This window comes from Serratia surfactantfaciens, assembly GCF_001642805.2.
Lineage (GTDB): Bacteria > Pseudomonadota > Gammaproteobacteria > Enterobacterales > Enterobacteriaceae > Serratia > Serratia surfactantfaciens.
Window position 1 is genome coordinate 3,130,075 of sequence record NZ_CP016948.1, and the last position, 56,991, is coordinate 3,187,065.

Annotated in this window: 52 protein-coding genes and 1 pseudogene (2 of these 53 cut by a window edge); 33 read left to right on the plus strand and 20 right to left on the minus strand. The window is 60.5% G+C overall.

From position 1 onward, the window contains the following. From ypfJ to dapA, 4 genes are all read right to left on the minus strand, one after another. Positions 1-426, minus strand: the 5' portion of a protein-coding gene (ypfJ, locus tag ATE40_RS14730; RefSeq protein WP_063919856.1) for a KPN_02809 family neutral zinc metallopeptidase. It extends 441 nt beyond the left edge of the window; 426 of the gene's 867 nt are visible here — the first part of the coding sequence; it begins with the start codon at positions 424-426; its stop codon lies beyond the left edge, outside the window. A gap of 209 nt (positions 427-635) precedes the next feature. Then, complete coding sequence (gene purC / locus ATE40_RS14735; protein WP_019453889.1) at positions 636-1,349, minus strand: phosphoribosylaminoimidazolesuccinocarboxamide synthase; 714 nt, start codon at positions 1,347-1,349, stop codon at positions 636-638. 170 nt (positions 1,350-1,519) lie between these two features. Continuing rightward, positions 1,520-2,572 carry an outer membrane protein assembly factor BamC gene (gene bamC / locus ATE40_RS14740; RefSeq protein WP_063919857.1) on the minus strand — a complete coding sequence of 351 codons (1,053 nt, stop codon included), beginning with the start codon at positions 2,570-2,572 and terminating at the stop codon, positions 1,520-1,522. 16 nt (positions 2,573-2,588) lie between these two features. Next, positions 2,589-3,470, minus strand: coding sequence for a 4-hydroxy-tetrahydrodipicolinate synthase (dapA, locus tag ATE40_RS14745; RefSeq protein WP_029988781.1), 882 nt, complete (start codon positions 3,468-3,470; stop codon positions 2,589-2,591). A 110-nt stretch (positions 3,471-3,580) separates the two neighbouring features. Here dapA and ATE40_RS14750 point away from each other — a divergent pair, with 110 nt between their 5' ends. Continuing rightward, the gene (locus tag ATE40_RS14750; protein ID WP_369795937.1) at positions 3,581-4,186 is read left to right on the plus strand and encodes a glycine cleavage system transcriptional repressor; all 606 of its coding nucleotides are present in this window, start codon (positions 3,581-3,583) and stop codon (positions 4,184-4,186) included. Between the two features lie 2 nt (positions 4,187-4,188). Beyond that, positions 4,189-4,653 carry a thioredoxin-dependent thiol peroxidase gene (bcp, locus tag ATE40_RS14755; RefSeq protein WP_019453893.1) on the plus strand — a complete coding sequence of 155 codons (465 nt, stop codon included), beginning with the start codon at positions 4,189-4,191 and terminating at the stop codon, positions 4,651-4,653. A 43-nt stretch (positions 4,654-4,696) separates the two neighbouring features. Here the strand turns inward: bcp and ATE40_RS14760 are convergent, their stop codons facing one another. Next, positions 4,697-5,773, minus strand: coding sequence for an AI-2E family transporter (locus ATE40_RS14760; protein ID WP_019453894.1), 1,077 nt, complete (start codon positions 5,771-5,773; stop codon positions 4,697-4,699). An 807-nt stretch (positions 5,774-6,580) separates the two neighbouring features. Here ATE40_RS14760 and ATE40_RS14765 point away from each other — a divergent pair. From ATE40_RS14765 to ATE40_RS14775, 3 genes are all read left to right on the plus strand, one after another. Next, positions 6,581-6,829, plus strand: coding sequence for a hypothetical protein (locus ATE40_RS14765; protein ID WP_232807618.1), 249 nt, complete (start codon positions 6,581-6,583; stop codon positions 6,827-6,829). 30 nt (positions 6,830-6,859) lie between these two features. Further along, the gene (locus tag ATE40_RS14770; RefSeq protein WP_019453897.1) at positions 6,860-7,312 is read left to right on the plus strand and encodes a GNAT family N-acetyltransferase; all 453 of its coding nucleotides are present in this window, start codon (positions 6,860-6,862) and stop codon (positions 7,310-7,312) included. A gap of 113 nt (positions 7,313-7,425) precedes the next feature. Next, on the plus strand, positions 7,426-7,854 hold the full coding sequence (locus tag ATE40_RS14775) for a TOBE domain-containing protein (RefSeq protein WP_063919858.1): 429 nt from the start codon (positions 7,426-7,428) through the stop codon (positions 7,852-7,854). 36 nt (positions 7,855-7,890) lie between these two features. Here the strand turns inward: ATE40_RS14775 and ATE40_RS14780 are convergent, their stop codons facing one another. Beyond that, complete coding sequence (locus ATE40_RS14780; protein WP_025159569.1) at positions 7,891-8,508, minus strand: LysE family translocator; 618 nt, start codon at positions 8,506-8,508, stop codon at positions 7,891-7,893. A gap of 194 nt (positions 8,509-8,702) precedes the next feature. On the opposite strand from ATE40_RS14780, the gene ATE40_RS14785 reads away from it, so the two are divergent. Beyond that, entirely contained in the window at positions 8,703-9,164 is a 462-nt protein-coding gene (locus ATE40_RS14785) for an Lrp/AsnC family transcriptional regulator (protein ID WP_019452433.1), read from the plus strand. A 36-nt stretch (positions 9,165-9,200) separates the two neighbouring features. Here ATE40_RS14785 and ATE40_RS14790 read toward each other — a convergent pair whose 3' ends face one another. Both ATE40_RS14790 and ATE40_RS14795 read right to left on the minus strand, forming a co-directional pair. After that, the gene (locus tag ATE40_RS14790) at positions 9,201-10,409 is read right to left on the minus strand and encodes an NAD(P)/FAD-dependent oxidoreductase (RefSeq protein ID WP_063919859.1); all 1,209 of its coding nucleotides are present in this window, start codon (positions 10,407-10,409) and stop codon (positions 9,201-9,203) included. A 164-nt stretch (positions 10,410-10,573) separates the two neighbouring features. Beyond that, positions 10,574-11,113: an RrF2 family transcriptional regulator gene (locus ATE40_RS14795; RefSeq protein WP_019452431.1), complete on the minus strand. Its 540-nt coding sequence runs from the start codon at positions 11,111-11,113 to the stop codon at positions 10,574-10,576. 339 nt (positions 11,114-11,452) lie between these two features. Between ATE40_RS14795 and bepA the strand changes: the two genes are divergently transcribed. From bepA to ATE40_RS14815, 4 genes and pseudogenes are all read left to right on the plus strand, one after another. Beyond that, entirely contained in the window at positions 11,453-12,922 is a 1,470-nt protein-coding gene (bepA, locus tag ATE40_RS14800) for a beta-barrel assembly-enhancing protease (RefSeq protein ID WP_063919860.1), read from the plus strand. A gap of 20 nt (positions 12,923-12,942) precedes the next feature. Beyond that, positions 12,943-13,296 (plus strand): arsenate reductase (glutaredoxin), encoded by a 354-nt coding sequence (gene arsC, locus ATE40_RS14805; protein WP_019452429.1) that lies wholly within the window; start codon positions 12,943-12,945, stop codon positions 13,294-13,296. Between the two features lie 200 nt (positions 13,297-13,496). Beyond that, positions 13,497-13,727: pseudogene (locus ATE40_RS24280) on the plus strand (hypothetical protein). A gap of 13 nt (positions 13,728-13,740) precedes the next feature. Next, positions 13,741-14,286, plus strand: a complete 546-nt coding sequence (locus ATE40_RS14815) for a helix-turn-helix transcriptional regulator (RefSeq protein ID WP_063919862.1) — start codon at positions 13,741-13,743, stop codon at positions 14,284-14,286. Between the two features lie 7 nt (positions 14,287-14,293). On the opposite strand, the gene hda is transcribed toward ATE40_RS14815, so the two are convergent. After that, positions 14,294-14,995 carry a DnaA inactivator Hda gene (hda, locus tag ATE40_RS14820; RefSeq protein WP_025159568.1) on the minus strand — a complete coding sequence of 234 codons (702 nt, stop codon included), beginning with the start codon at positions 14,993-14,995 and terminating at the stop codon, positions 14,294-14,296. A 272-nt stretch (positions 14,996-15,267) separates the two neighbouring features. Between hda and ATE40_RS14825 the strand changes: the two genes are divergently transcribed. Both ATE40_RS14825 and ATE40_RS14830 read left to right on the plus strand, forming a co-directional pair. Then, complete coding sequence (locus ATE40_RS14825; RefSeq protein WP_019452428.1) at positions 15,268-15,783, plus strand: hypothetical protein; 516 nt, start codon at positions 15,268-15,270, stop codon at positions 15,781-15,783. A gap of 32 nt (positions 15,784-15,815) precedes the next feature. Then, on the plus strand, positions 15,816-16,064 hold the full coding sequence (locus ATE40_RS14830) for a GlsB/YeaQ/YmgE family stress response membrane protein (RefSeq protein ID WP_004941647.1): 249 nt from the start codon (positions 15,816-15,818) through the stop codon (positions 16,062-16,064). Between the two features lie 45 nt (positions 16,065-16,109). Here ATE40_RS14830 and uraA read toward each other — a convergent pair whose 3' ends face one another. Continuing rightward, positions 16,110-17,399 (minus strand): uracil permease, encoded by a 1,290-nt coding sequence (gene uraA / locus ATE40_RS14835; RefSeq protein ID WP_004941645.1) that lies wholly within the window; start codon positions 17,397-17,399, stop codon positions 16,110-16,112. A 207-nt stretch (positions 17,400-17,606) separates the two neighbouring features. Further along, positions 17,607-18,233 (minus strand): uracil phosphoribosyltransferase, encoded by a 627-nt coding sequence (upp, locus tag ATE40_RS14840; protein ID WP_038873707.1) that lies wholly within the window; start codon positions 18,231-18,233, stop codon positions 17,607-17,609. 255 nt (positions 18,234-18,488) lie between these two features. Here upp and purM point away from each other — a divergent pair, with 255 nt between their 5' ends. From purM to ATE40_RS14860, 4 genes are all read left to right on the plus strand, one after another. Further along, the gene (gene purM, locus ATE40_RS14845; protein WP_019452426.1) at positions 18,489-19,526 is read left to right on the plus strand and encodes a phosphoribosylformylglycinamidine cyclo-ligase; all 1,038 of its coding nucleotides are present in this window, start codon (positions 18,489-18,491) and stop codon (positions 19,524-19,526) included. Continuing rightward, positions 19,526-20,164, plus strand: coding sequence for a phosphoribosylglycinamide formyltransferase (purN, locus tag ATE40_RS14850; protein WP_063919863.1), 639 nt, complete (start codon positions 19,526-19,528; stop codon positions 20,162-20,164). Before purM ends, purN begins: the two co-directional genes overlap by 1 nt. A gap of 113 nt (positions 20,165-20,277) precedes the next feature. Beyond that, a complete protein-coding gene (speG, locus tag ATE40_RS14855; RefSeq protein ID WP_004941631.1) occupies positions 20,278-20,829 on the plus strand; it encodes a spermidine N1-acetyltransferase in 552 nt (183 codons plus the stop codon). 200 nt (positions 20,830-21,029) lie between these two features. Continuing rightward, positions 21,030-21,245 carry a hypothetical protein gene (locus ATE40_RS14860; protein ID WP_019452424.1) on the plus strand — a complete coding sequence of 72 codons (216 nt, stop codon included), beginning with the start codon at positions 21,030-21,032 and terminating at the stop codon, positions 21,243-21,245. Between the two features lie 29 nt (positions 21,246-21,274). Here the strand turns inward: ATE40_RS14860 and ATE40_RS14865 are convergent, their stop codons facing one another. The 4 genes from ATE40_RS14865 to ATE40_RS14880 form a co-directional block, all read right to left on the minus strand. Then, on the minus strand, positions 21,275-22,072 hold the full coding sequence (locus ATE40_RS14865; RefSeq protein WP_019452423.1) for a hypothetical protein: 798 nt from the start codon (positions 22,070-22,072) through the stop codon (positions 21,275-21,277). Positions 22,073-22,302: 230 nt separating this feature from the next. Further along, complete coding sequence (pstB, locus tag ATE40_RS14870) at positions 22,303-23,115, minus strand: phosphate ABC transporter ATP-binding protein PstB (RefSeq protein ID WP_019452422.1); 813 nt, start codon at positions 23,113-23,115, stop codon at positions 22,303-22,305. A gap of 28 nt (positions 23,116-23,143) precedes the next feature. Continuing rightward, positions 23,144-24,793 carry a phosphate ABC transporter permease PstA gene (pstA, locus tag ATE40_RS14875; protein WP_019452421.1) on the minus strand — a complete coding sequence of 550 codons (1,650 nt, stop codon included), beginning with the start codon at positions 24,791-24,793 and terminating at the stop codon, positions 23,144-23,146. Further along, positions 24,790-26,961, minus strand: coding sequence for an ABC transporter permease subunit (locus ATE40_RS14880; RefSeq protein ID WP_063919864.1), 2,172 nt, complete (start codon positions 26,959-26,961; stop codon positions 24,790-24,792). The genes pstA and ATE40_RS14880 overlap by 4 nt, the downstream gene beginning before the upstream one ends. Before the next feature lie 396 nt (positions 26,962-27,357). Here ATE40_RS14880 and ppk1 point away from each other — a divergent pair, with 396 nt between their 5' ends. The 6 genes from ppk1 to ATE40_RS14910 all read left to right on the plus strand — a co-directional run bounded on the left by ppk1 (position 27,358) and on the right by ATE40_RS14910 (position 36,922). Next, entirely contained in the window at positions 27,358-29,421 is a 2,064-nt protein-coding gene (gene ppk1, locus ATE40_RS14885) for a polyphosphate kinase 1 (protein ID WP_033648827.1), read from the plus strand. Between the two features lie 10 nt (positions 29,422-29,431). Next, complete coding sequence (gene ppx / locus ATE40_RS14890; protein ID WP_019452418.1) at positions 29,432-30,982, plus strand: exopolyphosphatase; 1,551 nt, start codon at positions 29,432-29,434, stop codon at positions 30,980-30,982. 180 nt (positions 30,983-31,162) lie between these two features. After that, positions 31,163-31,345 carry a YfgG family protein gene (locus tag ATE40_RS14895; protein WP_004941600.1) on the plus strand — a complete coding sequence of 61 codons (183 nt, stop codon included), beginning with the start codon at positions 31,163-31,165 and terminating at the stop codon, positions 31,343-31,345. Positions 31,346-31,448: 103 nt separating this feature from the next. Next, positions 31,449-32,882 (plus strand): magnesium transporter, encoded by a 1,434-nt coding sequence (gene mgtE / locus ATE40_RS14900; protein WP_063919865.1) that lies wholly within the window; start codon positions 31,449-31,451, stop codon positions 32,880-32,882. Positions 32,883-33,068: 186 nt separating this feature from the next. Next, complete coding sequence (locus ATE40_RS14905; protein WP_063919866.1) at positions 33,069-36,395, plus strand: diguanylate cyclase; 3,327 nt, start codon at positions 33,069-33,071, stop codon at positions 36,393-36,395. Between the two features lie 173 nt (positions 36,396-36,568). Beyond that, positions 36,569-36,922 carry a DNA-binding protein gene (locus ATE40_RS14910; protein WP_025159567.1) on the plus strand — a complete coding sequence of 118 codons (354 nt, stop codon included), beginning with the start codon at positions 36,569-36,571 and terminating at the stop codon, positions 36,920-36,922. Between the two features lie 8 nt (positions 36,923-36,930). Here ATE40_RS14910 and alkA read toward each other — a convergent pair whose 3' ends face one another. Further along, positions 36,931-38,421, minus strand: a complete 1,491-nt coding sequence (gene alkA / locus ATE40_RS14915) for a DNA-3-methyladenine glycosylase 2 (RefSeq protein ID WP_063919867.1) — start codon at positions 38,419-38,421, stop codon at positions 36,931-36,933. Between the two features lie 164 nt (positions 38,422-38,585). Here alkA and yegD point away from each other — a divergent pair, with 164 nt between their 5' ends. Both yegD and ATE40_RS14925 read left to right on the plus strand, forming a co-directional pair. Then, the gene (gene yegD, locus ATE40_RS14920; protein WP_019452412.1) at positions 38,586-39,938 is read left to right on the plus strand and encodes a molecular chaperone; all 1,353 of its coding nucleotides are present in this window, start codon (positions 38,586-38,588) and stop codon (positions 39,936-39,938) included. 51 nt (positions 39,939-39,989) lie between these two features. Next, a complete protein-coding gene (locus ATE40_RS14925; RefSeq protein WP_063919868.1) occupies positions 39,990-40,556 on the plus strand; it encodes a GNAT family N-acetyltransferase in 567 nt (188 codons plus the stop codon). Here the strand turns inward: ATE40_RS14925 and ATE40_RS14930 are convergent. Then, a complete protein-coding gene (locus tag ATE40_RS14930; protein WP_019452410.1) occupies positions 40,553-41,170 on the minus strand; it encodes a pyridoxamine 5'-phosphate oxidase family protein in 618 nt (205 codons plus the stop codon). The two genes, ATE40_RS14925 and ATE40_RS14930, sit on opposite strands and share 4 nt — an antisense overlap. Positions 41,171-41,238: 68 nt before the next feature. After that, complete coding sequence (locus ATE40_RS14935) at positions 41,239-42,192, minus strand: aldo/keto reductase (RefSeq protein WP_063919869.1); 954 nt, start codon at positions 42,190-42,192, stop codon at positions 41,239-41,241. 273 nt (positions 42,193-42,465) lie between these two features. On the opposite strand from ATE40_RS14935, the gene ATE40_RS14940 reads away from it, so the two are divergent. Genes ATE40_RS14940 through baeR form a run of 6 tightly spaced genes read left to right on the plus strand, consistent with a single transcriptional unit; the run spans position 42,466 to position 53,439 of the window. After that, the gene (locus ATE40_RS14940) at positions 42,466-43,707 is read left to right on the plus strand and encodes an MdtA/MuxA family multidrug efflux RND transporter periplasmic adaptor subunit (RefSeq protein WP_063919870.1); all 1,242 of its coding nucleotides are present in this window, start codon (positions 42,466-42,468) and stop codon (positions 43,705-43,707) included. After that, on the plus strand, positions 43,707-46,826 hold the full coding sequence (locus tag ATE40_RS14945; protein ID WP_063919871.1) for an MdtB/MuxB family multidrug efflux RND transporter permease subunit: 3,120 nt from the start codon (positions 43,707-43,709) through the stop codon (positions 46,824-46,826). The genes ATE40_RS14940 and ATE40_RS14945 overlap by 1 nt, the downstream gene beginning before the upstream one ends. After that, the gene (gene mdtC, locus ATE40_RS14950) at positions 46,823-49,903 is read left to right on the plus strand and encodes a multidrug efflux RND transporter permease subunit MdtC (protein WP_019452406.1); all 3,081 of its coding nucleotides are present in this window, start codon (positions 46,823-46,825) and stop codon (positions 49,901-49,903) included. Before ATE40_RS14945 ends, mdtC begins: the two co-directional genes overlap by 4 nt. 10 nt (positions 49,904-49,913) lie before the next feature. Beyond that, entirely contained in the window at positions 49,914-51,344 is a 1,431-nt protein-coding gene (gene mdtD, locus ATE40_RS14955; protein WP_019452405.1) for a multidrug transporter subunit MdtD, read from the plus strand. After that, positions 51,341-52,723: an envelope stress sensor histidine kinase BaeS gene (baeS, locus tag ATE40_RS14960; protein WP_019452404.1), complete on the plus strand. Its 1,383-nt coding sequence runs from the start codon at positions 51,341-51,343 to the stop codon at positions 52,721-52,723. The genes mdtD and baeS overlap by 4 nt, the downstream gene beginning before the upstream one ends. After that, positions 52,723-53,439 carry an envelope stress response regulator BaeR gene (gene baeR / locus ATE40_RS14965; RefSeq protein ID WP_019452403.1) on the plus strand — a complete coding sequence of 239 codons (717 nt, stop codon included), beginning with the start codon at positions 52,723-52,725 and terminating at the stop codon, positions 53,437-53,439. The genes baeS and baeR overlap by 1 nt, the downstream gene beginning before the upstream one ends. A gap of 7 nt (positions 53,440-53,446) precedes the next feature. Here the strand turns inward: baeR and ATE40_RS14970 are convergent, their stop codons facing one another. Both ATE40_RS14970 and ATE40_RS14975 read right to left on the minus strand, forming a co-directional pair. Continuing rightward, positions 53,447-53,836, minus strand: a complete 390-nt coding sequence (locus ATE40_RS14970) for a type II toxin-antitoxin system VapC family toxin (protein ID WP_025159565.1) — start codon at positions 53,834-53,836, stop codon at positions 53,447-53,449. Between the two features lie 3 nt (positions 53,837-53,839). Further along, complete coding sequence (locus ATE40_RS14975) at positions 53,840-54,103, minus strand: antitoxin (RefSeq protein ID WP_019452401.1); 264 nt, start codon at positions 54,101-54,103, stop codon at positions 53,840-53,842. A 338-nt stretch (positions 54,104-54,441) separates the two neighbouring features. Between ATE40_RS14975 and ATE40_RS14980 the strand changes: the two genes are divergently transcribed. The 3 genes from ATE40_RS14980 to yegS form a co-directional block, all read left to right on the plus strand. Beyond that, positions 54,442-54,780 (plus strand): YegP family protein, encoded by a 339-nt coding sequence (locus ATE40_RS14980; RefSeq protein ID WP_033644064.1) that lies wholly within the window; start codon positions 54,442-54,444, stop codon positions 54,778-54,780. 179 nt (positions 54,781-54,959) lie between these two features. Next, positions 54,960-56,312 carry a prephenate-dependent tRNA uridine(34) hydroxylase TrhP gene (gene trhP, locus ATE40_RS14985; protein ID WP_025159564.1) on the plus strand — a complete coding sequence of 451 codons (1,353 nt, stop codon included), beginning with the start codon at positions 54,960-54,962 and terminating at the stop codon, positions 56,310-56,312. 467 nt (positions 56,313-56,779) lie between these two features. Next, positions 56,780-56,991, plus strand: partial view of a lipid kinase YegS gene (gene yegS, locus ATE40_RS14990; protein WP_019452397.1) — the 5' portion only. 694 nt of this gene lie beyond the right edge of the window; only the first 212 of its 906 coding nucleotides appear in the window; its start codon is at positions 56,780-56,782; the stop codon falls past the right edge of the window.

Here is a 56,991-nt window from a genome sequence, read left to right on the forward strand (position 1 = left end):
ATACACCGTTCTGTCGCCCGGGCAGTAGAACGGCCCCATCGCCGCCTGACCGGTGCCGCAGCTGGTGCGCGTCACGCTGCGGTACATCACCAGCTTCGGCGGTTGATAGGTTTTGCCCATGCGCTGGAAAATCTCTTTCCAGTTATCCTCGGTCGAGGCCAGCACCACCGAGGTGAACTTGGCCAGTTCATCATCTTTCGGACTGATGTTGGCGCTCTGCTGTTGACCCTGCGGTGCGACGTTACCGCCGTTCAATAGCGGTGACAGATCGATACCGTAATAGCCGGCCACCAGCACCACCACCAGAATGACAATTCCGCCCTTGCCGCGCGGCACGCGAAAGCCGCCGCCACCGCCGCCCAAACCTGAAGATTGCCCGCGACGATCCTCAACATTGTCACTTTCCCGACGCCCTTGCCAACGCATAAATATACTCCAGATATTTCCACTGCTCGTTGAAGTTGCGCCGCGATCGTAAGCGCAAAGGCAGCTTCAAGCCTGAGTGGGATAGGTTTTAGTCATCTCGCATCCATCATTATAAATGGTCTGCCGCGGAGGAAATGTAGAAATTTTCTGGAAAAACGCAGAATAGCGGGGCGATCCGGCCGGATCGCCCCGAATGGCGGTGCCAACGCTTAGTCGAGCTTCACGCCGATGCGGCGCGCCACTTCTTCGTAGGCCTCGATCAGGCCGCCCAGGCTTTGACGGAAGCGGTCTTTGTCCATCTTGTCCAGGGTGTTTTTGTCCCACAGGCGGCTGCCGTCCGGCGAGAATTCATCGCCCAGCACCACTTCGCCATTGAACAGGCCGAATTCCAGCTTGAAGTCGACCAGGATCAGGCCGGCGTCGTCGAACAGCTGGGTCAATACCTCGTTGGCGCGGTAGCTCAGCTCACGCATGCGCGCCAGGTGCTCTTTGCTGACCCAGCCGAAGGTTTCGCAGTAGGATTCGTTGACCATCGGATCGTGCATGGCGTCGTTTTTCAGGAACAGATCGAACAGCGGCGGGTTCAGCACCAGACCTTCTTCGATGCCCAGACGCTTCACCAGCGAACCGGCGGCGCGGTTGCGGATCACGCATTCCACCGGCACCATGTCCAGTTTCTTCACCAGCACTTCGTTGTCGGACAGCAGACGCTCCATCTGGGTCGGGATGCCGGCTTCTTCCAGTTTGCTCATGATGAAATGGTTGAACTTGTTGTTCACCATGCCTTTGCGATCGAACTGCTCAATGCGCTGACCATCCAGTGCTGACGTATCGTTGCGGAACTCCAACACCAACAGATCGGGATTCTCGGTGGTGTAAACGGTTTTTGCCTTTCCGCGATACAGCTCAGCTAGCTTTTGCATCTTACTTACTCCAGTGATGTATCCCCGTTGTCTCCCGAGCGCGGCCCGAAATTAGGGGGTATAGAATTGACCTAATGAATTCTTTGGCGTGCCGGACACTATTGTGCCAAACCTGCGACGCAAACGATACCGTATAGACAAAACAAAAAGGGGCCGAGGCCCCTTTTTGATTATTTAACGCTGGTTTTACTGAAGGCAGACTGGAATGCCGCCACCAGTGCGTCGTTTTTCGACTGGGTGAGCGGTTTGCCTTTCGGATCGATAAATTGCAGGCTGGTGCGGTTGTTGAGATCGCCGACCTGCAGTTTGTAATCGCCTTCCGCCAGTTCAGGATCCTTGACGCCCAACGCATCCCAATCGCTGCTGCTCAGGGACTTGTAGGTCACGGCGACGGTGCCCTGCGGACGGCTGCGGTCACCCACTTTCATCCCCAGTTTTTCGAGCGCCGCCGGCAGGCGATCCCACACTACGGTGTACGGGCCGCGCACCACCAGCATCGGCAGGCCGGTGTCATCGGCGCCGCTCTGCACATCCAACGCGCCGAAACGGCTGGCCGTCTGGCTGCTCGCCAGGTTGTCCTGCTTGTCCAGGCCTTCGATCAGGGTGTTGATCATCATGCCGTTGTAGCGCTGGATCTCAGACTGATCGGTCACCTGCTCGGCCTTGCCCTGCTGCTGCAGGCCAACGCTTTTCACCACCAGCGCCTGCTGGTAGCCCTGTTGCTGCACGCTGATCTGATAACGGCCTTCGTACTGGTTGTCTTCGTCCAGACGGTTCCACTTCACCCAGTCGGTGGTCAGGGTCTGACCGGCGTCCTGGCGGGAAGCGATCGCGATGTTCTTCGCCTGCAGCAGGCTGACCACGCGCGACCACAGGTTCTGGTTCTGCGGGCTGTTTTCCAGCAGCAGCGTGCCGCTGTCGCCGGCGTACTGCGCGCGCGAACCGCTCAGCAGCGCCAACGGCTGCACCGGCGGACGAATGTCCAGTTGCTTGCCGACGTTGCCTTGCAGCGTCGTGGCGGGAACGTCATAGTTGCCGCTCTGCACCGGCAGGATCATGCCGGACGGCGCGTTCAGCGCCTTGAGCGGAGCCGCGTCGAGGTAAGCCTCGTCGCCGCTGACCTGGCGCTTGTAGCGCTGATCGCTGCTGCAGGCCGCCAGCATCATCACCAAAGAGATGCCCACTACTTTTGCTACCGTCGACTTTTGCAATGAATAAGCCATCAAATTTCCCTTAGAGTTACAGCAAACCGACGCTTTTCAGCGCGCGCTCCACCACCGGGCGGGCGGCTTCGCTCAACGGCGTCATCGGCAGACGCAGCGTATCGGTTGCCATCAATCCCAACGCCTTACAGGCCCACTTCACCGGAATTGGGTTTGCTTCTACAAATAGATCCTGATGCAACGGCATCAAGCGCTGATTTAAGCGGCGCGCTTCGGCAAATTTGCCCTGCGCCGCCAGCGCGCAAAGTTGCGCCATCTCGCGCGCGGCCACGTTGGCCGTCACGGAAATCACCCCTTTGCCGCCCAGTTGCATGAAGTCCAGCCCGCTGGCGTCGTCGCCGCTCAGCAAAATGAAGTCTTCATCGTCAACCAGCACTTGGATCTGACTAACGCGACTTAAGTTCCCCGTCGCTTCTTTTACAGCAACAATATTCTTGATTTTCGCCAGCCGAGCGATGGTCGGCGGCAGCATGTCGCAGCCGGTGCGCGAAGGCACGTTGTACAGGATCTGCGGCAGCTCGGTGCTCTCGGCGATCGCCTTGAAGTGCTGATACAGCCCTTCCTGCGTCGGCTTATTGTAGTACGGCGTCACCGTCAGACAGCCCACCACGCCGGTGTTGGCGAAGCGGGTGGTGAGCGCGATGGCTTCGGCGGTGGCGTTGGCGCCGGTGCCGGCGATCACCGGAATGCGGCCGTCGGCCAGCTCCAGCGTCTGCAGCACCACGTCAACGTGCTCGTCATGGGCAAGCGTTGCGGACTCGCCGGTGGTCCCTACGGAAACGATCGCCGCGGTGCCACTGGCTACATGATAATCGATCAATTTTTTTAGGCTCGCGCGATCGACAGCACCTTTGTCGTCCATCGGCGTAACCAGTGCAACAATACTTCCCGTAAACATTGGCCGTCCCCTCCACAAACAAGTCACTCATGGTACTTTTGCTGCCTATCCAAAAGCAAGCGCACAACCGCGTTGTAAGCGCTTGGCAGGCGGTTTTTTTTATGTTTACCATGGTAACCCCATTAAGCACGACAGGAAGCGCCATTTTGCCTCAGTCAGACGAACACTATCTCGTGATTACCGCGCTCGGCGCCGACCGCCCCGGAATCGTCAATACCATCACCCGCCACGTCAGCAGTTGCGGATGCAATATCGAAGATAGCCGTCTGGCCATGCTGGGAGAGGAGTTCACGTTCATCATGCTGCTGTCCGGCAGCTGGAACGCCATCACCCTGATCGAATCCACCCTGCCGCAAAAAGGCGCGGAGCTGGAGCTGCTGATCGTGATGAAACGCACAAACTCGCACGAAAGGCCGCCGATGCCGGCCACGGTGTGGGTACAGGTTGAAGTGAAGGACTCGCCGCACATCATCGAACGTTTTACCGATCTGTTCGACTCCAGCCAGATGAACATCGCCGAGCTGGTATCGCGCACGCAGCCGGCGGACGGCGACCTGCCGCCGCAGCTGTATATCCAAATCACCGCCCACAGCTCCGGCGATCGGGACGCCTCAAATATTGAGCAAGCCTTCCATCGCCTATGTACAGAATTGAACGCGCAAGGCAGTATTAGCGTGGTGAACTATCCACAGCATGATGAAAAAGATGGAGAGTAGTGATGAGCCCATTGAAAGCCGGTGACACAGCGCCGAAATTTAGTTTGCCTGACCAGGACGGTGAGGAAATTAATTTGGCCGACTTCCAGGGACAGCGAGTATTGGTCTATTTCTATCCGAAGGCGATGACGCCGGGCTGCACCGTGCAAGCCTGCGGCCTGCGGGACAACATGGAAGAATTGAAAAAGGTCGGCGTCGAAGTGCTGGGCATCAGCACCGACAAGCCGGAAAAACTGTCGCGCTTCGCCGAAAAGGAGCTGCTCAACTTCACGCTGTTGTCTGATGAAGATCATCAGGTGTCGCAACAGTTTGGCGTGTGGGGCGAGAAAACCTTCATGGGCAAGACCTACGACGGCATTCACCGCATCAGCTTCCTGATCGACGGTAACGGCAAGATTGAAAAAGTGTTTGATGACTTCAAAACCACCAATCACCACGACATCGTGCTGAGCTACCTGCAGCAGTAATCCTCACGAAGCGCAGCGCCTGCTGCGCTTCGTCTCTCCCCGGTCAGTCGGCCTTGTCTTCCAGTTCCACCCGCAGTTCATCCGGCCAGGCGTGGATCACCGCCTTCACCAGCGTCGCCAGCGGTATGGCGAAAAACACCCCCCAGAAGCCCCACATGCCGCCGAACACGATCACCGACAGGATAATCACCAGCGGATGCAGGTTGACCGCCTCGGAGAACAAAATCGGCACCAGCAGGTTGCCGTCCAGTCCCTGCACCACCAGATAGGCGACGATCAGCGTCCAGAAATCGGCGCCGACGCCCCACTGGAACAGCGCCACCACCACCACCGGTATGGTGACCAGCACCGCGCCGATGTAGGGGATCAACACCGAGAAGCCCACCAACACCGCCAACAGCAGCGAGTAGCGCATGTCCAGCACGGCGAACACCAGGTAGGTCGCCACGCCGACAATCACCATCTCCAGCACCTTGCCGCGGATGTAGTTGGTGATCTGTTGATTCATCTCGTTCCAAACCTGGCCGGCCAGACCGCGATTGCGCGGCAGCACGCGGCGCACCGCGTTCAGCAGTTGCTCTTTGTCCTTCAACAGGAAGAACATCATCATCGGCACCAGGATCAGATAGATAGCCAGCGTCAGCAGGCCGACCAGCGATGCCAGCGAGAATTTCACCACCGATTCGCCCATGCCGGACAACCGGCTGCGCAAGTTTTCCGCCATCATGTCGATGATGCCGGCATCCACCAACGCCGGATAACGCTTCGGCAGCGTCGCGGCGAAGTTATAGAACTGATTGAGCATGCCCGGCAGATCGCTCATCAGATTGATGCCCTGCTGCCAGGCGGTCGGCGCGACGACGAACACCAGCAGCATGGCGACGCCCGCGAACACCAGCAGCATGATGCTCGCCGCCCAGGTGCGCGAACAGCCGATGCGCTGCAGGCGCGCGGTCGGCCATTCCAGCAGATAGGCCAGTACGATGGCAACCAGCAGCGGGGTCAGAATGCCGTGCAGAAAATAAAGAATGAGGAAGCCGGCGACCAGAATCACCAGCAGCGCGATAGCCTGCGGATCGGTGAAACGGCGGCGGTACCACTGTAATAACATCTCCAGCATCAGAGCGGGCTCCTCGAGATTTGACGGGCGGGCATGACGATTCCTGTGACGGGCCTGGTTAAAGCATAGATAGAACGGGCGCACGCGGGGGTGCAAAGCACTCAGAGTACCCAAAGTTCGCCATACATCAACAGCGATTTGGCTGATTTTATCGCGCGGGCAGGCGATCGGCGCAAAAATCCGCAGACGCCGGTGAACGGCCCCGGGAGGGGCCGCTGAAGATTACAGCGAGGTACTGATGGAGAGAGGCGAACCGACCGCCAATGCGAACAACAACACACAGCCGATCGCGATTGCCGCCGCCAGATCATTTTTCATTGTCCCGTCCCTTGATGCTTAAAGTGATTATCGCCACGAACTCTGTCGGTTCTTACGTTGATAGCCTTTTTCGATGCACGCCGTTAAAAACCCCCGCCAGGGCGGGGGAGAAAACGTTCTGGTGCATCAAGTATTACAAGGAGGTCATGAGGGATTGCTAACCCTAAATGACTATTTCAAGCTAGGATTATTCCCAGAACATGGCAAGCGATCGCGTCGAGGTTATCCGCACTTTGAGATAAACCTCATAAAAAAATCCCGCACGGCAGCGGGATGAAGGGATGATAACGTCATGAATTTCTTGTACGAACAATGAGGCGGTATTGTCGTCATTTGGCGACAATACCGCGCCGTCACGGTGCTCACAAGGGAAATTTGACCGCCGGCAGGAAATCAGAATTTCGCCAATGCACGCGATCGTGAACCATTCGGCATCAGCGAAAAGAAATGAGATTTTCGTCAGACAGTCGCCGGAAAAAAACCGGTAGCATGGCCAACATAATCCCAGATGCGGTTGGGGGAGAGATGAACAACAAGCCGTTTGAATTTGATGAAGCGATCTGCCTGGCGATTGGGCGTGGCGTCTGTGAGGTCGTGAAGATAGGGGATGAAATCAGCGTCTTCTCCCTATTGGAAGCTATCGAAGGTTTCATCGAGCGGCAGGCGCTCAGCGAAAGCGAGGTCGCGGCGGCGGACGACGCGCTGGATCTGATCACCGGTTTGGTCCACCGCCAATAGCGATTCATTAACGAACAGAGAAGGAATACCATGGCAATACCTTCCCCACTGGTCTGGCAGCGTGCAGACTATCTCGTCAGTACCGATCCCGCCCTGCTGGATCTCGACGCCATTCATGCATTTCTGACCCGTTCGTCCTGGGCGGAAGGGATCGACAAAGAGACCGTCCGCCAGTCCCTCGCCCACAGCCTGTGCTTCGGTTTGTATCACGACGCCAGGCAGATCGGCTTCGCCCGGCTGGTCACCGATTACGCCACCTTCGGCTATCTGTGCGACGTGTACGTGCTGGAGACGCATCAAAAAAGCGGGTTGGGCCTGTGGCTGACGGAATGCTGCCAGGCCCATCCGCTGATGGCGACACTGCGACGAGTCATGCTGGTCACCAGCACCGCTCCCTGGCTCTACGAAAAAGTGGGCTACACCGCCATCAACAACCCCGATTTTGTCTGGCAGATCGCCCGGCCAGACATCTATCGACGTTAAATTTTCAGTCAAGTCACCCCGCTCCCCCTCTTTCCCCGCGCCATTGAAAGCACAGTGGTCAAGGGGCATGCCGGGCGACAAATTTTACCTTTAGCCCCTTTCAAGGAGAATCTATGCCCGTTTCAGCCCGTAACCAATTAGCCGGTACCGTGTCTTCCGTCGCCAAAGGCGCCGTCAACGACGAAGTGGAGATCACCCTGCCGGGCGGTGAGAAACTGGTGGCCATCGTGACGGTGCAAAGCCAACAGTCGCTGGGATTAACCGTCGGCAAAGAGGCCGTCGCACTGATTAAAGCGCCCTGGGTGATCCTGGCGACGGAGGATTGCGGCTTGCGTTTTTCCGCTCGCAACCAGTTTGCCGGGGAAGTCATTGCGGTTGAGCACGGCGCGGTCAACGGCACCGTCCACCTCAAAACGGACGCCGGCTTCGTGCTGACGTCGGTGATCACCAATGAAAGCCTGCAGGAAATGGCGCTGAAGAACGGCTCGCGCGCCATCGCGCTGATCAAGGCCTCATCGGTGCTGCTCGCGGTCAGAGACTGATAGCGCCAGGCCCGCGCAAGCGGGCTGTTCAAACCGCTATTTCAGCGCCTGCTCGGCCAGCAGCCCGAGGGCGATGAGGATCATCGCCGCGCCGGAAATGCGCCCCACCACCTTCGCGGCCTGCGGACGCGTGCGCAGCACCGACTGTGAACCGAACCCCACCAACAGATACACCAGGCCGCAGCTGATCAAATGCACGGCACCCAACGCCAGCATCTGCATCGGCACCGACCATGCGGCCCGGGCGTCGGTAAACTGCGGCAGCAGCGCCAGAAACAGCAGAAACACCTTGGGGTTCAGACCGCTGACGCACACGCCCTTGCCGGCCCAGCGCAGCCAGGAGTCGGAACGCTGATCCTCGCCGGCGCCCGGCACCGGCGGGTGCAGCAGCATGTTGAAGCCGATCCACAGCAGGTAAGCCGCCCCCAGCAAGGTGAGCGCCGTCAGCGCCAGCGGGTTGCCGACCAGCAGCGCGCCAACGCCCGCCACCACGATCGCAATCATCAGCAGGTGGCCGAACAGCAAACCGGCGACGGCGGGTACCACCACCCGGCCGCGAATGCCCGCCGAGATCACATAAGCCCAATCCATACCCGGCGTGATCACCAACAGAATCGACACCGCCCAAAACGCGGCGAACAACGCGAGCGTCATGCCGGCACCCTCTCAAACGCGCCGCACCACACCGAACAAAGAACCATTGCGCTTTCCTCGTGGAAGAAGAGCGGCCTCCGCCTGCCGCGGTGGCCGTCAAAACCGTTCAACAGATGGCAAGAATATCCTCAAGGCGTTAAAATGTGCTTTCAATTACTTGCCTGAAATCGGTGCAAACGGGGAAATTTTTCCAAATGGATAAGATTGATCGCAAAATTCTTGCTGAATTGCAGGTTGACGGCCGTTTGTCGGTGACCGAGCTGGCCGAGCGGATCGGGTTGAGCGTCTCCCCCTGCCACCGCCGGGTGCGCGCGTTAGAAGAGTCCGGCGTGATCAGGGGTTACCGCGCCCAGCTCGATCCCGGCAGCCTGGGCTATAACTTTTCTGCTCTGGTGTTCGTCACCATGCGCGAAGGCGATCGCCGCGCCGTCGAAACCTTCGAAAATGCCATGGTGGACATTCCCCAGGTGGTACAGGCACAGCGGCTGTTCGGCGATCCGGACTATCTGCTGCACGTCATCGCCCGCGATCTCCCCGCGTTTCAGCAGCTTTACGACGAGAAGCTCTCCGCCCTGCCTGGCGTGCAGCGCCTGAGCTCGACGCTGGTGATGAAAACCGTGGTGCCGGAGCGTTCGTTCCTGCCGCTGGGCAAATGACGACGGGAGCGCTGCCGCTCCCGTTTTTACTTCCCTTTAAGGCACAATCACGAAATCCGGATTGGCGACGGCAAACAATGCCTCGCGATCCGCCGCCGGTGGGTAAATCCACTGCGTGTTGATCTCCTGCTTAATCTTTTTGCCTTCCTGGCGGGTAAAGCGCACCTGGCGCTGCCAGCCTTCGGTATAGAGCGCGCCCCAGGGCCCCAGATCCAGGCAGGTCACATACTTCGGCTGGCTGTACGGATGCACCGGCAACCCCGCCAGCTCCGCCGCCGCATTGTGGCCGGCGACGCGGCCAAGGCTCAGCGCATGCTGGCAGGTCATCAGGTTGTGATTGCCAAGATCGTCGGTCGCCGCTTTCACCGTATCACCGGTCACGAAAATGCCCGCCGCCGCCGGCGCGCGCAGGAAGGCGTCGCCGATCACCCGGCCGCTGCCGTCGCGCTCGCCGGGGATCTGCTCGGTCAGCGGATGCGCCCGCACGCCCGCCGCCAGGATCACCGTGTTGGCGGCGATGCGTTCGCCGTTCGACAGCGTGGCTCCCTCGGCGTCGATAGCCGAGACGCGCAGGCCGGCCCGCATTTCCACGCCGCACTCGGTCAGCGCCTGTCGTATCACCGCCCCCGGCTCTTCGCCCATTCCGGCGCCCACTTCCGGTGCGGTATCGACGATCACCACGCGCACCTTCTCATCTTTGCCCAGCGCATCGCGCAACCTTTGCGGCATCTCCGCCGCGCTCTCCAGGCCGGTCAGCCCCGCGCCCACCACCACGGCGGTGTTGCGCGCCGGCGTCGAAGGTTTGGCCGCCAGCGCTTTGATATGGGCGTCCAAACGCTGCGCGCTTGCCAGCGTATCGACGTTGAACCCGTATTCGGCAAAGCCCGGCACCGCAGGAACGGCAAGCCGGCTGCCGGTGGCCCACACCAGGCGGTCGTAGGCCAATTCAAGGCGTTCTCCCGCCACCGGCGCCACCGTGAGCGTTTTGGCGGCGGCATCGATGCTTTCGACCGTTCCGGCCAGATGCCGCACGCCAACGGCGGCGAGCTGAGCGGAAATGTCCGGGTTCATGTTTTCCAACACCGCTTCATACAGGCGCGGGCGGATGGTGACCGTTGGCGTCGGCGAGACCATGAGCACCTCGATATCGTCATGCTTACCGGCGAGGGTAATGGCGCGCATGGCGGACACGGCGGCCCAAAAACCGGCAAAACCGGAACCGGCAATCACTATTTTCTGCGTCATGGGATGACTCCTTCATACAGGGTTAACCGGGCGATAAGGCTTGCCCGCATTTTTTTCGGATGAACGATGCCGTTCCGCTCCCGTAACAGGGTGCAGAAGGCCCGCCCGCCCCTTCCGAGGAGGCGGGAATAAGTGTGTTTGCTTTCTTAAAGGAAAGGCGGAGCTTAGGTCTTGGCGCGCGCCGTTTTGCCGCTGCGCGCGGTGCGCTCCGTCATGCGCTCGTCGAGCCAGACGTTGACTTCACCGAAGAAGCCCTGCGGCGCCTTGCGGCCAAAGCGGGCGGCGACGTCGCCGAGAGTCTGCGCCGCCAGCGCATCGCGCATCGCCTTCTCCGCCTGCAGCATCACCGCATGAATAGCGCATTTGCCGGAGACAGCCCAATCCGGCGGGGAATCGTCGAACACCGCGCAGCGCCCGCGCACCTCCTGGCAATCGAACAGCGGCTTGTGCCCCTCGATGGCGTCGATGATCGCCAGAAAGCTGATCTCGTCCGCCGGACGCGCCAGCCGGTAACCGCCGCGCACCCCTTCGCTGGCGGCGACGATCCCCGCCTTTTCCAGCTTGGGGAAAATCTTGGCCAGAAAGCTGGGGGAGATGCCCTGCAGCTCAGCGAGTTCGCGGCTGCTGAGCGCGCGCTGGTTATCGCCGACCAGCCACAGCAGGCAGTGGATGCCATATTCAACGCTGGTTGTGATGTACGCCATATGTCCGTTTCGATCGTCAGTGAATCTTCAATAACGCAGACTATATGAGTCTGCGTTTATCTTGTCAATAAAACACAGATCAACTTTGTCCGCGTTTTATTGGCAATTCGTTCGGCTGACGGCGAAGAAAACGTCCTTCGAAATGAAAAATAAAACATTTTTGCCCGATTCGCGCCCGGCTAACGTTTCCTTGTCGGCGGCGGCTGACTATGATGTGATGAGCGCCGCCGCCGCGGTTTGTGAGCCGCCGCACTTTCATGCGGATTGCGCGGTGGGAATAAAGAACTCTTGTCTGCTGCTGACGTCTTAGAAATGATTATTTAAGGGAAACGCCTGACTATGACCAACCGGTTGACCAAAACCGCGTTAGCGGTGCTGCTGCTCGGCACGCTGAACGCCACCGCCCTGGCGCCAGCACAGGCGGAAAGCCAGGACCAGTTGCCGGACATGGGCACTTCCGCCGGCGGCACCCTGAGCATCGGACAAGAGCTGGCGATGGGCGATTTCTACGTGCGCCAACTGCGCGCCAGCGCCCCGCTGATCAACGATCCGCTGCTGAGCCAGTACATCAATCAGTTGGGCAACCGGCTGGTGGCCAGCGCCTATTCGGTGCGTACGCCGTTCCATTTCTATTTGGTGCGCAACGACGAGATCAACGCCTTCGCCTTCTTCGGCGGCAACGTAGTGCTGCACTCCGCGCTGTTTCGCGTCAGCGACAACGAAAGCCAGCTGGCTTCGGTGCTGGCGCACGAAATCTCGCACGTTACCCAGCGCCACCTGGCGCGCGCCATGGAAGATCAGCAGCGCAACGCCCCGCTGACCTGGGTGGGCGCACTTGGTTCCATCCTGCTGGCGATGGCCAACCCGACCATGGGCATGGCGGCGCTGAGCGGCACCCTGGCCGGCACCCAGCAAGGCATGATCAGCTTTACCCAATCGAACGAACAGGAAGCCGACCGCATCGGCATTCAGGTGCTGCAGCGCGCCGGTTTCGATCCGGAAGCCATGCCCGACTTCCTGCAGAAGCTTTCGGATCAGTCACGCTATGCCTCCAAGCCGCCGGAAATGTTGCTGACCCACCCGTTGCCGGACAGCCGCCTCTCCGACGCGCGCAACCGCGCCAACCAGATGCCGAAACACATCGTGCAGTCTTCGCAGGACTACCTGATGGCCAAGGTGCGCTCCCTGGGAATGTACAGCTCGGAAGGTTACGGCCTGAACGAAGAGCTGCTCGGCTCGCTCAGCAGGGGCAATGTGCGTGAACAGGCAGCCGCCAAATACGGCCGCGCCATCCTGTTCTATGAAGCGAAAAAATACGACGACGCGCGCAACATCATTCAGCCGATGCTGGCGCAGGATGCGAAAAACGTCTGGCTGATCGACCTGATGACCGATATCGATCTCGGCCAGAAACGCGCACCGCAGGCCATCGCCCGCCTGCAGGCGGCCAACGCCGCCCAGAACAACAACCCGGTGCTGCAGCTCAACCTGGCCAACGCCTATGTCGAAGGCAATCAGCCGGCGCAGGCGTCGAAGATCCTGAACCGCTACACCTTTGCCCATCCGGACGATCCGAACGGGTGGGATCTGCTGGCGCAGGCCAGCGCCGCTCAGGGGCTGCGCGATGAGGAGCTGTCGGCCCGCGCGGAAAGCCTGGCGCTGACCGGCCGGCTCGATCAGGCCATCGGCCTGCTCAGCAACGCCAGCTCGCTGCAGAAACTCGGCAGCCTGAAACAGGCGCGCTACGATGCGCGCATCGACCAGCTGCGCCAACTGCAACAGCGCTTCCGCCAATACCAGCGCAGCTGATTCAACAAGGAATGAACGCCATGAAAAACGTCACGATTTACCACAACCCGCGCTGCTCCAAGAGCCGTGAAACCCTGGCGCTGCTGGAGCAGCACGGCGTCGAGCCCAAGGTGGTGTTGTACCTCGATACGCCCCCTACGGTCGATGAGCTGAAAAAGCTGTTGAAGGAACTGGGCTTCGCATCCGCGCGCGATCTGATGCGTAAAAAAGAAGACCTGTACAAGGAATTGAAGCTGGCTGACGAAAGCCTGAGCGAAGAGCAGCTGCTGGCGGCGATGACGGCGAATCCGAAACTGATCGAGCGCCCGATTGTGGTGAAAGGCAGCAAGGCGCGCATCGGCCGCCCGCCGGAGCAGGTGCTGGAGATTTTGTAATCGTCCGGCAAGTCTCTTATTGAACCGCAAAATACCAATAGCCCTGAACAGGGCTATTTTTAATTGCTTGTTATATAAATATTTTTCGTCATCATCGCCCTCTCCTGCTGCTATGCTGCGCAAACGCCAAGTCTCACGGTGAAACAAGCGTTGACAACCGTCAACACCCCATCTACCCTGATCGCATCACTGGACGAGCGATGAAAAAACACCCAGACAAGCACATACAGGCGGCGTTAGCTTAAGCCCTTTCTCAGGGCTGGCATTTTCGCCCAGGCAGGGGACATGCTTTTGGCCGGCTGCATTGTGCCTTTGCCGGGCACCAAGAACATATGATGAGCATCTGGAGCACGCCGAAAAACCCAGAGCTGCATGCCAAACAGATCCGGCGTAAAGTCGATCACTGCCTGGCGCTGCCACAGAAAAAATAGCCGGAGAATCACCATGACGCTCTATCACTTCTCATTGACGTTGAGCGGGGTCAACGCCGACACCGCCGGGCTGGAGGATGCGCTGTTTGCGGCAGGGTGCGATGACGCGCTGATCTGTTTCTACGGTAAAGCCGTCTATCTGGAATTTGATCGAGAAAGCGATAACTTTGCCCACGCCATTTGCAGCGCCATCAGCGATATTGAATCGGCAAATATTGGCGCCAACGTGATATCGGTGGATTCCAGCCTGGTAGGGGTAAGCGATATTGCCGAGCTTACTGAACTGTCTCGTCAGGCAATCGCCATGTTAAAAGACGGGACTCGCGGCCCCGGCGGTTTCCCTTCCCCGGTTCAACGGCTCGGCGGTACCTCACCGCTATGGCGCTGGGCTGATGTGGCGGCCTGGTTGGCACAACAGGGGAAAATCGACCCAAGGCTCGCAGACAATGCGCAGTGTCTGGAACACATCAACCTCGCTTTGCAACTGCGCGGCGATCGGCAACGCCAGCAGGTTGAGCACTACTGCTCCCTGCTGGAACACGCAGAAAAACAGGCTTGATGGCTCGTTACAGCCCCAGAATCTCTTTAACGAACGGGATGGTCAGCTTGCGCTGGGCGGTGATCGAGGCGCGATCGAGCTGATCGAGGGTCATAAACAGCGTGCGCATCTCGCGATCCAGTCGTTTCAACAGGAAGCGGCCCACGTCTTCCGGCAGCTCGAAGCCGCGCAGCTTGCCGCGCAGCTGCAGCGCCAGCAGTTTCTCTTCGTCCGACAGCGGCTGCAGCTTGTAGATCTGCCCCCAGTCCAGACGCGAAGCCAGATCCGGCAAACGCAGGTTCAGTTGGCGCGGCGGGCGATCCCCGGTGATGAACAGACGGGTGCGGCCGGTTTCCAGAATGCGATTATAGAGGTTGAAGATCGCCATCTCCCACTCTTCATCGCCGGCGATGCACTCGATGTTATCGATGCAGACCAGCGCCAGCTGCTCCATGCCGTCCAACACTTCAGGCACGAAGTAAGCGCGCTTGTCGAGCGGCACATAGCCCACCGCTTCCCCTTTCTGCGAAAGCTCGGCGCAGGCCGCATGCAGCAAATGGCTGCGCCCGCCGCCTTCACGCGACCAAAAATAGATATAGCTGCCATGTTCCTGACGGACGGCGGATTGGATCGCGGCTAATAGGGATGGGTTCTCGCCCGGATAAAAACTGGCGAAAGTTTCATCATCGGGAAGATAAAGTGGCAGTGAAAGCTGTGCCGGCGTATTCAGAGAAGCACCTCAACCAAAACTGGCAGAAAAACGCGGGCAGTTTAACACAGAAAACGGCCGCTGTTGAACCGGCAGGATCTTATGCCGCAATAGTGAGCAATGCCTTAGCGCCGTTTAATCGATTGCGGCTCCCTCACCGGCAAGAATAGTCTGATATCAAACCCTAACCCCATGCCTACGCAGGTTAAATTTGTAATTTAAGTAAAACCTGACCTAGTATAGGTAGGCAAAACGCAATCACCATCAACAAGGTTTCTGCAAGGATATAGACGATGAAAGTATGGAATAAAGTGCTGTTAGCCTCCTTTATCGGGTTGTTGGTTGCCGGCTGTGATGACTCCTCCAAGGTTGACGCCAACCTGGATAAAGCCAAAGACAGCGCCGAGCAGATGAAAGACGCCGCCCAGAAAAAAGCGGACGATCTGACGGACAAGGCAAAAGCGACGGCGGATGAAATCAAAAAAGAGGCCGCTACGCAGGCTGACCAACTGAAGGACAAAGCCTCGGCGATTAAAGATGAAGCCGCCAAGCAAGCGGACGCCATCACCAACGACGCCAAGGCCAAAGCCGCCGCGATCAAAGATGACGCCGGCAAGCAGAGCCAGCAGTTGGTGGATCAGGCCAAGGCCATCAAGAACGACGCCATCAACGGCGCCAACGATCTGACCGAGCAAGCCAAGGCGAAAACCGAAGCCATCAAGAACAGCGCCGAAAACAAAGCGCAAGAGTTGAAACAAGAGACCGATGCGGCGGTGAACGGCAATACACAGCCGGCCACCCAGCAGTAAGCCATACTCAGCCACCAAGAGAGGAGCAGTAAATGGGGATTATTTCCTGGATTATCTTCGGCCTGATCGCCGGTATTTTGGCTAAGTGGATCATGCCCGGCAAAGACGGCGGCGGCTTTATCCTGACCGTTGTGCTGGGGATCGTCGGTGCCGTGGTCGGCGGCTATATCAGCACCTTCTTCGGCTACGGCAAGGTTGACGGCTTCAACTTCGGCAGCTTCGTGGTGGCGGTCATCGGCGCCATCGTGGTGCTGTTCGTGTACCGCAAAATTCGCAGCTAAGGCGAATGACCTATCAAAAGGGCAGCCCACGGGCTGCCCTTTTCGTTACTTCTGCTCGGCCGGTTCGTCCGGCGCGTCAAGCACCTCTTCTTCCTTGCGGAACAGGCTGATGACCTTGAACAGCAGGCTCAGGCCGATGCCGACGATGGTCGCCAGCGCCATGCCTTTCAGCTCCGCCGCGCCGATGTGCACCTTGGCGCCGCTCACGCCGATGATCAGAATCACCGAGGTCAAAATCAGGTTTTGCGCTTTGTTGTAATCCACTTTGGATTCGATCAGCACGCGGATGCCCGAGGCGCCGATCACGCCGTACAGCAGCAGGGAAACACCGCCCATCACCGGCACCGGCACCGCCTGGATCGCCGCCGCCAGCTTGCCGATGCAAGACAGCAGGATAGCCAATACCGCCGCGCCGCCGATCACCCAGGTGCTGTAAACCTTGGTGATGGCCATCACGCCGATATTCTCGCCGTAGGTGGTGTTCGGCGTGGAGCCGAAGAAGCCGGAGAACACCGTCGAGATACCGTTGGCGAACATCGAGCGGTGCAGGCCCGGATCGCGGATCAGATCTTTTTTCACGATGTTGGCGGTCACCACCAGGTGCCCGACGTGCTCGGCGATCACCACCAGCGCCGCCGGGAGGATGGTGAAGATGGCGAACCACTCAAAGCGCGGGGTGTAGAAGGTCGGCAGTGCGAACCAGTGCGCCTCGCGGATCGGGGTCAAATCCACCACGCCCATGAAGAACGACAGCGCATAGCCCACCAGCACGCCGATCAGGATCGGAATAATCGCCAGGAAGCCGCGGAACAGCACCGAGCCGAGCACCGTGACCGCCAGCGTCACCAGAGAAATGGTGATGGTGGTCGAGTCGGCGCTGGCGCCTTCCGCCGGCAGCAGCCCCGCCATGTTGGCCGCCACGCCCGCCAACTCCAGGCCGATGACGGCAACGATCGCCCCCATCGCCGCTGGCGGGAACATCACGTCCAGCCAGCCGGTGCCGGCCTTTTTCACGATCAGTGCCACCAGGCAGAACAGCACGCCGCACATGATGAAACCGCCCAACGCCACTTCATAACCGAGCGGCAACAGCAGCAGCACCGGCGAGATAAACGCGAAGCTGGAGCCGAGATAGGCCGGGATCTTGCCTTTACAGATGAACAGATACAGCAGCGTGCCGATACCGTTGAACAGCAGTACGGTCGCCGGGTTGATCTTGAACAAGATAGGCACCAGCACGGTGGCGCCGAACATGGCGAACAGGTGCTGGAAGCTGAGCGGAATGGTCTGGAGCAGCGGCGGGCGCTCGCTGACGCCGATGGCGCGACGGGTCATGTGTGCTTTTCCTCTGAGTCATTAATCGTTATGCAAGCTGAATTGTCTATGCTCAATGGATTTCAAGTTACAGCCAGGCGGCCAGGGCAATAATCCCCAGGAGCTTATATCAAATAAGTGACTGGGGTTATTGCCTGCAGCCAACAACGCTGTAGCTTGAAAGACGAAGAGCATAAAAAAGCCGACTCGTTAAGTCGGCTCAAATGTTTACTTGGTACCAAATATCTTGTCGCCCGCATCGCCCAGGCCAGGCACGATGTAGCCCTTGTCGTTCAGGCACTGATCGATGGAAGCGGTGTACAGCTCAACGTCCGGGTGCGCTTTCTCCAGCGCGGCGATGCCTTCCGGCGCCGCCACCAGCACCAGCACCTTGATGCTGTGGCAGCCGGCTTTTTTCAGCAGATCGATAGTAGCGATCATCGAACCGCCGGTGGCCAGCATCGGGTCGACGACCAGCGCCATGCGCTCTTCGATGTTGGAAACCAGCTTCTGGAAGTACGGCACCGGCTCCAGGGTTTCTTCGTCGCGGTAAACGCCCACCACGCTGATGCGCGCGCTCGGCACGTGCTCCAGCACCCCTTCCATCATACCCAGGCCTGCGCGCAGGATAGGCACCACGGTAATCTTTTTCCCTTTGATCTGTTCCACTTCAACTGGCCCGCACCAGCCTTCGATGGTGACTTTTTCCGTCTCCAGATCGGCGGTCGCTTCATAGGTCAGTAAACTACCCACTTCTGAGGCCAGCTCACGGAAGCGTTTGGTGCTGATGTCATTTTCACGCATCAGGCCAAGCTTGTGTTTTACCAGCGGGTGTTTCACCTCAACGATCTTCATCATTTTTCTCCTATTAAGGTGGTTGCGGCCAAAAAAATCGCGGGATTATACCTCCTTTTTTTCGCCGCGCCACCCACAATAGCCCGATCGGGATCAACAAAAGTTTGAATATCAGTATAGATGACGAAAAAGCAAAGCCGGTTCACAAGCCGCTCGCAAACGTTTGCCTGCGCTGTTAGAATTGCCGCGCCTTATTCCGGAATCAACATCGGAAGCACAGTTTTCAAACCGCAAATCGTCGTGGGGAATCGCGCAGTGACCGACAAAACCTCTCTCAGCTATAAAGACGCAGGTGTCGATATCGATGCAGGCAACGCATTGGTAGACCGCATCAAAGGTGTAGTTAAACAGACCCGTCGCCCGGAAGTGATGGGCGGTCTGGGCGGGTTTGGCGCCCTGTGTGCGTTGCCGCAGAAATACCGCGAGCCGGTGCTGGTTTCCGGTACCGACGGCGTGGGCACCAAGCTGCGTCTGGCGATGGATCTGAAACGCCACGACACCATCGGCATCGATCTGGTGGCGATGTGCGTCAACGATCTGGTGGTTCAGGGCGCCGAGCCGCTGTTCTTCCTCGACTACTACGCCACCGGCAAACTGGACGTAGACACTGCGGCCAGCGTGATCACCGGCATCGCCGAAGGCTGCAAACAATCCGGCTGTGCGTTGGTGGGCGGCGAAACCGCTGAAATGCCGGGCATGTACCACGGCGAAGACTACGACGTGGCTGGTTTCTGCGTCGGCGTGGTCGAAAAATCCGAGATCATCGACGGCAGCAAAGTGCAGTCCGGCGACGCGCTGATCGCTCTGGGCGCTTCCGGCCCGCACTCCAACGGTTACTCGCTGGTGCGCAAGATCCTGGAAGTGAGCAACACCGATCCGACCGTGACTCAGCTGGAAGGCAAACCGCTGGCCGACCACCTGCTGGCGCCGACCAAGATTTACGTGAAGTCCGTGCTGGAGCTGATCGAGAAGGCGGACGTCCACGCCATCGCTCACCTCACCGGCGGCGGCTTCTGGGAAAACATTCCGCGCGTGCTGCCGGAAGGCATGCAGGCGGTGATCGACGAAGCCAGCTGGCAGTGGCCGGCGGTATTCACCTGGCTGCAGCAGGCCGGCAACGTCAGCCGTCATGAAATGTACCGCACCTTCAACTGCGGCGTAGGCATGGTTATCGCCCTGCCGGAAGCCGAAGTGGAAGCGGCCATCGCGCTGCTGACCACGGCAGGTGAAAAAGCGTGGAAAATCGGTAAACTGACCGCCTCTTCCGACGAACAACAAGTGGTCATCAACTGATGAAAAAGATCGTGGTGTTGGTCTCCGGCCAGGGGAGCAATCTCCAGGCGCTGATTGACGCCTGCCAGCAGGGCCGCATCACCGCCGAGATCGTGGCGGTGTTCAGCAACAAGGCGCAGGCTTACGGCCTGCAACGCGCCGAGGCGGCGGGCATCGCCGCCCAGGCGCTGGATGCCAAGGCTTACGCCGATCGCACGGCGTTCGACGCCGCGTTGGCGGACGCCATCGACCAGTACCAGCCCGATCTGGTGGTGCTGGCCGGCTACATGCGTATCCTCAGCCCGCAGTTCGTGCAGCGCTATGCCGGCCGCATGCTGAACATCCACCCTTCCCTGCTGCCGAAATACCCGGGTCTGCATACCCACCGTCAGGCCATCCACAACGGCGACAGCGAACACGGCACCTCGGTGCACTTCGTGACCGAACAGCTCGACGGCGGCCCGGTGATTTTGCAGGCCAAGGTGCCGATTTTCGCTGACGACGAAGAGGATGACGTGGTTGAACGGGTTCAAACCCAGGAACACACGATCTATCCACTGGTAGTGAGCTGGTTCGTCGACGGCCGCCTGGCGATGCGCGATGGCGCCGCCTGGCTGGACGGCGAACGCCTGCCTGAGCAGGGTCACGCCGCCGACTGATGCGCGCAGCCTGAACCTTGCCTAAACGGCGCCCGTGCGGCGCCGTTTTTTTTCGCCTTCCCCCTTCCCGGGACGTTATACTTTGCACAATCTCACGGCACAGAGGAGCCCACATGTCCAGCACTGCCAGCGTCAGGTTACGCCCATTGGAACGGGACGATCTGTCGTTCGTCCACCAGATGGACAACAACGCCAGCGTTATGCGCTATTGGTTTGAAGAACCCTACGAAGCCTTTGTCGAGCTTTCCGATCTCTACGACAAACACATCCACGATCAGAGCGAGCGCCGCTTTATCATCGAGCACGAAGGCGCCAAGGTCGGCCTGGTGGAGCTGGTGGAGATCGATCACATCCACCGCCGCGCAGAGTTCCAGATCATCATCGATCCCGCCCACCAGGGCAAAGGCTACGCCAGCACCGCCGCCCGTCTGGCGATGGACTACGGCTTCTCGGTGTTGAACCTGTACAAGCTGTACCTGATCGTCGACAAGGAGAACCCGAAGGCGATCCACATCTACAGCAAGCTGGGCTTCAACGTGGAAGGCGAGCTGATCGACGAGTTCTTCGTCAACGGCGAATACCGCACCGTGCTGCGCATGTGCATTTTCCAGCCGCAATATCTGGCGAAGTTCAAAACGCCCAATGATAAGCCGCTGGTGAAGTGAGGCTTAGCGAGAAAAAGAGAAAACCCGCCCAGGCGGGTTTTTTATTGGGAAATAAGTGGCTAGTATTAAGGGATGCTCTTTATCGTCAGGAAATAGCCTGATGAATAAAAAAATTAATAATATCCCCCAAGATAATTAATCGAAAAATAATTAATAGTGATAGTAAGAGTAACCCTCTGCCTCTACAAAGGAAAAATGCCATGACGACCGTCTCAAACCTGCTGCTTTTTATCGGCCTGACGATGCTCGCCATCGCCGCCGGTCTGAATACCTATAGCGGCTACGCGCCTGCAGATCCCAATAGCACCCCGCTATTTTCCCCGCTCTGGTGGACGCGCTGGTTCCCGCTCTATGCCTCGGGGGCCGCGTTGCTGCTGGTGGGGGGCGTGTTGAAGCTCGCCGATAAAACGCGTTAAGAACCATGTGATGGTATGGCGCTTAGAGGTTAATTATTTTTCTTGCCCAGCCTACGCATCAGCCATCCACGTTGTGGCTTTTCAGTGGGAGACAAATCGGCAAGGGCTTCCAAGGCGGTCTCTGGCAACTTCTCCTGCTCCGAAACGTTCCGCTCAAACCGACAACGCGCCAGATACTCCGCTTCGTTTTGACACAGGTGGAGTTTCCAACCAAGCCAGAAAACCTTGGCGCGCCACAGGCTTTTCCATTCATTAGTCGTCCAGATCACGACGAAAAACGCCAATATCAAATAGGCAATAAAGAAGAATAAAGATAAAAGAGTATTGGTTTCACTTTTCTCCAACGGCGGTTGCACGCTGATATAGAAACCATAGGCGATAGCTGAAGCGCTGATGATGAGGAAGACAAACCGCGAAACATACTGACGTAACAACTTGCGGGCATCCAGGGTAAACACGCCGTTTCTACTCGAAGTGAGGGGGGTACAACGCAAGAAACTGTTCAACGCAAGGTCGTTCAATGCCACCGGTCCACGGCCTAAATAGCCCACTAGTTGATGTGCCACCCATACCGGCAGGCGGATCCCAATACTTTCATATAGCGCTTTAATTTGCAGTAACGTCATACCACTCTGCGGCGCATCCCGCAATTTCTGAATACGCGACAGGACGGACAAGCGTTTAACATCGCTGACCCGGTCAAACTGGCAACGTCGCCGGGAATCATATCCCTTTAACCAGCGTAAAAATAGCCATGCCCCCCCAGATATCAGCAGAGGTAATAACCGGAGAGATAACTCTTTAAGATAAACTATATCAATGTTCATGCTTATAACCTCCTTTTATAGGCAGTTATTAATTCATTGATAAAATGAAAAAAAATGAAATGATGAATTAAAAACTCACCAAGGGTCCGATTTTTAGCGAGAACTATCTATATAACATGAATAGCGCCAAGGCAATTATGGAAGGGTTTTTATTGCGATACCGAGCCATATCTGCTGGACTTTATCTTCAATGAGCGGCGTAAACCCACCTGTTTACGCCGCTAACGCCCTCACCCATACCGCCCGGTAATATAATCCTCGGTGCGGCGCTGGCGCGGCGAGGTGAAAATCGCGTCGGTGTCGTTGTACTCCACCAGCCGGCCCTGATGAATAAAGGCGGTGTAGTCGGAGACCCGCGCCGCCTGCTGCATGTTGTGCGTCACCAACACCACGCTGTAGCGCTGTTTCAGCGCCGAAATCAGTTCCTCAATGGTCAGCGTGGAGATCGGATCCAGCGCCGAGGTCGGCTCGTCGAGCAGCAACACCTCCGGCTCGATGGCAATGGCGCGCGCGATCACCAGGCGCTGCTGCTGGCCGCTGGACAAGCGGAACGCATTTTCGCGCAGCCGGTCCTTCACCTCATGCCACAGCGCGGCGGCGCGCAGCGAACGCTCCACCGCTTCATCCAGCAAGCGCCGGTCGCGCACGCCCTGCAGCCGCAGGCCGTACACCACGTTTTCATAGATCGATTTCGGAAACGGGTTCGGCCGCTGGAACACCATGCCCACTCGCCGCCGCAGCGCCGCTACGTCGATCTGCGCGCCGGAGATCGCCGCGCCGTTCAGCTGCAGATCGCCCTCGATCCGGCAGTTGTCCACCAGATCGTTCATGCGGTTGAAACAGCGCAGCAGCGTCGATTTACCGCAGCCCGAAGGGCCGATCAGGGCCGTCACCCGGTGTTTCGGGATGCGCAGCGAAATATCGTGCAGCACCTGTTTGTCGCCATAAAACAGGTTCAGGCCGTTGACCGCCAGTGCGGTCTGTTCATCGTCGAGATGCTGGACATCCAGCCGGGGCAAACTGCCTGGCGTCATCAAACCCATTACGCACTCCCCAAAAATAGCGTCATTGTTACTGCGACCATGCTCGGTACCGCTCCCTCAACGAATGGCGGATGCCCATCGCCGCCAGATTCAAACTCACCACGATCGTCACCAGCAGGAAGGCGGTGGCGAACACCAGCGGCCGCGCCGCCTCTACGCTCGGGCTCTGGAACGCCATATCGTAGATCTGGAAGCTCAGGTGCATAAACTTCCGCTCCAGGTGCAGATACGGGAAAATCTCGTCCACCGGCAGCACCGGCACCGATTTAACTACCCCCACCAGCATCAGCGGCGCCGTTTCCCCGGCGGCGCGCGCCACCGCCAGAATCAAGCCGGTCATCATCGCCGGCGCCGCCATCGGCAGCACGATGCGCCACAGCGTCTCGGCCCGGCTGGCGCCCAGCGCCATCGAGCCCTGCCGCAGCGAGGTGGGAATGCGCGACAGCCCTTCCTCGGTGGCGACGATCACCACCGGCAGCGTCAGCAGCGCCAGCGTCAGCGCCGCCCACAGCACGCCGGGCGTACCGAAGGTCGGGTTGGGCAAGGACTCAGGATAGAACAGCTGATCGAGCGTGCCGCCAATCATGTAAACAAAAAAGCCGAGGCCAAAAACGCCGTAGACGATCGAAGGCACCCCGGCCAGGTTGACCACCGCGATGCGGATCACCCGCGTCAGCAGATTGTTGCCGGCATATTCGTGCAGATATACCGCCGCAATTACGCCAAACGGCATCACCACGATCGACATCAGGATCACCATCAAGACCGTGCCGAAAATGGCCGGGAACACCCCGCCTTCGGTGTTCGCCTCGCGCGGGCTGTCGGTGAGGAACTTCTTCACCTGATCGCCCCAGTGCGCCAGTTTCTCGGTGGTGCTCATGGCGTTCGGATACCAGGCATCGCGCACTTGGCTGAGCGGAATGGTCAACGTCTGGCCGTGCATGTCGCGCAACAGCAGCGCGTCACGCTGGCGATCGCGGTTCAGCCCCGCCAGGCGTTCGGACAGCTGCTGGTACTGCCGCTGCAGCTCCAGCCGCTCGGCCTTGATACCGTCCTGCGCACGGGCGTCCAGCTTATCGTCGCGCTGCAAACGCTTTTCCCGCAGCCGCAGCGCGTCAAACTGTTGATTGATGCGCGCCATATCGCGGAATTGAATGTCATGCGCCTGGCGCGAGAGCGCGGCGATCTGCGGCAGCCGCTGTTGCAACGCCTGCCCCAGATTGCGGCCGGTCAGCGGTTGCCCATCCTCCAGCAGCCCCGCCAGATAGCCGTAGGCGGTGCCGTGGCTGTCGCGCTCCAGCACCAGCAGGCTGCGCGGCGTGCTCTGGCTGCGGATATCGCTGGCCAGCAAAGTGCGGAAATCTTGCCCCTCGCGCTCGCGGTTGCCGACTTTGATCAGGTAACGCTCGACGTTCTGCGCCTCGCCCGGTGGCGTCACGCCCGCCTCCGTCAGCTGGCGGCGCGAAATGCTTTGCTGCTGATACAGCTCGCCGATCACCGTCACCGGCCCGGCGCCGTTCTGATTCAGCTCAAACTGATAGACCGGGCTCGGCCAGAAATAGCGCATCCCTTGCCCGGCCAGCAGCAGCAGGATGCCGATCAGCGCCAACAGGCTGACGGCGACCGAACCGGCGGTCAGCCATATCCACGGCGACCCGCTCTTCACCCAGTTCTTCATGGCGCCTCCTGATTCGGCGTGTAGCGTTTGCGCAGCCGCAGGCGCACCGCCTCCGCCAGCGTGTTGAACACGAAGGTGAAGACAAACAGCACCAGCGCGGTCAGGAACAGCACGCGGTAATGGCTGCTGCCGGAAACCGCCTCCGGCATCTCGATGGCGATGTTGGCCGCCAGCGCCCGCAGCCCCTGGAACAGGCTGCCATCAATGATCGGCGTGTTGCCGGTGGCCATCAACACGATCATGGTTTCCCCCACCGCGCGGCCAAAGCCGATCATCAGCGCGGAGAAAATGCCGGCGCTGGCGGAAGGCAGCACCACCTTGATCACCGTCTGCCATTGAGTGGCGCCCAGAGCCAGCGAGCCCTGGCTCAAGGTGGCTGGCACGCTGAACAACGCGTCCTCCGCCAGCGAGAAGATGATCGGCACCAGCGCGAAGCCCATCGCCACGCCCACCACCAGCGCATTGCGCTGATCGTAATTATCTCCCAACCAGAAGTGCAGCGGCTCGCCGAACAGCGCTACCTCCAGCCACGGCCCCAGGCTGAACGCCAGCCACACCGTCAACGCCAGCAGCGGCAACAGCAGCAGCAGATCGACGCCCGGCCGACAGCGCGGCATCAGGCGATGAGTCAACGCGCCGCACAGCAGCACCGCCGCCGCCAACAGCAGCGGCAACGCCAGCACCGCCAACAGATACTGCTCGATGATCGGCGCCAGCCAAATGCCGGCCACCAGGCCGATCACCACCGTCGGCAGCGCGCCCATTACTTCGATGGCCGGTTTGATCACCCGCCGCAACCCCGGCGTCATAAAGTAAGCGGTATAGATGGCGCCGGCCAATGCCAGCGGAATGGCGAACAGCATCGCGTAAGCCGCCGCCTTGAAGGTGCCGAAGATCACCGGCATCAGGCTGAATTTGGGTTGGTAGCTGTCTTCACCGGAGGTCGACTGCCAGACGTAGGCCGGCTGCGGGTAATTCTCATACCACACCTTGCCCCACAGCGAACGCCAGGTGACGTCCGGGTACGGGTTGTCGAGCGCATAGCGCTGCCAGCCTTTGTCGCTCTCCAGCAGCAGGCCATCGCCGCGCGGTGCGAACGCCATCTGCCGCACCTCGGCACCCAAACGGGTATTCAGCAGCGGCTGCGGTTGAATGGTAGAGAATAGCGAGAAACCGCCGTCGGGCCGCAGGGTGGCGAACACCCGGCGGTAAGGCTCGGCCACCGTCAGCTCCTGCCCGTCGGCGCCGTGGTCGAAATGCTGCACCGGCGTCAGGCGCCAGCGCCGATCTTTTTCCACCTCGAACCACTCGCGCAGATTGCCGTCGGCACCCTTGATCAGCAGCGCGCTGCCGCCGGGCAGCGCCGTCATTTGATACGGGGCATGTTCGCCCAAGGTGCGCGTTTCACGCAGCTGCAGCTGCGCGCCGTCGATTTCATAACGCGCCAACCGGTTGCCGGTCAGCAGGTATAGCTGGCGGCCATCCGGCGTCAGCACCAGTTGCTCTCCGCCTTGCTCCAGCGGGCGCTCGCTGAACTGCGGCGGCCGATCGGGGCTGAAGCGGCCGAATACCAGGCGCCGATCGTCGGTCACCCCGGCCAGCAGATACTGCCCGCGATGCGCATCCGCCAACGATAACAGCTTCAGCGGCTTACGCTGCGGATCCAGCGCCAACGGCTGTTGCCCGAGCGGGAACAGCCACTGCGGCCGACCATTTTCCGCCGTGGCGAAATCCGCGCGCGCCACCACCAACCGGCCGTCGGCCTGCGCCAGCGCAAACAGATCGCGCTCACCGGCAGCCTGCGCGAGCAGCGCCGGTTTGGCCAACAGCGTTTGCTGCGCCAGCGGCGTCTGAGCCTGCTCGCCCTGTCTCGGCGTCAGGCGATAAAACTGCCCCGCGCCCTGCGCGTCGATGCGATAACCCACTCGCTGCTGTACGTCCATACCCAGCGCCAACGCCGGGGCCGACACTGCGATCGGCAGCGGCTGCGCCTGGCCGAGCGAGGCCGGTTTGAACAGCGGCAGCACGGCAAACAGCAGATAAACGAAGATCAGCATCAACGTCATCAACACCATCAGCCCGCTGGCGGTCACTGCCGCCTGCACGCCACGGTCGATGCGCCCGCGCAGGCGATCTCGGGGATGTTGATTTGCCGTCGTCTGTGTCATGTCTCTCGCTGTCGCTGAAGTAATCGGGCTTGCGCCGTAAGATAACCGGGCATCTTATGTCAGTTTTATGACGTTTGCATGACAAAGTTATCCGGCACAATTCAGGTTTTTTACACTGCAAACAGACAATATGACGTTGATATATTGCTAAAAAACGACCATTAACACGCTTGATAACGCCAAAAATAAGCCAGCTAACCATCATTTCATGCTGTTCACATCGCCGTTGCGCGTCCCGCCTCAACGAAAATTTATTGCCGCCGAAAAACACCGCGCGCCAACGCAATGGATATGTTGGACTTTCCTGTCAATCTCTCGCAATAATGATGAAGGACACTAGAGCGGCATCCGGGCGCTGCGTCCCGGATCCTATTCTAAAATTGAACTGGAGTGGCAATGGGTCAGGAAAAGCTCTACATCGAAAAAGAACTAAGCTGGTTATCCTTTAATGAACGCGTGTTGCAGGAAGCCGCAGATAAGAGCAATCCCCTGATTGAACGTATGCGTTTTCTGGGCATTTACTCCAACAACCTCGACGAGTTCTATAAAGTCCGCTTCGCCGATCTCAAACGGCGCATCCTGATCAGTGAAGAGCAAGGCTCCGCCGGCGCCTCACGCCACCTGCTGAAAAAGATCCAGGCCAAGGTGCTGAAAACCGATCAGGAGTTCGATGGCCTGTATAACGATCTGCTGCTGGAAATGGCGCGCAATCAGATCTTCCTGATCAACGAACGCCAGGTGTCCGAAAACCAGCAAATCTGGCTGCGGCAATATTTCAAGCAGCATCTGCGCCAACACATCACGCCGATCCTGATCAACCACGACACCAATCTGGTGCAGTTCCTGAAAGACGATTACACCTACCTGGCGGTGGAGATCATTCGCGGGGCGCGCATCGACTATGCGCTGCTGGAAATCCCGTCCGACAAGGTGCCGCGCTTCGTCAATCTGCCGCCGGAAGCGCCGCGCCGCCGCAAGCCGATGATCCTGCTCGACAACATTCTGCGTTACTGCCTGGACGATATTTTCAAGGGCTTCTTCGATTACGACGCGCTCAACGCCTATTCGATGAAGATGACCCGCGACGCAGAGTACGATCTGGTGACCGAAATGGAATCCAGCCTGCTGGAACTGATGTCTTCCAGCCTGAAACAACGCCTGACCGCCGAGCCGGTGCGCTTCGTTTATCAGCGCGACATGCCGAATGAAATGGTGGAACTGCTGCGCGGCAAGCTGGGCATCTCCAACTACGATTCGGTGATCGCCGGTGGCCGCTACCACAATTTCAAAGATTTCATCAGTTTCCCGAACGTCGGCAAGGCCAATCTGGTCAACAAGCCGCTTCCGCGCCTGCGCCACATCTGGTTCGACGGTTTCCGCAACGGCTTCGACGCCATTCGCGAAAAGGACGTGCTGCTCTACTACCCGTATCACACCTTCGAACACGTGCTGGAGCTGCTGCGCCAGGCGTCGTTCGATCCGAGCGTGTTGGCTATCAAGATCAACATCTACCGGGTGGCGAAAGATTCGCGCATCATCGAATCGATGATCCACGCCGCGCACAACGGCAAAAAGGTCACGGTGGTGGTCGAGCTGCAGGCGCGCTTCGACGAAGAGGCCAACATCCACTGGGCGAAACGCCTGACCGAAGCCGGCGTGCACGTGATCTTCTCGGCGCCGGGGCTGAAAATCCACGCCAAACTGTTCCTGATTTCGCGCCGTGAAGGCGATGAAATTGTGCGCTATGCTCATATCGGTACCGGCAACTTTAACGAAAAAACCGCGCGCATCTACACCGACTATTCGCTGTTGACCGCCGACTCACGCATCACCAACGAGGTGCGCCGGGTATTCAACTTTATCGAGAACCCCTACCGGCCGGTCACCTTCGACAACCTGATGGTGTCGCCGCAGAACTCGCGCCTGAAGCTGTATGAGCTGATCGACAACGAAATCGCCAACGCCCAGGCCGGGGAACAGGCCGGCATTATGTTGAAAATAAATAATCTGGTGGATAAAGGGCTGGTAGATCGGTTATATACCGCGTCCGGTGCCGGCGTGAAGATCCGCCTGCTGGTGCGCGGCATGTGTTCCCTGATTCCCAACCTGCCGGGGATCAGCGACAATATTCAGGTGATCAGCATCGTCGATCGCTTTTTGGAACACGATCGGGTTTACGTTTTCGACAATAAAGGTGACAAACGGGTGTATCTGTCCTCCGCCGACTGGATGACCCGCAACATAGATTACCGTATCGAAGTGGCGGTATCGCTGCTGGATCCGGCGCTGAAACAGCGCGTTCTGGACATTCTGGAGATCCTGTTCAGCGATACGGTCAAAGCCCGCTATGTGGATAAAGAACTGAGCAACCAGTACGTGCCGCGCGGCAATCGCCGCAAAGTGCGCGCCCAGGTGGCTATTTACGAGTACTTAAAAGCTCTGGAACAACCAGGACAGTAGGCCAGCAACTATGCCGCTAAAAAACACTGCAACGAACAAACCGCAGGAAATCGCCGCCATCGACCTCGGGTCGAACAGTTTCCACATGGTGATCGCCCGCGTCGTCAACGGCGCCTTACAGGTATTGGGCCGTTTAAAACAGCGGGTGCATCTCGCCGACGGATTGGACAGCAACAACGTACTCAGTGAAGAGGCGATAGAACGCGGCCTGGCCTGCCTGGCGCTGTTTGCCGAGCGGCTGCAGGGCTTCCCGGCGGATAACGTCACCATCGTTGGCACCCATACCCTGCGCCAGGCGGTGAACGCCGAAGTGTTCCTCAAGCGCGCAGCCAAAGTGATCCCCTACCCGATCGAAATCATCGCCGGCCAGGAAGAGGCGCGTCTGATCTTCATGGGCGTGGAGCACACTCAGCCGGAGAAAGGCCGCAAGCTGGTAATCGACATCGGCGGCGGCTCCACCGAGCTGGTGATCGGCGAAGACTTCGAGCCGCTGCTGGCGGAAAGCCGCCGCATGGGCTGCGTCAGCTTCGCCCAGCTGTTCTTCCCGGGCGGCGAGATCAGCAAAAACAACTTCCGCCGCGCGCGCTTGGCGGCGGCGCAGAAGCTGGAAACGCTGGCCTGGCAGTACCGCATTCAGGGCTGGCAGTATGCGCTGGGCGCCTCGGGCACCATCAAGGCCGCCCATGAAGTGCTGGTGGCGATGGGGGAAAAAGACGGTCTTATCACCCTGGAGCGTCTGGAAATGCTCGCCGAGCAGGTGCTGCAGTTTAAAAGCTTCAGTTCGCTGAGCCTGCCGGGGCTGTCGGAAGATCGCCAGTCGGTGTTCGTGCCGGGGCTGGCTATCCTGTGCGGCGTGTTCGACGCGCTGGCGATCCGCGATCTGCGCTTGTCCGACGGCGCGCTGCGCGAAGGCGTGCTGTATGAAATGGAAGGCCGTTTCCGCCACCAGGACATCCGCAGCCGCACCGCCAAAAGCCTGGCCGATCACTACAACATCGACCGCGAGCAGGCCAAGCGGGTGCTGGAAACCACCGAGCTGCTCTACTCGCAGTGGATGGCGCAAAACACCAAGCTGGCGCATCCGCAGCTGGAGGCCCTGCTGAAATGGGCCGCCATGCTGCACGAGGTGGGGCTGAGCATCAACCACAGCGGCATGCACCGCCATTCGGCCTACATTCTGCAAAACTCCAACCTGCCTGGCTTCAACCAGGAACAGCAGCTGCTGCTGGCGGCGCTGGTGCGCTTCCACCGCAAGGCGATCAAGCTCGAAGAGCTGCCGCGCCTCAACCTGTTCAAGAAGAAACACTACCTGCCGCTGATCCAGCTGCTGCGTCTGAGCACCCTCCTCAACAACCAGCGTCAGTCGACCACCACGCCGGAAACGCTGCGCCTGACCACCGACGACAACCACTGGACGCTGCGCTTCCCGGCCGGCTACCTGGCGCAGAACAACCTAGTGCAGCTGGATTTCGAACGCGAGCAGGCCTACTGGAACGACGTCGTCGGCTGGAAGCTGCTGATCGACGAAGAAGGTTCGCAAGACGAACAGCGCTCCGCCTGATCCCCCGCCCCCTGCCAGCAGGGGGTTTTTCTTTCCGCCTTCGCCCCGCCAACCTAAACGAAACCCTAATACGCCACGCCGCACGCCGGAAAAAAATGGACAACTTTTGTCATCAGCGCCTAAAATCCGGTTACAAATTCTCGAGCGAATAACACAGGACACCGGCATACCGGGTGATATATGCGCAAGAAAACCACCGGACAGATGACGAAGATAGTGTTGTTTATCAGCTTTATCATTTTAGTCGGCCGACTGCTGTACGCCGCCGTGGTGGCGGTGCCTCATCATCAGGAAAAAAAGCAGGCCGCTGCGCAAAACGCCGCCGAAGTCAGCGCGCCGCAACAGGACGCCTCCTCTGAATAACCGCCGCGCCCCGTCCGTTTCATAAAAATGACTCCGGCACTCGCTATGCTCTATCTTTTAATGAGCCTGCGTCAGGAACGCCGAGCGCCCGTTAAGGAACACCATGTCAGCCGCAACCCATAACGTCAAAAAAGTCGCTGAACATCGCCAGCGCATTCTCACTTTGCTGTTGAACAATAAGGAATTGGTCGACGGCATCCTCGGCCGGCCAGGGGATGAACACGCCCTCAGCCAAAGCGAACTGCTGAACCAGACGGCGGAAATTACCGGCCTGCTGGACGACATGCACGCTGCCGACCTGGCGGACCTGCTGGAAGCCTTGCCGCAGGACGAGCGCATGGCGCTGTGGCGGCTGGTGGGCAACAGCAAGCGCGGCCAGACGCTGGTGGAAGTCGCCGAACCGGTCTGGGACAGCCTGATCGAGGAGATGAGCGACAAAGACCTGCTCAAAGCGATCAAAACGCTGGACGTCGACGAACAGGCCTATCTGGCGCAATACCTGCCGCGTAACCTGATGGGCCGGCTGCTGACCTCGCTGGAGCCGGAGCAGCGCGCCCAGGTGCGCGAGATGAGCCAATACGCCAAAGACAGCGTCGGCTGGATGATGGATTTCGAACTGGTGACGGTGCGGCCGGACGTTACGCTCGGCGCGGTGCACCGCTTTTTGCGCATGCGCAAAACCATTCCCGACGCCACCGATAAACTGTTCGTCACCGACCGCAAAAACACCCTGCTGGGCGAGCTGCCGCTCACTGCGGTGCTGTTGAACGACCCGGAGATCCCGGTGCGCGAGGTGATGGACAGCGATCCCGCCACCTTTCAGCCCGAAGACAAGGCCGATGAAGCGGCCGGCGCGTTCGAACGCTACGACTTGATCAGCGCCCCGGTGGTTGACGCCAAGGGCAAACTGATGGGCCGTTTGACCATCGAAGAGATCGTCGACGCCGTCAACGAAGAGAGCGATACCAATCTGCGCCGCATGGGCGGTTTGAGCCCGGAAGAAGACGTGTTCGCCCCGGTCAGCAAAGCGGTCAAGACCCGCTGGGCGTGGTTGGCGATCAACCTTTGCACCGCGTTCGTCGCCTCGCGAGTGATCGGCCTGTTCGAACACACCATTTCCCAACTGGTGGCGCTGGCGGCGCTGATGCCGATCGTCGCCGGCATCGGCGGCAACACCGGCAACCAGACCATCACCATGATCGTGCGCGCGCTGGCGCTGCACCAGATCGAAGTCGGCAACATCTCGCGCCTGATGCTCAGAGAGCTGGGGGTGGCCATCATCAACGGCGTGGTGTGGGGCGGCATCATGGGCGTGATCACCTGGCTGCTGTATGGCGACGCGGCGATGGGAGGCGTGATGACGCTGGCGATGCTGCTCAATCTGCTGCTGGCGGCGCTGATGGGCGTGGTGATCCCGATGACCATGCTCAAGATGGGCCGCGATCCGGCGGTCGGCTCGAGCGTGCTCATCACCGCGCTGACCGATACCGGCGGCTTCTTCATCTTCCTTGGCCTCGCCACCCTGTTCTTGCTGTAATACGCTAAAAGCCGGCTCCGCGCCGGCTTTTTCGCCATTCTGTCGCCGAGCTTGCGTTAACGCAGTAAAGTCGGCCTTCCCGGTAGGTTTTCCTCGCGCGCTGTACTACCCTTTGCCAATAAATCGCCTTAATTCATCCATGTGATGAATCAATTACTGACAGAGGCCCCACCGGTAGGGATGTCTATGGATATCAGCGCACCGAGCTATTTCGGCACACACAAAGGCACCATGCTGACGCATTCCCTGCTGGTGGCGCTGGCGACGTTTCTGCTCGCCTTGCTGAGCCTGTCGCTGTCCAGCGAAGCGCATCATTTTACGCCGCTGTGGTTCCCAACCGCCGCCGCCATCGCGGTGCTGTACCGGCATCCTCCCCGCCATTGGGGCCTGCCGCTGCTGGCCAGCGGTCTGGGCATCGTACTGGCCAGCTTCGCGCTGCTTGGCATCAGTATCCTGCCCGTCAAACTGGCCGCCATCAATCTGTTGGAGGCGGCGGTTTGCGCCCAGTTGCTGCGCCGCTCGCTGCCGGCGAGCGATCCGCTGAGCGATCTGAGCAGTTGGCTGCGCTTCGTGGTGTGCGCAGTGATTTTTACCCCGCTGTTCAGCGCATTGCTGGCCACCGTTGCGGCACCGGCGCCAGATCAGCCATTTTGGCAGCCTTTCGGCACCTGGTTCATTTCCGAGGCGATCGGCGTACTGTCGCTGGCGCCGCTCGGTCTCAGCTATCACCGCCGCACGCTGGCGACGTTAAACCTCTACCCGCTATTGCTGACGCTGATGCTCACGCTGGTCTTCAGCTATCTGGCGTTAATCTACCTGCCGTTCCCGTTTACCTTCGTCATCCTGCCCCTGCTGTGGGCGGCCATCGCCCTGCCGCGCTTCGAGGCGTTTACCGTCTGCTTTTGCACTATTTTGCTGATCACCGTGATGATTTCTCTGGGGCTGGCGCATTTTCAGACCGCCAATAGCCGCCTTGGCGATCTCGGTCTCTATCTGCCGATGCTGCTGATCCTGGTGCCGGCGCATGCGATGGCGATGGTGATGCACACCTTCCGGGTGGAGAAACAGCACATCGTCGAGAGCGAAAGCCGCTTTCGCAGCGCGCTGGAGTATTCCGCCATCGGCATGGCGCTGGTGTCGCCGGAGGGGAAATGGCTGCAGGTCAATCAGGCGCTGTGCAAACTGCTCGGCTACACGCCCGAACGACTGCATCGCCTGACGTTCCAGGCGATCACCCATCCGGACGACCTCAACGCCGATCTGAGCCAGTTGCACGATCTGCTCGACGGCCATATCAGCAGCTATACCATGGAGAAACGTTATATCCGCAGCGACGGTCAGACCGTTTGGGCGCTGCTGGCGGTATCGCTGGTGCGCGACGCCGAGGGCCAGCCGCTGTACTTCATCTCCCAGGTGGAAGACATCAGCGGCCTCAAACGCAGCGAGGCGGAGAACAACCGGCTGGTGGAGCGCATTACGCTGGCCAACCAGGTGGGCGGCGTCGGCATCTGGGAATGGGTGATGAACCAGGAAAACTTCACCTGGGATCAGCGCATGTTCGAACTCTACGATCTCAGCCCTGACCAAGCGCCGACGCTGGCGCTGTGGCGCACCCTGCTGGTGCCGGAGGATCGCGATCGCACCGACCGTGAACTGGCCGAGATCCTGGCGCAGCCGCGGCCGTTCGTCATGGAATTTCGCATCATCACGCGCAGCGGCAAACTGCGCCATATTCGTGGTCAGGGCAACGTGATCCTCGACGACCAGGGCCGCCCGCTGCGCCTGATCGGCACCAATATCGACATGACCGAACTCAAGAGCCTCGCCGAGGCGCTGCACGAAGAGAAAGAGCGGCTGCACATTACCCTCGACGCCATCGGCGAAGGGGTGATCTCCACCGACAGCCACCAGCGCATCACCTTTATGAACCCGGTGGCTGAGCAGATGTGCGGCTGGCCGCTCGACCTGGCGATCGGCATGCCCGTCGCTGGCGTGGTGCGCCTGACCAACGGCAAAGAAGGCCCGGAAATCGAAAACCTCACGCAATATCCGCGCCAGTGGCCGGCGGATTACGCACTGGTGCTGCACAGCCGCGACGGACGTTATTTCGACGTGCAGCAGTCGGCCTCACCGCTCAAAACCCTCGACGGCGAAACCATGGGCGCGGTCATGGTGCTGCAGGACGTCACCGCTTCGCGCGAACTGATGAAAAAGCTCAGCTACAGCGCCTCGCACGACGCGCTGACCGGCCTGCCGAACCGCACCCGCTTCGAGAAACAGCTGAAGGCAGCGATCGTCGCCGGCGGGGAACCGTCGTCGTCGCATTCGCTGGTGTTCCTCGATCTGGATCGGTTCAAGGCGGTGAACGACACCGCCGGCCACGCGGCGGGCGATGCCTTGCTGCGGGATATCGCCCAGCTGATGCGGCACCAACTGCGCGGCAGCGACTGCCTGGCGCGTTTGGGCGGCGACGAGTTTGGTCTGATCTTGTTCGACTGCCGGCTGGAGCAGGCCAAATCGCTGATGCAGCAGGTGGTCAACCAAATCAGCCAGCACCCGTTCTATTGGGAAGGGAAGATTTATCGCGTCGGCGCCAGCGCTGGCATCACCCGCATCGACGGCGACGCCAAAAGCAGCGAACTGTTGGCGCAGGCCGATATCGCCTGCTATACCGCCAAACACCACGGGCGCGGCCAGGTTTATCTGTACGAAACGCGACAAAAACAGCTGCTGGAGCGGCAACATGAGTTGCTGAACCCGCAGGAGGTGCAGGCGATCGTCAGCGAGGGGCAGTTGCGGCTGTTGACCCGCGCGGTCGCACCGCCGGCGACGCCGCTGTCGGCCGCGTTCCACCAGGTGAAGCTGCAGGTGATGGCGCCGGACGATCGGCCGTTGCCGCACGAGGCGTTCATCGCCGCCGCGCAGCTGTATGGCCTGATGCCGGACATCGACCGCTGGACGGTCGCACAGCTGCTGGTGAAGCACGCTGACGACATCAAACGCAAAGGGCTGTCGCTCGCGCTGCCGCTGGCCACCGACAGCCTGCTGAGCGCCGACTTCCAGCACTACCTGACGGAAACGGTGCGCGCTTCGTCGCTGCCGCCGCAGGCGCTGCTGTTTAGCGTCGATGAGGCCGTGGTGCTGGAACACGCCGCGCAGTGCCGGGCGTTTCTCCGTGGCCTGCAGCAGCTGGGCTGCCGGCTGATCGTCAACGGTTTCGGGCATAACATCAATGCCTTCGATGAGCTGAGCGATCAGAAGATCGACATCATTCGCATCGATGAACGCTTTATCACCAACGTGCACTGCAACCAGATGGATGAGCTGATGGTGTCGATGCTCAACGGCGCGGCGCATCGGATCAAGGCGCAAACGCTCGCCGGGCCGGCGCATCAGCCGGTAACGCTGCAGGCGCTGCGTGACGTCGGCGTCGATCTGGCTGACGGCGACCTGGTGGCGCTGGAGCAGCCGCTGACGGTGTTGCTCAGCGACGGCTACTTCGGCATCCGCTAACCCGTTCCCCTCTTCCACCGCCGTCTCGCGCTTCACATTCTGTTAACCGATACGAGATTAGTGATATAAATAACACCTTAAGCTTAAACGATTAAGTAAGATGAAACGCCCATGCGGACATCGGCGTATTCGTTGATTTACCTCGACATGTGATGGCTCAGAGACAAGGGACTATGGAAAAGAAATGGTTTTCCGCCAGGGAACTGATGGGTAAGGCGGGGTTGCCCTCAACCCCGCAAGGGGTCAATCTGATGGCCCGGCGCGAAGGCTGGGTCAGTCGCCGCCGCAGCGGCGTACAGGGCAAAGCGCTGGAATACCATATCGACAGCCTGCCGTTCAGCGCGCGCAGCCTGTCGGCCTTGCGCGAAGCCGACCATCCGGACTACGACGTCAAACGCCAGGATCCGGTGCGGGTCTGGATCGAGTATTACTACCACCTGACGCCGGCCGAGCGGGAAAAGCTGCTGGCGTTCCTGATGCGTGAAGGCATGAGCCGCCTGCTGCAACTGATCGACGCCCCTCGCTAGCCCCGCCTTCAGCGCTCCCCTTCCGGCGCCCATGCGTCGTTGTGCCACAGATGCAGCGTGGCGTAAGAACGCCACGGGCGCCAGCGTTCGGCGTAACGTTCAATCTGGCGCGGCGTCATGCCGGGGAAACGCTGTTTGATCAGGTAGTCACCGGCCAGGAACACGTCAGGCCACGACCAGGCGCGCATCGCGATATAGCTGGCGGTCCAGCCGCCGATGCCCGGCAACGCGGTCAACGCCTTGATGCCCTGTTCAATATCCAGCACGTTATCGAGCTGCAACCGCCCTTCGCCCAACGCCCGAGCGATCTCGATCAGCGCCGCCGCACGCTTTAACTGTACGCCGAGCGGACGCAGCGCTTCGGGCTGCAGCTGCGCCACCCGTTCGGCGGAAGGGAAGACATGGGTGATGCCCTCATGCGGCGTGTCCAGGGCTTCTCCCCAACGCTCGGCCATTCGTCCGGCGAAGGTCGCCGCCATTTTCACGCTGACCAATTGTCCCAGCACCGCACGCACCGCCTGCTCGAAACTGTTCACGCAGCCCGGCAGACGCAGCCCCGGCGCATCGGCCGCCAGCGAGCCCAGCGCCTCATTGATGCGGTCCGGCGCGGCGTCCAGGTCGAACAGCAAGCGCACGCGGCGCAGCACCTCCGTCGTCACCAAACTGAGCGCCGGCGCGATCTCGACCCTGACCCGGTTGCGTTCTTCTTCCGGCTGCACGCTGACCCAACCGCGGTGTTCCGTGCCGCCCTGGCTGACGGCGATCGAGCGCAGATAGCGGCGCCCTGCTACTCGTTCCACGCCCTGCACGGCGCGCGCCTGCAAGAAGTTCAGCATGCGATCCCAATCATAGGGCGGCCGATAACCCAGGTGAAACACCAGCCCGCTGGCGGCGGCCCGTTCACCGCGCGCGCCGCCGCTGCGCAGCGCCGACGGAATCAGGCGATAGCGCGCCTTGAACAGCTCATTGAAACGCCGCAGGCTGCCGAAACCGGCGGCGAACGCCACTTCGCTGAGCGGCAGGTCGGTATCCGCCAACAGGCGTTTGGCCTGCAGCAGCCGGTGCGACTGGGCGTAATCGATCGGCGAAGCGCCAAACTGTTCGGCGAAGATGCGCCGCAGGTGGCGATCGGAAATACCCAGCCGCGCCGCCAGCGCTTCGCAACTGTGCTCGGACAAATAGCCCTGCTCGATGAGCTGTACCGCCACCTGCGCATAACGGTTGCCCAGATCGATCAGCGCCAGGCCGGGCGCCAGCTCTGGCCGGCATTTAAGGCAGGGGCGAAACCCCGCCAGCTCGGCCGCGGCCGCGCTCGGATAAAAGGTGCAGTTTTCCCTCTTCGGTGTGCGGGCGCTGCACACCGGGCGGCAATAAATGCCGGTGGAGGAAACGCCGACAAAAAAGCGGCCGTCGAATTTTCGGTCACGCGCGCGCAGCGCGTCGTACAACGCTTGCTGTTGAGTATTCATGGCAACGCTCGGGTTCGGTTTTTTCTGCATTATGGGACTCGGCTGACGCGCTGACGTGCGGAATTCGGACATTAAGTTAAGCATGCCGCCGCCGCGCCCGCTAAATTTTTCGACACTCGCGCATCGGCGCATTGCCCGCCGGCCCCGTCTCGGGTAAAGTCGCCCCCCTTCATTGGCATGGGGACTAAAAAGAGATGTTTATTGGATTCGATTACGGGACGGCCAACTGTTCCGTTGCAGTGATGCGCGACCACGGCCCCGAGCTGCTGACGCTGGAGAACAACGCGCCGTATCTGCCTTCGATGCTGTGCGCACCGACCCGCGAAGCGGTGAGCGAATGCCTGCACCGCCATTGGCAGGTGCCGACCGGCAGCGAAGAAAACCAGCAGCTGCTGCGCCGCGCCATCAGTTACAACCGCGAAGAAGACATTCCGGTCGGCAGCGACAGCGTGCTGTTCGGCCTGCAGGCGCTGGCGCACTACATGGAAGATCCGGAAGAGGTGTACTTCGTGCGCTCGCCGAAGTCCTTCCTCGGCGCCAACGGCCTGAAGCCGCAGCAGATCGCACTGTTCGAAGATCTGGTGTGCGCCATGATGTTCCACATCAAACGCCAGGCGGAAAACGTGCTGCAAACCGGCATCGATCAGGCGGTGATCGGCCGGCCGATCAACTTCCAGGGCATCGGCGGCGAAGAGGCCAACCGGCAGGCGCAGGGCATTTTGCAGCGCGCCGCCGAACGCGCCGGTTTCAAGGAGATTGAATTCCAGTTCGAGCCGGTGGCGGCGGGATTGGACTTCGAAGCGACGCTGAGCGAAGAGCAAACCGTGCTGGTGGTGGACATCGGCGGCGGCACCACCGACTGCTCGGTGCTGCTGATGGGGCCACAGTGGCGCGACCGCGCCGATCGCCAACAAAGCCTGCTGGGCCACAGCGGCTGCCGGGTCGGCGGTAACGATCTGGACATCATGCTGGCCTTCAAACAGCTGATGCCGCTGTTTGGCCTCGGCGGCGAAACCGGGAAAGGCATCGCCTTGCCGGCGCTGCCTTACTGGAACGCGGTGGCGACCAACGACGTGCCGGCGCAAAACGACTTCTACAGCGCCGCCAACGGCCGTGTGCTGCGCGATCTGATCCTCGACGCGGCGGAGCCGGAAAAGGTCAAACGCCTGCTGAAAGTGTACCAGCAGCGCCTGAGCTACCGACTGGTGCGTGCGGCCGAAGAGAGTAAGATAGCGTTGTCCGGCCAAACGGCCATCAGCGCGCCGCTCGGCTTCGTGCAGGCCGATCTGGCGGAAAGCATCAGCCAGGATCAGCTCGCCGACGCCATCTCGCAGCCGTTGATGCGCATTCAAGAGCAGGTCAGCGCCGCGTTGGCCAGCAGCCAGACCGCGCCGCAGGTGATCTACCTGACCGGCGGCAGCGCGCGTTCGCCGCTACTGCGCGCCGCGCTGCAACAGCAGCTGCCGGGCATTCCGATCGTCGGCGGCAACGACTTCGGCTCGGTCACCGCCGGGCTGGCACGCTGGGCGCAAACGCTGTTCCGTTGACAGCCCAAGGGCGCGGCTCGCCGCGCCCTCGTTCATTGGAGGCTATGCATCATGTCACCCCTTCTTACCCTCGACAGCGCCAGACTGCGGCTGCGCCCCTGGCGCGACGACGACCTGCCGGCCTTCGCCGCGCTGAATGCCGATCAGCAGGTGATGCGCTATTTCCCGGCGACGATGACGGCCGAGGAAAGCCGCGCGCAGGCCGAGCGCATCCGCGCCGCCATGCAACAACAGGGCTGGGGGCTATGGGCGGTGGAAGTGAAAGGCGGCGCATCCTTTATCGGGTTTGTCGGCCTGGCGGTGCCGGGCGACGATCTGCCTTGCTCCCCCTGCGTGGAGATCGGCTGGCGGTTGGCGGCGGCCCACTGGGGCAACGGCTACGCCGCTGAAGCGGCGCGCGCCGCGCTGGAGTGCGCCTTCGGCACGCTGCACCTGCCGGAAGTGGTATCCTTCACCGCCGAAGATAACCAGCCGTCGCGCCGGGTGATGACGCGCATCGGCATGCAGTTCGACGGCGAAACCTTCCTGCACCCGCGCCTGCCGGCGGGCCATCCGCTACAGAAGCATGTTTTATACCGGCTAAGCCGGCAAACATGGCGCGCACGCCACGGCGATTAATACAGCGTATCCTTCAGCCGCTGCGGCAACGCACTGTCATACTCCTCGCCGTCGAAGCGCGTTTGGCTGACCGCGGCCAAAATATGGCCGGGGCTGGGCAACGCCGAACGTTCGAGGCGGCTGCCCTCTTCCCATAATCCTGAACGCAGGATCGCCCGACTGCACTGGAAAAATACCGCTTCGACACGAATACGCAGCACCGAACGCGGCAGCTGGTTGCGGTAGGCAAAGCGCTGCAGCACCGCCGGCGCGACCACAATCTCCGCCCGCCCGTTAATCCGCAGCGTTTCGCCGATGCCGGGGATCAGCAGCAGCAGCGCCACCCGATTGTCGTGCAGGATATTGCGCAGGCTATCGATGCGGTTATTGCCGCGCCGGTCAGGCAGCAGCAGGGTTTTCTCGTCTTCGATATGAATAAAACCGGCCGGATCGCCGCGCGGGGAGACATCCATGCCGTCCGGCCCAACCGTCGAGAGGGCGGCAAACGGCGCCGCCTCGATAAATGGACGGTACGCCGGGTGGATATAGCTGACTTCTTTAAAAACCGAGGGCGCGCCGGGTTTGCCGTACAGCTGTTCCAGCGTCGCGAGGTCGTTGATGGTATCACCAGTCATTGCGGTTTCCTGAATGGGCCATGTTGACCCATTCAGCATAGAGCAAAATCGCCGCCGGGTAATGCGCCTTACCAGGCGCTGGCGAGGTTCAGCACCTGGATATCCTCCGCATCCAGCGTCAGGCGAGTGGCGCTGACCAATTCATCCAGCTGTTGCAGCGAGGTCGCGCTGACGATCGGCGCGGTGACGCTTGGGCGCGCGATCAGCCAGGCCAACGAGACCTGCGCCGGCGAGGTGCCATGTTTGCTCGCCACCTGATCCAGCGCCGCCAGAATGCGGAAACCACGCGGGTTAAGGTAGCGCTCGACAATGCGATCGCCGCGCTGGCTTTTACCTTCGTCCTCTTTACTGCGGTATTTGCCGGTCAGGAAGCCGCTGGCCAGCGCAAAGAAGTTGATCACCCCCAGCCCGTGGCGCTGCGCCACGCCCTCCAGCTCGGCCTCATAGCCTTCGCGCGCATACAGGTTATATTCCGGCTGCAGGGTTTCATAACGTGCCAGCCCGTGGCTTTCGCTCACCCGCAGCGCTTCTTCCAGACGATCCGCCTGATAGTTGGAAGCGCCGATCGCCCGCACCTTACCGGCCTTGATCAGCGCATCGAACGCCGCCAGCGTCTCTTCCAGCGGCGTATCGCGGTCATCGTCGTGCGATTGGTAAAGGTCGATATAATCGGTTTGCAGACGGCGCAGCGAGTCTTCCACCGCCTGCCGAATATAGCGCGGCGACAGCCCCTGCTTACCCTCACCCATCGGTTTGCCCACCTTGGTGGCGATGATCACCTGGTCGCGCTTGCCGCTCTTCTTCAACCATTCGCCGATGACGGTTTCCGATTCACCGCCCCGATTGCCCGGCGCCCAGCTGGAATAGACGTCGGCGGTATCGATAAAGTTAAGCTGATTTTCCACCAGCGCATCCAACAGGCTGAAAGAGGTCGCCTGATCCGCCGTCCAGCCGAACACGTTGCCGCCGAAGGTCAACGCCGGCACCTGAATGCCCGAACGGCCCAGTTGTTTCTTGCTCATGATAGAGGCTCCATGGAGTTGAATGATTTACTGGTTAATTATTAGCTTTAAAAATAAAAAGCCGTTAAAACTCATTGGCTATAAGCAAAAACCCAACGCTTATAAACATAGCAGGCGACAATCGTTAACTTATTCGGAAAATGCTGACGGTTCCTCCTTATTTCCTTCATTTTTATGCCGCTTTGACTAGCTAAACTAGTATTCTGTAAGGAGTGTCATTTTTGTGGCAATGCGTGCGCACACGCTTGTCCTCTGGAGAGAATTTTCGCCGCCATGAAAGCAAAACCCCAACGTCGTTCCCTGATGCTGCGCCTGCTGGTTGCCGCCATCGCGGTCATCGCTGCCGTACTGATTTGGCGCCACTTCAACGCCGCACCGCCGGCGGCTGAAACGCCGACGGCCGCTCACCATGCCGGTGGCGCCAAAGGAGCGGCTGCCGGTGGCAAACGGCGCGGCAATCTGTCGCCGGTTCAGGTGGCCACGGCCACTCAGCAATCGGTGCCGAGCTATCTGATCGGGCTGGGCACTGTTACCGCCGCCAACACCGTTACCGTCACCAGTCGGGTCGACGGCCAATTGATGGCCCTGCACTTCACCGAAGGGCAGCAGGTGAAGGCCGGCGATCTGCTGGCGGAGATCGATCCCCGTCCGTTCCAGGTGCAGCTGACGCAGGCCCAGGGGCAGTTGGCGAAAGACCAGGCGACGCTGGCCAACGCCCGGCGCGATCTGGCGCGCTATCAGCAACTGGTGAAAACCAACCTGGTTTCCCGCCAGGAACTGGATACCCAGGTCTCGCTGGTGCAGCAGACCGAAGGATCGATCAAGGCCGATCAGGGCGCGGTGGACAGCGCGCAGCTGCAGCTGACCTACAGCAAAATCATCGCCCCAATCTCCGGCCGCGTAGGCCTCAAGCAGGTCGATATGGGCAACTACATCACCAGCGGTTCTACGGCCATCGTGGTGATCACGCAGACGCATCCGATCGAGGTGGTGTTCACCCTGCCGGAAAGCAACATCAGCGACATCATGAAAGCGCAGAAAGCCGGGCCGGTCAGCGTCGAGGCCTGGGGACGCACCAACAAGACCCTGCTGGCGCAGGGCAACCTGCTGAGTCTGGATAACCAGATAGACACCACCACCGGCACCATCAAGCTAAAGGCGCAGTACGCCAACCAGGACGATGCGCTGTTCCCCAACCAGTTCGTCAATGCGCGGCTGAAGGTCGCCACGCTGCAAAACGCCATCGTGGTGCCGACCGCCGCCGTGCAGATGGGCAACGAAGGCAACTTCGTCTGGACGATGGACGACGAGAATAAAGTCAGCAAACGCCTGGTCACCGTCGGCATTGAAGACAGCCAAAACGTGGTGATCGCCAGCGGCCTGAACGCCGGGCAGCGCGTGGTAACCGACGGCATCGATCAACTGACGGAGGGGATGAAGGTTGAGGTGGTGACGCCGCAAACCAAAGCGGCCGACGGCAGCGCCGCGCCGCACGCCAAGCGGGAGAAAGCCTGATGCAGGTGATGACGCCGAACCCCGGCGGCGGCCCGTCCCGCCTGTTTATTCTGCGCCCGGTCGCCACCACGCTGCTGATGGTGGCGATCCTGCTGGCGGGGATTATCGGCTACCGCGCGCTGCCGGTGTCCGCCCTGCCGGAAGTGGACTACCCGACCATTCAGGTGGTGACGCTGTACCCCGGCGCCAGCCCGGACGTGGTGACCTCCGCCATCACCGCGCCGTTGGAGCGCCAGTTCGGCCAGATGTCCGGCCTCAAGCAGATGCTGTCGCAAAACTCCGGCGGCGCCTCGGTGATCACCCTGCAGTTCCAACTGGCGCTGTCGCTGGATATCGCCGAGCAGGAAGTGCAGGCGGCAATCAACTCCGCCACCAACCTGCTGCCGACCGATTTGCCCTACCCGCCAATCTACAGCAAGGTTAACCCCGCCGATCCGCCGATCCTGACGCTGGCCGTCACCTCTACCGCCCTGCCGATGACGCAGGTGGAAGACATGGTGGAAACCCGCGTGGCGCAGAAAATCTCCCAGGTGACCGGCGTCGGCCTGGTCACCCTTTCCGGCGGCCAGCGCCCGGCGGTGCGCGTAAAACTCAATGCGCCGGCGATGGCGGCCAACGGGCTCGACAGCGAAACCGTGCGCACCGCCATCACGGCCGCCAACGTCAACTCCGCCAAAGGCAGCCTGGACGGCCCGACCCGTTCGGTTACCCTGTCCGCCAACGATCAGATGAAGTCCGCCGATGAGTACCGGCGGCTAATCGTCGCCTATAAAAACGGCGCGCCGATCCGCCTGCAGGACATCGCCACCGTCGAGCAAGGGGCGGAAAACACCCGGCTCGCGGCCTGGGCTAACAAGCAGCCGGCGATCGTGCTGAACATCCAACGCCAACCCGGCGTCAACGTCATCACCACCGCCGACAGCATCCGCGAGATGCTGCCGACGCTGATTAAAAGCCTGCCCAAGTCGGTCGACGTCAAGGTGTTGACCGACCGCACCACCACCATTCGCGCCTCGGTCAGCGACGTGCAGTTCGAGCTGCTGCTGGCGATCGCACTGGTGGTGATGGTGATCTATGTGTTCCTGCGCAACGTGCCGGCGACCATTATCCCCAGCGTGGCGGTACCGCTGTCTCTGGTTGGCACCTTCGCCGCCATGTACTTCCTCGGCTTCTCGATCAACAACCTGACGCTGATGGCGCTGACCATCGCCACCGGCTTCGTGGTGGACGACGCCATCGTGGTGATCGAGAACATCTCGCGCTACATCGAGAAAGGCGAAAAACCGCTCGACGCCGCGCTGAAGGGAGCCGGCGAAATCGGCTTCACCATCATCTCGCTGACCTTCTCGCTGGTGGCGGTGCTGATCCCGCTGCTGTTCATGGGCGACATCGTTGGCCGCCTGTTCCGTGAGTTCGCCGTGACGCTGGCGGTGGCGATTCTGATCTCCGCCGTGGTGTCGCTGACGCTGACGCCGATGATGTGCGCCCGCCTGTTGAACCATGAGTCGCTGCGTAAGCAAAACCGTTTCTCCGCCGCCTCAGAACGCTTCTTCGAGCGCGTGATCGCCGGCTACGGCCGCTGGCTGAAAGTGGTGCTCGCCCACCAGTGGCTGACGCTGTGCGTAGCGTTGAGCACCCTGGCCGTCACCGTGCTGCTCTACCTGTTCATTCCCAAAGGCTTCTTCCCGATTCAGGACAACGGCCTGATCCAGGGCACGCTGGAAGCGCCGCAGTCGGTGTCGTTCAGCAAAATGGCGGTGCTGCAACAACAGGTCGCCGCCCAGGTGTTGGAGGATCCGGCGGTGGAGAGCCTGACCTCGTTTATCGGCGTCGACGGCACCAACGCCGCGCTCAACAGCGGCCGGCTTCAGATCAACCTGAAACCGCTGAGCGAACGCAGCGACAGCCTGCAAACCATCATCGATCGAATGCAAGAAAAAGCGGCGGCGCTGCCCGGCCTGAAACTCTATCTGCAGCCGGTGCAGGATCTGACCATCGATACCCAGGTCAGCCGCACGCAGTACCAGTTCACCCTGCAGGCGATGTCCCTCGAGCAACTCAGCCAATGGGTGCCGCAACTGGTCGATGAACTGCGGCAAACCCCCGAACTGCAGGACGTCAGCAGCGACTGGCAGGATCAAGGGCTGGAAGCTTACATCAACGTCGATCGCGACTCGGCTTCGCGCCTCGGCATCCAGATGAGCGACGTGGACAGCGCGCTGTACAACGCCTTCGGCCAGCGCCTGATCTCCACCATCTACACCCAGGCCAACCAGTATCGCGTGGTGCTGGAACATGACGTGCAGGCGACGCCAGGGCTGGCGGCGCTGAACGATATCCGTCTCACCAGCAGCAGCGGCGCCGTGGTGCCGCTCAATACCATCGCCAAAATCGAGCAGCGCAACGGGCCGCTGGCGATCAATCACCTCGATCAGTTCCCGGCGACCACCGTCTCCTTCAACGTGGCGGAGGGCTACTCGTTGGAAGAAGCGGTCAACGCCATCACCCAGGTCGAGAAAACGCTGGCGATGCCGAAAGACATCACCACCAAGTTCCAGGGGGCTACCCTGGCCTTCCAGGCCGCGCTCGGCAGCACGCTGTGGTTGATCCTGGCGGCGGTGGTAGCGATGTATATCGTGCTCGGCGTGCTGTATGAAAGCTTCATTCATCCGGTCACCATTCTCTCCACCCTGCCGACCGCCGGGGTCGGCGCGCTGCTGGCGCTGATGCTGGCGGGCAGCGAGCTGGACGTGATCGCCATCATCGGCATCATCCTGCTGATCGGCATCGTGAAGAAAAACGCCATCATGATGATCGACTTCGCCCTGGCCGCCGAACGCGAGCAGGGTATGAAGCCCTATGACGCCATCTATCAGGCCTGCCTGCTGCGCTTCCGGCCGATTCTGATGACCACGCTGGCCGCCCTGCTCGGCGCGCTGCCGCTGATGCTCAGCACCGGCGTCGGCGCGGAGCTGCGCCGGCCGCTCGGCATCTGTATGGTCGGCGGCCTGATCATGAGCCAGATCCTGACGCTGTTCACCACCCCGGTGATCTACCTGCTGTTCGATAAACTGGCGCGCAATACCCACGCCAAAGAAGAAGCGCGGGAGACACCGTGAAATTCTTCTCGCTGTTTATCTTCCGGCCGGTGGCCACCACCCTGTTGACGCTGGCGATCGCGCTGGCCGGCGCGCTGGGCTTCAGCCTGCTGCCCGTCGCGCCGCTGCCGCAGGTGGATTACCCGGTGATCTCCGTCACCGCCACCCTGCCGGGCGCCGATCCGGAAACCATGGCGACCTCGGTCGCCACCCCGCTGGAGCGTGCGCTCAGCCGCATCGCCGGGGTCAACGAAATGACCTCGATGAGCTCGCTCGGCAGCACCCGGGTGATCCTGCAGTTCGATCTCAGCCGCGACATCAACGGCGCCGCGCGCGACGTGCAGGCGGCGATCAACGCCGCGCAAAGCCTGCTGCCTTCCGGCATGCCGAGCCGCCCCACCTATCGGCAGATGAACCCGTCGGACGCGCCGATCATGATCCTGACGCTCACTTCCGACACCTACAGCCAGGGCCAGCTTTACGACTTTGCCTCCACCCAGCTGGCGCAGAAGATCGCCCAGACCGAGGGCGTCGGCGACGTCACCGTCGGCGGCAGTTCGCTGCCGGCGGTGCGGGTGGAGCTGAATCCTTCCGCGCTGTTTAACCAGGGCGTGTCGCTGGACAGCGTGCGCCAGGCTATCAGCAACGCTAACCTGCGCACGCCGCTCGGCTCGACCGAAAGCCAGGACAAGCGCTGGCAGATCCAGAGCAACGATCAGATCAAAAAGGCCGAAGGCTACAAGCCGCTGATCGTGCATTACAACAACGGTTCCGCCGTCCGGCTGAGCGACGTCGCCAACGTCATCGATTCGGTGCAGGACGTGCGCAACGCCGGGATGACCAACGCCCAACCGGCGATCCTGCTGGTGGTCAGCCGTTCGCCGGACGCCAACATCATCGCCACCGTCGATCGCATCCGCGCCGAGCTGCCCGACCTGCAGGCCAGCATTCCTGCCTCGATCAAACTGAACATCGCGCAGGATCGCTCGCCGACCATTCGCGCTTCGCTGGCGGAAGTGGAGCAGTCGCTGGTCATCGCCATCGCGCTGGTGATCCTGGTGGTGTTCGCCTTCCTGCGTTCCGGCCGCGCTACGCTGATCCCCGCCGTCGCCGTGCCGGTGTCGCTGATCGGCACCTTCGCCGCCATGTACCTGTGCGGTTTCAGCCTCAACAACCTGTCGCTGATGGCGCTGACCATCGCCACCGGCTTTGTGGTGGACGACGCCATCGTGGTGCTGGAAAACATTTCCCGCCACGTGGAGGCCGGCATCAAACCGCTGCAGGCGGCGCTGCAGGGGATACGCGAGGTCGGCTTTACCGTGCTTTCGATGAGCATGTCGCTGGTAGCAGTGTTCATTCCTCTGCTGCTGATGGAGGGGCTGCCGGGGCGTTTGTTCCGCGAGTTCGCCGTCACCCTGTCGGTGTCGATCGGGCTGTCGCTGATCATCTCGCTGACGCTGACGCCGATGATGTGCGCCTACCTGCTGCGCCCGCAGCCTGAACGCGCGCAGCAGCGCGTGCGCGGCTTCGGCAAGCTGTTGATGAAACTGCAGCAGGGCTACGGCCGCTCGCTGCACTGGGTGCTCGACCACGCTCGCTGGGTGCTGGCGATCCTGCTGGCGACGGTGGCGCTCAACGTCTGGCTGTACATCAGCATCCCGAAAACGTTCTTCCCGGAGCAGGATACCGGCCGTCTGATGGGCTCCATTCAGGCCGATCAGAGTATCTCGTTCCAGGCGATGCGCCAAAAACTGCAGGACTTTATGACCATCGTGCGCGACGATCCGGCGGTGGATAACGTCACCGGCTTCACCGGCGGTTCGCGCACCAACAGCGGTTCGATGTTCATCGCGCTTAAACCGCTGTCCGAACGCAAAGAGAGCGCGCAGCAGGTGATCGCCCGCCTGCGCGCCAAGCTGGCGAAAGAGCCCGGCGCCAGCCTGTTCCTGATGGCGGTGCAGGATATCCGCGTCGGCGGCCGGCAGGCCAACGCCAGCTATCAGTACACGCTGCTGTCGGACGATTTGAGCGCCCTGCGCACCTGGGAGCCGAAAATCCGCACCGCGCTGGCCGCCCTGCCGGAGCTGGCGGACGTCAACTCGGATCAGCAGGATAAAGGCTCGGAGATGGATCTGATTTACGACCGCGACACCATGTCCCGCCTCGGCATTTCGGTGTCGGACGCCAACAACCTGTTGAACAACGCCTTCGGCCAGCGGCAGATCTCCACCATCTATCAACCGCTCAACCAATACAAGGTGGTGATGGAAGTGGCGCCGCCCTACACCCAGGACGTGAGTTCGCTGGACAAAATGTTCATCATCAACAGCGAAGGCAAGGCGATACCGCTCTCCTACTTCGCGCACTGGCAGCCGGCCAACACGCCGCTGGCGGTCAACCACCAGGGGCTGTCCGCCGCCTCCACCATCTCGTTCAACCTGCCGCTCGGCGCCAGCCTGGGCGACGCCACCGACGCCGTCACCCGCGCCATGACCCAGCTCGGCGTGCCGCCCACGGTGCGCGGCGCCTTCGCCGGCACCGCCCAGGTGTTCCAGGACACCCTGAAATCGCAGGTGATCCTGATCCTGGCGGCGATCGCCACGGTGTATATCGTGCTCGGCGTGCTGTACGAGAGCTATATCCACCCGCTGACCATCCTCTCCACGCTGCCTTCCGCGGGCGTGGGGGCGCTGCTGGCGCTCGAACTGTTCAGCGCGCCGTTCAGCCTGATCGCGCTGATCGGCATCATGCTGCTGATCGGCATCGTGAAGAAAAACGCCATCATGATGGTCGACTTCGCGCTCGAGGCGCAGCGCAACGGCGGCATCAGCGCCCGCGAGGCGATTTTCCAGGCCAGCCTGCTGCGTTTCCGGCCGATCATGATGACGACGCTGGCGGCGTTGTTCGGCGCGCTGCCGCTGGTGCTGGCCAGCGGTGACGGCGCGGAGCTGCGCCAGCCGCTCGGCATCACCATCGCCGGCGGCCTGGTGATGAGCCAGCTGCTGACGCTGTACACCACGCCGGTGGTCTATCTTTACTTTGACCGGCTGCAGGCGAAGTTCCGCCGTAACAAGCAACTGGCCCCGCTGCCGCACTAATGGCCGACCGATGCTGATGAAACACACCGCCACGGTACGCTGGCAACTCTGGATAGTGGCGTTCGGCTTCTTTATGCAGACGCTGGATACCACTATCGTCAACACCGCCCTGCCCTCGATGGCCGCCAGCCTGGGGGAGAACCCGCTGCGCATGCAGTCGGTGATCGTCTCCTATGTGCTGACGGTGGCGGTGACGCTGCCGGCCAGCGGCTGGCTGGCGGACAAGGTCGGCGTACAGCGGGTGTTTTTCAGCGCCATCGTGCTGTTTACCCTCGGCTCCATCCTCTGCGCCCGCTCGGAAACCCTGAACGAACTGATCGCCTCGCGCGTGATTCAGGGCGTCGGCGGCGCAATGATGGTGCCGGTCGGCCGCCTGACGGTGATGAAGATCGTACCGCGCGAGCAGTACATGGCGGCGATGACCTTCGTGACGCTGCCGGGCCAGATCGGCCCGCTGATGGGGCCGGCGCTGGGCGGCTTTCTGGTGCAGTACGCCAGCTGGCACTGGATTTTCCTGATCAATATTCCGGTAGGCATCGTGGGCGCCATCGCCACGCTGCTGCTGATGCCCAACTACCAAATGCAAACCCGGCGTTTCGACCTCAGCGGCTTTATCCTGCTGGCGATCGGCATGGCGTCGCTGACGCTGGCGCTCGATGGCCACAAGGGCATGGGGCTGTCCGGCGCCGCCATCGCCGGCCTGGTGGCTCTGGGCGCAGCGGCGCTGTTGGGGTATGTTTGGCATGCCTACGGCAATAGCCGCGCCCTGTTCTCGCTGCGGCTGCTGCGCACCCCGACCTACAAGATCGGGTTGCTGGCCAGCCTGTTGGGGCGCATCGGCAGCGGCATGCTGCCGTTCATGACGCCGCTGTTCCTGCAGGTGGGCATGGGCTTCACGCCGTTCCACGCCGGGCTGATGATGATCCCGATGATCATCGGCAGCATGGGCATGAAGCGCATCGTGGTGCAGGTGGTCAACCGCTTCGGCTATCGCAACGTGCTGGTGGCGGCCACGCTGCTGCTGGCGCTGGTCAGCCTGAGTTTCCTGCTGGCGGCGATGCTCGGCTGGCTGTGGCTGCTGCCGGTGGTGCTGTTCTTCCAGGGGATGGTCAACTCGCTGCGCTTCTCGGCGATGAACACCCTGACGCTGAAAGACTTGCCGGACCGGCTGGCCAGCAGCGGCAACAGCCTGTTGTCGATGGTCATGCAACTGTCGATGAGCCTTGGCGTCAGCGTCGCCGGCATCTTGATCGGCAGCTTCGCCCATCACCAGGTGGTGGCCGACAGCCCGGCCATCCACAGCGCATTTATCTACAGCTACTGCTGTATGGCATTGATTATCGCCCTGCCCGCGCTGGCCTTCGCGCGCGTGCCGGCCGATAGCGCGCCCAACCGCACGCTGACCAAAGAGCCGGGTACCGGCTCAACGAGGTTGCAATGAAGATAGGCATTACCGGGAAACTGTTCCTGGCCATTTTCGCTACCTGCATGCTGGTGTTGATCACCATGCATTGGGGGGTGCGCGTCAGCTTTGAACGCGGCTTTATCGATTACATCAAGCACAGCAACGAGCAGCGCATCAACATGCTGAGCGAAGCGCTGGAGGAGCAGTACAGCCGCCACGGCAACTGGATATTCCTGCGCAACAACGATCAGGTTATCTACCAGATCATGCGTTCGTTCGAACAGAACAGCGACAGCAGCCACAACCTGCCGCCCAAGGGCTGGCGCACCCAGTTTTGGGTGGTGGACAGCCAGTTCAACCGGCTGGTGGGCCACTCCGGGCCGGTGCCGAAAGAGGGGCCGCGCCACCCGATCCGCTATAACAACACCATCGTCGGCTGGGTGATCACTACCCCGGTCGAACGCCTGACGCGCAACACCGATATCAACTTCGATCGCCAGCAGCGGCGCACCAGCTGGATTATCGTCGCGCTCTCCACCTTGCTGGCGGCGGCGGTGACCTGGCTGCTGTCGCGCGGCATGCTGGCGCCGGTCAAGCGCCTGGTGGCGGGCACTCATCGCCTGGCGGCAGGCGACTTCACCACCCGCGTGACGGTCAGCAGCCAGGATGAGCTGGGCAGGCTGGCGCACGACTTCAATCAGTTAGCCACCTCACTGGAGAAAAATGAGCAGATGCGCCGCGCCTTTATGGCCGACGTGTCGCATGAGCTGCGCACGCCGCTGGCGGTGCTGCGCGGCGAGCTGGAGGCGCTGCAGGACGGCGTGCGCCAGCCGACGCCGGCGTCACTCAGCTCGCTGCAGGCCGAGGTGTCCACCCTGACCAAACTGGTCGATGACCTGCACCAGCTTTCGCTTTCCGATCTCGGCGCGTTGGCCTATCGCAAGTCGTCGGTAGACTGCGTGCATCTGCTGCAGGTTGCCGTCGCCGCCTTCCGCGAACGCTTCCGCGCCAAAGGGCTGGAAATCGTCACGCATCTGCCGCCCCAGGCGCCGCTGTTCGGCGATCCCGATCGCCTGAACCAGTTGTTCAATAACCTGCTGGAAAACAGCCTGCGCTACACCGACGCCGGCGGCCGGTTGGAAATCAGCGCCGAGCTACAGCCGGGGCGGCTCTTCCTCTACTGGCAGGACAGCGCGCCGGGCATCAGCGATCAGCAACTGACGCGCATTTTCGAACGTTTCTACCGGGCGGAAGGCTCACGCAACCGCGCCAGCGGCGGTTCCGGCTTGGGTCTGGCGATCTGCCACAACATTGTGGAGGCGCACGATGGAAAAATCCGCGCCGAGCATTCGCCTTTAGGCGGCGTGCGCATTACAGTAGAATTTGCTACCCCGATAAAAAATAAGGCGCCCTGATGGACATTCAGAATCAACCTATGCAGATCATGATTGTTGAAGATGAGCCCAAGCTGGGTCAGTTGCTGGTGGATTATCTGCAGGCGGCGGGTTACGCCACCCGCTGGCTGACCAACGGCAGTGAGGTGGTGCCGACCGTGCATCAACATCCGCCGGCGCTGATTTTACTCGATCTGATGCTGCCGGGCGCCGACGGCCTGACGGTATGCCGCGAGCTGCGCCGCTTCAGCGACGTGCCGATCGTGATGGTGACGGCGAAAATCGAAGAGATCGACCGCCTGCTGGGGCTGGAGATCGGCGCCGACGATTACATCTGCAAACCCTACAGCCCGCGCGAGGTAGTGGCGCGGGTGAAAACCATCCTGCGCCGCAGCTATCGGCCGCAGGATAATGCGCGGGAAGATGATCTGCTGCACATCGATGAACCGCGTTTCCAGGCCAGTTATCAGGGGCAGCTGCTGGATCTGACGCCGGCGGAGTTCCGCCTGCTGAAAACCCTGGCCAGCCAACCGGGCAACGTGTTTTCGCGCGAACAGCTGCTGAACAACCTGTATGACGACTATCGGGTAGTCACCGACCGCACCATCGACAGCCACATCAAAAATCTGCGGCGCAAGCTGGAGCTGATCGACGGGGAGAAATCCTTTATCCGCTCGGTATACGGCGTGGGCTACCGCTGGGAAGCCGACCCTTGCCGGCTGGTGAATGGGGTTTAGGGGGAAATCAGCGCGTCCAGTCCTCAACAGCCAATCCGGGCACCATGGCGAATGCGCGATCGTTGGTCACCAGCGTCGCGCCACGGCTCTGCGCATGAGCGGCGATCAGTTGATCCATCGCGCCCATGATTTTCCCCTTTCTCTCCATGTTTGCCCGCATTTCACCGTAACAGCGGGCAGCCTCGCTATCCCATGCATAGACCGTTACCGCGGCAATAAAGGCCTCGACCATGCTTTGCAACGCCTTGTTCCGCCGTTTAGCCACACCGTAAAGCAGTTCCGCCTCCGTGACGCTGGAAATACATACGGCAGAAGGCGGGAGCTTTTCCATGACGTTAAGCACCTGCGGATGCTGCCGAAACAAGTGGCTGACGGTGTTGGTATCAAACATGTACATCGCCTATTCGTCCTCTGAGAATGGATCGCGGTCTGCAACCCCTTGCTGACGATCTTCCGCGCCAAGAAACTCTTGCGGCACAGGCGTTTGGGCGATAATGCTCAGCAGCGGCGCCCAGCTGTCCGGCTTTGCTGGATATTTGGATAAAATCACGTTGCCCTCCCGATCGCGACGGATATAGACACGATCCGTATCAAATTCAAACTCCACCGGTAACCTCACCGCCTGATTTCTGCCGTTTTTAAACAGCTTTGCGATTCTTTCCATCTCGACACCTCCACAGCTGGCATAGGCCAAAGCATATGCCTGTAGCGTGTCGATGCCAAGATGTATCGCTCATTTTTCATCCACATTGACGAAACGGCCAAACACTAACGCACAATTTCACGGGTTGAAACCCTGTTCCCCTCGTTATGCGGTGCACTGCGCAATCACCGCGCCTTTCCTTAGCTTCCCGTGCGGCGGCGGGCTCACCGAATGAAAACTCCGCGCCGGCGCAAAAAAATTGCGCATTTTTTCGACTAAGCTGCGGTGAGGTTTAGCCGCCGATTTTCAAGCGATTGGCTACACTTACATCACGAATCGGAACCTACAGGAGAAGAACCATGGCAATCGGTCATTACGAGCTGAAAAAAGCAAAGAACGGACAGTACCACTTCAACCTGAAAGCCAGTAACGGCGAGATCATTCTGGCCAGCGAGATGTACGCCAGCAAAGCGTCAGCGGAGAACGGCATCGCCTCGGTGCAGACCAATTCGCCGCACGAAGCGCAGTTTGAACTGAAGCACAGCACCAGCAATCAACCCTATTTTGTGCTGAAGGCCAAGAACCATCAGGTGATCGGCGTCAGCGAAATGTACAGCTCCGAAAGCGCGGCCAAAAACGGTATCCAGTCGGTGATAAAAAACGGCCCGACCACCGATATCCGCGATTTGAGCGCCTGATCCCTCCGTTTCGCCCGCGCGGTGGCCGCCATCGCGCGTTTTCCGTTTGACCGGGATCAATCTCCCCTGAATAAATCCGGTTAACTGCTGATTTTTTGCCGCGCCGCCGCTACAATTCCCCGCTTTTACTGCGCCATCAGGTGGCGCGGTACTGACCTGAAATCAGACCGAGACACACTATGTTTACACCGGAACTTCTCTCCCCTGCCGGAACGCTGAAAAACATGCGTTACGCCTTCGCCTACGGCGCCGATGCGGTTTACGCCGGCCAGCCGCGCTACAGCCTGCGGGTGCGCAACAACGAATTCAACCACGAGAATCTGGCGCAGGGCATCAACGAAGCGCACGCGCTGGGCAAAAAATTCTATGTAGTGGTCAACATCGCCCCGCACAACGCCAAGTTGAAAACCTTCCTGCGCGATCTGAAGCCGGTTATCGATATGGGCCCGGATGCGCTGATCATGTCCGATCCCGGCCTTATCATGATGGTGCGCGAAGCCTTCCCGCAGATGGACATCCACCTGTCGGTTCAGGCCAACGCCGTTAACTGGGCGACGGTGAAATTCTGGAAACAAATGGGCCTGACCCGCGTGATCCTGTCGCGCGAACTGTCGCTGGAGGAGATCGCCGAAATCCGCGCCGAAGTACCTGATATGGAGCTGGAGATCTTCGTCCACGGCGCGCTGTGCATGGCCTATTCCGGCCGCTGCCTGCTGTCCGGCTACATCAACAAGCGCGATCCCAACCAGGGCACCTGCACCAACGCCTGCCGCTGGCAATACAAGGCGGAAGAAGGCAAAGAGGACGACACCGGCAATATCGTGCACCTGCACGAGCCGATCCCGGTACAAACCGTTGAGCCGACGCTGGGCATCGGCGCGCCGACCGATAAGGTGTTCATGCTGTCTGAAGCGCAAAAGCCAGGCGAATATATGAGCGCCTTTGAGGACGAACACGGCACCTACATCATGAACTCCAAGGATCTGCGCGCCATCCAGCACGTGGAGCGTCTAACGCAGCTCGGCGTGCACTCGCTGAAGATTGAAGGCCGCACCAAGTCCTTCTACTACTGCGCGCGCACCGCCCAGGTCTACCGCCGCGCCATCGACGACGCCGCCGCCGGCAAGCCGTTCGATCCGACCCTGCTCACCACGCTGGAAGGCCTGGCGCACCGCGGTTACACCGAGGGCTTCCTGCGCCGCCATGTACACGAAGCGCAGCAGAACTACGAATACGGCTCCTCGCTCTCCGAGCGTCAGCAGTTCGTCGGCGAGTTCACCGGCGTGCGCCGCGAAGGGTGGGCGGAAGTCGACGTGAAGAATAAGTTCTCGCTCGGCGACAGCGTCGAGATGATGACGCCGGGCGGCAACGTGCTGTTTACGCTCGAAAGCATGCAAAATAAGAAAGGTGAGCCGATTGAAGTGGCGCCGGGCAACGGCCATATCGTTTATTTGCCGATCCCGCAGGATATCGATCTCAATTATGCTTTGCTGATCCGCAATTTGGCGGAAGAAAATAGCGCCCAGGCATAAAATGAATCGCCACCATACGGTGGCGATTTTTAGCAAATATTAGAATTAGATCACATCAATATGCTCGCAGCTTGGTTACTATCACGCTGCTTAAAACGAACAACGAAAATATTTGCATAGCAATACTAGGAACCACCTCCTTAGCCGGCCCAATCTCCCTTGGGCTGGCTTTTTCTTTGTGGGGCCACTCTATTTTCACCACAGCACCTATTTTCATTATCTTTTCCCGTTATCCATTTTAATAAGAATAATAACGTCACATCGATATATAAATAACGCTATAGCGATTAATCCCGCCTTCATTAAAATTTTTCTTGTTGCCCGGTAAAATTCAGATAAATTCGCACCGCTTTCATATTCACGGCGATGCGGGAAATAAGCGGAATTAGCTGAATATTCTGATGGCCTGACGGCGTCGGCTGGTTTATCTTGGGACCTTCTTGGTTTTCCGCCGGAGGATATCGGCAATGGCTCACCCCCCACATGCAACAGCCCTGCTTATTATCAACGGCAAGGGTGCCGGCAACGAAGAATTGCGCCAGGCGGTCAAACGGCTGCGCGCAGAACAGGTGACGCTGCACGTACGCGTCACCTGGGAGCACGGCGACGCCGCGCGCTACGTCTCGGAGGCCGCTCAGCTTGGCGTCGATACCGTCGTCGCCGGCGGCGGTGACGGCAC

Excerpts from the sequence above, each read along its gene's own strand:
- dapA (WP_029988781.1), bottom strand. The coding sequence starts at position 3,470 with ATGTTTACGGGAAGTATTGTTGCACTGGTTACGCCGATGGACGACAAA.
- ATE40_RS14895 (WP_004941600.1), top strand. The coding sequence starts at position 31,163 with ATGCGCAAGAAAACCACCGGACAGATGACGAAGATAGTGTTGTTTATC.
- speG (WP_004941631.1), top strand. The coding sequence starts at position 20,278 with ATGTCCAGCACTGCCAGCGTCAGGTTACGCCCATTGGAACGGGACGAT.
- ATE40_RS14975 (WP_019452401.1), bottom strand. The coding sequence starts at position 54,103 with ATGGAAAGAATCGCAAAGCTGTTTAAAAACGGCAGAAATCAGGCGGTG.
- ATE40_RS14925 (WP_063919868.1), top strand. The coding sequence starts at position 39,990 with ATGTCACCCCTTCTTACCCTCGACAGCGCCAGACTGCGGCTGCGCCCC.
- uraA (WP_004941645.1), bottom strand. The coding sequence starts at position 17,399 with ATGACCCGTCGCGCCATCGGCGTCAGCGAGCGCCCGCCGCTGCTCCAG.
- purN (WP_063919863.1), top strand. The coding sequence starts at position 19,526 with ATGAAAAAGATCGTGGTGTTGGTCTCCGGCCAGGGGAGCAATCTCCAG.
- baeR (WP_019452403.1), top strand. The coding sequence starts at position 52,723 with ATGGACATTCAGAATCAACCTATGCAGATCATGATTGTTGAAGATGAG.
- trhP (WP_025159564.1), top strand. The coding sequence starts at position 54,960 with ATGTTTACACCGGAACTTCTCTCCCCTGCCGGAACGCTGAAAAACATG.
- mdtD (WP_019452405.1), top strand. The coding sequence starts at position 49,914 with ATGCTGATGAAACACACCGCCACGGTACGCTGGCAACTCTGGATAGTG.
- pstB (WP_019452422.1), bottom strand. The coding sequence starts at position 23,115 with ATGGGTTTGATGACGCCAGGCAGTTTGCCCCGGCTGGATGTCCAGCAT.
- baeS (WP_019452404.1), top strand. The coding sequence starts at position 51,341 with ATGAAGATAGGCATTACCGGGAAACTGTTCCTGGCCATTTTCGCTACC.
- ATE40_RS14750 (WP_369795937.1), top strand. The coding sequence starts at position 3,581 with ATGGTAACCCCATTAAGCACGACAGGAAGCGCCATTTTGCCTCAGTCA.
- ATE40_RS14935 (WP_063919869.1), bottom strand. The coding sequence starts at position 42,192 with ATGAGCAAGAAACAACTGGGCCGTTCGGGCATTCAGGTGCCGGCGTTG.
- ATE40_RS14945 (WP_063919871.1), top strand. The coding sequence starts at position 43,707 with ATGCAGGTGATGACGCCGAACCCCGGCGGCGGCCCGTCCCGCCTGTTT.
- ATE40_RS14770 (WP_019453897.1), top strand. The coding sequence starts at position 6,860 with ATGGCAATACCTTCCCCACTGGTCTGGCAGCGTGCAGACTATCTCGTC.
- purC (WP_019453889.1), bottom strand. The coding sequence starts at position 1,349 with ATGCAAAAGCTAGCTGAGCTGTATCGCGGAAAGGCAAAAACCGTTTAC.
- ATE40_RS14970 (WP_025159565.1), bottom strand. The coding sequence starts at position 53,836 with ATGTACATGTTTGATACCAACACCGTCAGCCACTTGTTTCGGCAGCAT.
- ATE40_RS14905 (WP_063919866.1), top strand. The coding sequence starts at position 33,069 with ATGGATATCAGCGCACCGAGCTATTTCGGCACACACAAAGGCACCATG.
- alkA (WP_063919867.1), bottom strand. The coding sequence starts at position 38,421 with ATGCAGAAAAAACCGAACCCGAGCGTTGCCATGAATACTCAACAGCAA.
- ATE40_RS14910 (WP_025159567.1), top strand. The coding sequence starts at position 36,569 with ATGGAAAAGAAATGGTTTTCCGCCAGGGAACTGATGGGTAAGGCGGGG.
- ATE40_RS14775 (WP_063919858.1), top strand. The coding sequence starts at position 7,426 with ATGCCCGTTTCAGCCCGTAACCAATTAGCCGGTACCGTGTCTTCCGTC.
- ATE40_RS14765 (WP_232807618.1), top strand. The coding sequence starts at position 6,581 with ATGGCCAACATAATCCCAGATGCGGTTGGGGGAGAGATGAACAACAAG.
- bepA (WP_063919860.1), top strand. The coding sequence starts at position 11,453 with ATGACCAACCGGTTGACCAAAACCGCGTTAGCGGTGCTGCTGCTCGGC.
- ATE40_RS14790 (WP_063919859.1), bottom strand. The coding sequence starts at position 10,409 with ATGACGCAGAAAATAGTGATTGCCGGTTCCGGTTTTGCCGGTTTTTGG.
- bamC (WP_063919857.1), bottom strand. The coding sequence starts at position 2,572 with ATGGCTTATTCATTGCAAAAGTCGACGGTAGCAAAAGTAGTGGGCATC.
- ATE40_RS14980 (WP_033644064.1), top strand. The coding sequence starts at position 54,442 with ATGGCAATCGGTCATTACGAGCTGAAAAAAGCAAAGAACGGACAGTAC.
- yegD (WP_019452412.1), top strand. The coding sequence starts at position 38,586 with ATGTTTATTGGATTCGATTACGGGACGGCCAACTGTTCCGTTGCAGTG.
- ATE40_RS14795 (WP_019452431.1), bottom strand. The coding sequence starts at position 11,113 with ATGGCGTACATCACAACCAGCGTTGAATATGGCATCCACTGCCTGCTG.
- ATE40_RS14825 (WP_019452428.1), top strand. The coding sequence starts at position 15,268 with ATGAAAGTATGGAATAAAGTGCTGTTAGCCTCCTTTATCGGGTTGTTG.
- ATE40_RS14815 (WP_063919862.1), top strand. The coding sequence starts at position 13,741 with ATGACGCTCTATCACTTCTCATTGACGTTGAGCGGGGTCAACGCCGAC.
- ATE40_RS14880 (WP_063919864.1), bottom strand. The coding sequence starts at position 26,961 with ATGACACAGACGACGGCAAATCAACATCCCCGAGATCGCCTGCGCGGG.
- ATE40_RS14785 (WP_019452433.1), top strand. The coding sequence starts at position 8,703 with ATGGATAAGATTGATCGCAAAATTCTTGCTGAATTGCAGGTTGACGGC.
- ATE40_RS14760 (WP_019453894.1), bottom strand. The coding sequence starts at position 5,773 with ATGCTGGAGATGTTATTACAGTGGTACCGCCGCCGTTTCACCGATCCG.
- ATE40_RS14930 (WP_019452410.1), bottom strand. The coding sequence starts at position 41,170 with ATGACTGGTGATACCATCAACGACCTCGCGACGCTGGAACAGCTGTAC.
- arsC (WP_019452429.1), top strand. The coding sequence starts at position 12,943 with ATGAAAAACGTCACGATTTACCACAACCCGCGCTGCTCCAAGAGCCGT.
- ppx (WP_019452418.1), top strand. The coding sequence starts at position 29,432 with ATGCCGCTAAAAAACACTGCAACGAACAAACCGCAGGAAATCGCCGCC.
- ATE40_RS14865 (WP_019452423.1), bottom strand. The coding sequence starts at position 22,072 with ATGAACATTGATATAGTTTATCTTAAAGAGTTATCTCTCCGGTTATTA.
- ATE40_RS14860 (WP_019452424.1), top strand. The coding sequence starts at position 21,030 with ATGACGACCGTCTCAAACCTGCTGCTTTTTATCGGCCTGACGATGCTC.
- ATE40_RS14780 (WP_025159569.1), bottom strand. The coding sequence starts at position 8,508 with ATGACGCTCGCGTTGTTCGCCGCGTTTTGGGCGGTGTCGATTCTGTTG.
- mgtE (WP_063919865.1), top strand. The coding sequence starts at position 31,449 with ATGTCAGCCGCAACCCATAACGTCAAAAAAGTCGCTGAACATCGCCAG.
- ppk1 (WP_033648827.1), top strand. The coding sequence starts at position 27,358 with ATGGGTCAGGAAAAGCTCTACATCGAAAAAGAACTAAGCTGGTTATCC.
- ATE40_RS14830 (WP_004941647.1), top strand. The coding sequence starts at position 15,816 with ATGGGGATTATTTCCTGGATTATCTTCGGCCTGATCGCCGGTATTTTG.
- ATE40_RS14940 (WP_063919870.1), top strand. The coding sequence starts at position 42,466 with ATGAAAGCAAAACCCCAACGTCGTTCCCTGATGCTGCGCCTGCTGGTT.
- pstA (WP_019452421.1), bottom strand. The coding sequence starts at position 24,793 with ATGAAGAACTGGGTGAAGAGCGGGTCGCCGTGGATATGGCTGACCGCC.
- upp (WP_038873707.1), bottom strand. The coding sequence starts at position 18,233 with ATGAAGATCGTTGAGGTGAAACACCCGCTGGTAAAACACAAGCTTGGC.
- bcp (WP_019453893.1), top strand. The coding sequence starts at position 4,189 with ATGAGCCCATTGAAAGCCGGTGACACAGCGCCGAAATTTAGTTTGCCT.